The sequence below is a fragment of the Staphylococcus sp. HMSC063F05 genome, from assembly GCF_001837075.1.
Classification (GTDB): Bacteria; Bacillota; Bacilli; order Staphylococcales; family Staphylococcaceae; genus Staphylococcus; species Staphylococcus epidermidis.
In genome coordinates, this window is record NZ_KV831307.1 from 1 (window position 1) to 48,870 (window position 48,870).

Consider the following 48,870-nt stretch of genomic DNA (forward strand, 5'->3'; position numbering starts at 1 on the left):
TTTGTTTATTGGTATTTATTAAATTATACGAAAGACCTTATTTTTTTAAGTATTTCATTGTGAAATTACATATAAACACAAAGTATTTTGGCGAGACTCTTGAGGGAGCAGGACAAGCTGAAGCTGTCCCCTAAGAAAGCGAGCCAACAATACGAAGTATTGTAAATAAAGAAGCCAGTAAATGAATTTATGAAAACTCATTTACTGACTATTTTGCTAGGAATTATGTCCCAGCCTCGAATAGATACATTTAGATATACCATTCAATTATTTGTCTTTTCGAGGTAATGGATAGAATCCTTGATTAAACTGTTCCCAAAGATTTGGTGTTAGATAATGTTGGTCTTCACGATTAGGATCAAAAGCATTTATAATTTCGTCTTCTCGACCTTCTTTAATTTTAGCAACAAAATCATAATCAAGTAGAATTTCACGACCTAACGCAACAAATTCAACTCCAATGTTTTCAACAGCATTTAGTGCATCTTCAGCTGTAAAGACAGAACCTATACCAATAAGCGGCATACGTCCATTTATCCATTGATGAATAAGTTCCAAGCGATTTTCACCTTTATATTTACCTTCTCGCGTAACTGAGTTAACATCCATTAATGACACATGAATATAATCAAGTGGTTTATTTGCGATTTGGTGAATTAATTCTTCAGTTATCTCCATTGAAATACCTGGTGATTCCGCTTCTTCAGGTGACAATCTGTAACCAATAATAAAATCATCATATGCATGAGCTTTTTTAGCTTTAACAACTTCATCTATAACAGCAACAGGGAATTTATAGTTATCAGCCCAAACATCATTTCTTCTATTATAGTAAGGAGAAACAAATTGGTGAATAAGATAATGGTTTGCGCCATGAATTTCAACGCCATCAAAACCTGCTTCAATTGCTCTTCTAGTTGCTTCACCAAAGTCTCTAATAGTTTGTTCAATTTCTTCAGCAGTCATCTCACGAGCATCATGTTCTTTTTGCTGACCAAAACTTTTAAGAGAAATGGCACTTGGTGCAACAACATCTCCATCAGGTGTTAACTCTGGTAAAGCTTGAGCACCTCCATGATGAATTTGGACTATTGCTTTCGCACCATTTTTCTTCATAACTTGAGCAAGTTCTTTTAACCCTTCGATATCTGAGTCATGTGCAACAGAAGGTTGACCAGGAAATGCTTTGCCTACATCATTAACATTACTTGCTGCATTAATTGCAATCCCAACATCTTTAGAACGTTTCTCAATGTAAGGTAATTCTATATCTGAAATTGTTCCATCATCATTTGATGAAGTATGTGTAAGAGGAGCTAAAACAAAACGATTTCTTACTTCAACACCATTAGGTAGTGTTAAAGATTTAAATAAAGGTTCATATTTATTATTCATATTTTTAATACTCTCCTTGTTTAATGATGTTATGACTATAGCATGCTAGTTACATACTATTCTAATTATTTGCTTACAAATTATTTATTCTCCAATTATAAAAATGCTAAGCATAGTTAATTACATTCAACAAATAAATAATAACTATCTAAAATTTTTTATTTTCCCTTATTGAGATCATTGTTTATCCAAAATAATTATTAACTTTAATTAATAAAAAAAGACAATCCTAACAACACATTGTTGTTTAAAGATTGTCGTTATCATGTGATTGATTGCATATATCACAACATCACATGTTGGCACGAATTGACAGTCGTTTAGTCATTGTGAATTGCACGTTTTGACTGTTTGATCCAGACCGGTAAGCGTTCTTTAAGTGTTTGAAACCCATACTTTTCTGTTTCTCTAATTTCATCTAAGACAGACTGTTTTTCTTTTTTACGCTCATAATTTTTAAAGTAATCATTATCTTTTAAGGACAAATTTAATTTACCTTCATCATCAATTGATAATATTTTTGCTTTAACAACCTGTCCTTCAGATAGAAATTTCTTTAAATTATGGACATAATCATCCATAATTTCTGAGATATGGATAAGCCCTTCAGTATGGTCAGGGGTCTCAACAAATGCGCCATACGGTTGAATACCAGTCACACGTACCTTGATATGTTGACCTACTTTGTAGTGATGATTCAACTTGATAACCCCTTATTTCGATTTTCTTAACACTCATATCATAGCATAAATCAAATATCTCGACTAACTATAACCATAATAAAATTCATTAAATTTTAAAAACTGGTTCCTTATTGTATTGTTTTGCAAATGAATCTATAAACTATTGGATTAAAATTATCATTATATTAAAATACCTGAGACAAAATTTGCCTCAGGTTATAAATTGTTGATTTGATTTTATCTCTGAAAATAAATACTGACTTCATATACTTTATACAATACAACAAAACTTATAGTTGCAATTAAAGATTAAATTATTCTTCTACATCTATCGATTCAATGACTACATCATAAACAGGTTTGTCTTGAGCACCAACTTTAGTATTTGCAATATCTTCTAAAGTTGATTCACCCTCAATAAGTTGACCAAATACTGTATGTTTTTGATCTAACCAAGGCGTACCACCTTTTTCACCATATGCTTCTACAATAGGTTGAGGCCATCCACCATCTGCTAATTGACTTAACATATTTTCAGGCACTTCCTTCATTTGGACAATAAAGAATTGAGATCCATTTGTATTAGGACCTGCATTAGCCATTGATAATGCACCGTAAAGGTTAAAAGCTTCTAGAGAAAATTCATCTTCAAAAGCACTACCATAAATACTTTCTCCGCCCATACCAGTTGCAGTTGGGTCCCCGCCTTGTACCATAAAATCATTGATAACACGGTGGAACGTTACACCATCGTAGTATCCATTTTTTGAATGTGTCACAAAGTTTTCAACTGTCTTTGGAGCAATGTCGGGAAATAATTTAAATGTCATGTCACCTTTATTTGTATGCATAACTACTTTAATTTCGTTATCTTGAATCTCTTTATTTAACTGAGGATAGTTCGTCATTTCAATTCTCCATTCGTGTTATGATATAAACATATATTAACATATATGAAAGGAAGTAATATAGGATGTTATATCGATTTTCTCACAAGACTGGTGTTTATGGTGTAAGTGTCAAAGAGGAAACTGGAAATCAAATACTCGTACAAATTGAACAAGTAATTAAACATCCCAAACAAGGTGATTTACACCATCCCAATGAAACAGAAGGCGTCTTTTTTCATGAACGTAAAGCTTTAAGCCATTTTGAGAAACGTTACGCTACACCTTCTCAACTTCGTGAGTTTAATGTCGAGGCCATGCCTTATGAAGACTCACTTCAACATGCTATTACACATCTTGAGAATCAACTAAAAAAAGAGAAGACAGAGTATTCTCGATTGTCTTTAAATAATTTAAATCGTTTAAAAGAAGATTACGCTATTCAATATAAAAGACACTTCGACTAATCCATATTAAATTTTTAGTAATAGAGCGAAATAATTATTCATATAGTTAAAATTTTCGAACAAATTTTGACGTGTTTCTTCTTATTTAAAAGAGTCTTTAAATCAAGAGTTTCAAGCAGTTACATGGTTTTTCAGAAGAAGCGCAATGATGTATAATATGTGTCGTAAATAAATTTTAAAGGAGGAAAACATAGTGAGTTTGTTACATATTGCGGTACTATTACCGTTAATATTTGCACTCATTATTCCATTCCTATACCGGTTCGTTAAACGTATACATTTAGGATGGTTTGTATTACCTGTTCCTATTGTCTTATTTATATATTTCATATCATTGATTTCAATGACGATGTCAGGTAATAACGTAATGAAAAACTTAAATTGGATGCCACATATTGGAATGAATTTTAATTTATATGTGGATGGTCTCGGATTATTATTCAGTTTGCTTATCACTGGAATAGGAAGTCTAGTGGTTTTATATTCTATCGGATATTTAAGCAAATCAGAACAACTCGGGAATTTTTACTGTTATTTATTACTATTTATGGGTGCAATGTTAGGAGTTGTACTCTCTGATAATTTTATTATTTTATATTTATTTTGGGAGTTAACTTCTTTCTCTAGCTTTTTATTAATCTCTTTCTGGAGAGAGAAAAAAGCTTCAATTTATGGTGCTCAAAAATCTTTAATCATTACCGTATTAGGTGGCTTGAGCATGCTAGGTGGTATCATTTTACTTTCCCTAGCTACTGATACTTTTAGTATTCAGGCTATGATTTCAAAAGCAAGTGACATTCAAAATAGTCCTTTCTTTATCTTAGTAATGATACTTTTTATGATTGGTGCATTTACAAAATCTGCACAAGTGCCTTTTTATATTTGGTTACCAGATGCTATGGAGGCGCCTACGCCAGTGAGTGCATACCTTCATTCTGCAACGATGGTAAAAGCAGGACTATATCTAATCGCAAGAATCACACCTATTTTTGCAATATCCGAAGGTTGGGTATGGACAATTACACTTGTTGGTTTAATCACCCTATTTTGGGCATCACTCAATGCAACAAAACAACATGACTTAAAAGGTATTTTAGCTTTCTCAACTGTGTCTCAACTAGGGATGATTATGTCTATGCTTGGTATTGGTGCTGTAAGTTATCATTATCAAGGCGCTAATAGTCAACTTTATGTTGCTGGATTTGTTGCTGCCATATTTCATTTAATTAATCATGCCACGTTTAAAGGTGCACTATTTATGATTACAGGTGGTATTGATCATTCAACTGGTACACGTGATGTTAAAAAGTTGGGCGGTTTACTTACAATCATGCCTATCTCATTCACGCTTACAGTTATTACAACATTAAGTATGGCTGGTGTGCCGCCTTTTAACGGCTTTTTATCAAAAGAGAAATTCTTAGAGTCAATGATTAATGTTACACATTTAAATTTAATGAGTTTAAATACTTTAGGTATTCTTTTACCAATCATTGCCATTATTGGTAGTATTTTCACATTTGTATATTCAATTAAATTTATATTGCATATATTCTTTGGTTCTTATAAACCTGAAGCTCTGCCAAAACAAGCGCATGAATCTTCAATTTTAATGCTTATTTCACCTATCATTTTAACATCACTAGTTATAGTATTCGGTTTATTCCCAAGTATATTAACGCAATCTATTATAGAGCCGGCATCTGTAGCAGTTAGTCAAACATCAAATATAACTGCTGAGTTCCATTTATTCCATGGTATAACTCCAGCATTCCTATCAACAATAGGTATTTATATTATTGGTATTTTATTATTAATTTCATTTAGTTATTGGGTTCGTTTATTACAAGCACATCCATATCAGTTAACGTTGAATCATTGGTATGACACTTCAGGCCAACGTATTCCAGGATATTCCGAAAATATAACAAATAGTTATGTTACAGGTTTTTCTAGAAATAATTTGGTGATTATCTTAGGTATTCTCATTGCTTTAACTTTTGTTACAGTCATCAGTGTACCCTTCAGTATTGACTTTAAAAACGTGAGTCATTTACGCGTATTTGAAGGTGCAACAGTATTGTTTTTACTGATTGCTTCAACTTTCATTATATTTGCAAAATCACGTTTGTTTAGCATTATCATGTTAAGCGCTGTGGGTTACGCTATATCAGTATTATTTATTTTCTTTAAAGCGCCCGACTTAGCATTAACACAATTTGTAGTGGAATCTATTTCTACAGCATTATTCTTACTATGCTTTTATCACCTACCTAATTTAAATCGCTACAATGAAAAACCAACCTTTAAACTGACAAATGCTGTGATTTCAATTGGAGTGGGATTATCAGTGATTATTTTAGGATTAATTGGCTATGGTAATAGACACTTTGACTCTATTACTAAATTCTATCAAGAACATGTTTTTGATTTAGCACATGGTAAAAATATGGTAAATGTCATCCTCGTAGATTTCCGTGGTATGGATACTTTATTCGAGTCATCTGTACTAGGTATTGCAGGTTTAGGCGTATATACAATGATTAAATTACGATTAAAACAGAAAAATCAATCAAGTGAGGTGAATGACCATGAATAGACAACAAAATAACCTTATCTTTCAATACGCTGCCGTGATTATTTTCTTCATGGTCATTGTGTTTGGCTTTTCATTATTTTTAGCTGGACATTATACACCTGGTGGCGGTTTCGTTGGTGGTTTGCTTTTCGCTAGTGCATTATTAGTTATTACAATTGCATATGATGTAAAAACGATGCGAAAGATTTTTCCTTTAGATTTTAAAATCTTAATTGGTATTGGTTTATTATTTTGCGTGGGTACACCATTAACAAGTTGGTTCATGTCTAAAAACTTTTTTACACATGTCACTTTTGACATCCCTTTGCCTTTACTTGAACCTATGCACATGACGACAGCGATGTTTTTTGATTTCGGTGTTTTATGTGCAGTTGTAGGAACTATTATGACTATAATTATTTCGATTGGAGAGAACGAATAGTGGAAATTATCATGATCTTTGTTAGTGGTATTCTCACATCTATAAGTGTCTATCTCGTTTTGTCTAAAAGTTTGATACGTATCATTATGGGGACTACACTACTAACTCATGCTGCAAATTTATTTTTAATTACTATGGGAGGTTTAAAGCACGGAACTGTTCCAATATTTGAAAAAGGAACATCAAGCTATGTTGACCCTATCCCCCAAGCATTGATTTTAACAGCTATCGTTATCGCCTTTGCTACAACAGCTTTCTTTTTAGTTCTTGCATTTAGAACATATAAAGAACTAGGCACTGATAACGTTGAGCTAATGAAAGGAGCGCCAGAAGATGATAGAGAGTAACTTGCTTGTTTTAACTTTAGTCATACCTATCCTAACTGCAATTTTACTCATATTTATTGGAAAGCGCCCAATAATAAAAAGATATGTTGCACTTGTCGGTACATTGCTAACATTGGTCATTGCATTGATTAACTTAAAGAATGTGCTACGAGATGGACCAATCAAGGTTGAACTGGGCTCTTGGAAAGCCCCATACAGCATTGTATTTGTAGTCGATATTTTTAGCGCTCTACTCATCATCACAAGTATTATTATTACCATATTAGTCATTTTATACTCATATCGTTCTATCGGTTTAGATAGAGAACGTCATTATTATTATTTCTCTATCATGTTTATGTTGATTGGTATTATTGGCTCATTTACAACAGGAGATATTTTCAACTTGTTTGTGTTCTTTGAAGTCTTTTTAATGTCTTCATATTGTTTACTCGTTATTGGTACTACTAAAATACAATTACAAGAAACAATTAAGTATATTTTAGTCAATGTTGTTTCATCGTCTTTCTTTGTCATGGGTGTTGCAGTTTTATATTCAGTTGTAGGAACTTTAAATCTCGCTCATATTAGTGAAAGATTGTCACAACTTTCTGTACATGACAGTGGCTTAGTCAATATTGTTTTTATTTTATTTATCTTTGTCTTTGCCACTAAAGCAGGCGTTTTTCCTATGTACGTATGGCTACCTGGTGCTTATTATGCCCCTCCAGTAGCGATCATCACGTTCTTTGGTGCACTATTGACTAAAGTGGGTGTATACGCAATTGCGAGAACTCTAAGTTTATTCTTTAATAATACAGTAAGCTTTTCTCATTATGTCATCCTTTTCTTAGCATTACTTACAATTATTTTTGGATGTATAGGTGCGATAGCTTACTATGATACGAAGAAAATCATCCTTTACAATATTATGATTGCAGTAGGTGTCATATTAGTTGGTATTGCTATGATGAACGAATCAGGCATGACTGGTGCAATATATTACACACTACATGATATGTTAGTTAAAGCTTCATTGTTCTTACTCATTGGCGTCATGTACAAAATCACTAAAACGACTGACTTACGTCATTTTGGTGGCTTGATAAAAGGGTATCCTATTCTAGGTTGGACATTCTTTATTGCAGCGCTAAGCTTAGCGGGTATACCACCTTTTAGTGGTTTCTACGGTAAATTCTATATTGTTCGAGCGACCTTTGAAAAAGGATTTTATCTAAGTGGTATCATTGTACTTTTATCAAGTTTAATCGTGTTATATTCAGTCATACGTATTTTCTTAAAAGGATTTTTCGGTGAAGTTGAAGGATATACTTTATCTAAAAAGGTAAATGTTAAATATCTAACAACTATCGCTGTTGCATCTACAGTTATTACTGTAATCTTTGGATTATCTGCAGACACGTTATTCCCAATCATCAAAGATGGCGCTGAAACGTTTGTCGATCCAAGTCAATATATTCATAGTGTGTTAGGAGGTAAATAGTTTGGCTATACAGTTTGTAATTAATTTACTTGTTTCTGTCATATGGTTACTTGTAACAAATAGCTATACCTTAAATAACTTTGTATTAGGTTTTATACTAGGTTTGTTTCTAGTTTATCTCCTGCACCGTGTCTTGCCTGGTCAGTTTTATTTAGTGAGAATATATAGAATTATAATGCTTATCATTACATTTTTAACTGAGTTAATAAAAGCAAACTTTGGTGTACTAAAAATTATTCTCAAACCACGAATTGAGAATAAACCCGGATTCTTTGTGTACGAGACGGAATTAGAACGTGACTGGCAACTTGTTTTACTTTCCAACTTGATTACGTTAACACCTGGCACAGTCGTTTTAGGTATTAGTGATGACCGTAAAAAGATTTATATCCACTCAATTGATTTCAGTACAAAGGAAGAAGAGATTCAAAATATCAAATCTTCATTAGAGAAGGTCGTTAGAAAGGTAGGCGAGAAATAATGCCTTTTAAAATATTTATTATTACAGCCTTAATTATTGTTGTCTTATCAATGTTAGCAATGTTAATACGTGTTATTTTAGGACCCTCTCTAGCAGACCGTGTCGTCGCACTTGATGCAATTGGTTTACAGTTAATGGCCGTGATAGCGCTATTTAGTATTTTACTGAATATTAAATACATGCTCGTCGTTATTTTAATGGTCGGTATTCTTGCTTTTCTAGGAACTGCAGTCTTTTCTAAATTTATGGATGAAGGTAAGGTGATCAAGCATGATAGCAACGATCGTCACTAGTGTCTCTATCATATTTGTTGTTCTTGGAGCTTTGATTAGTGCCTTTGCTGCAACGGGTCTCATTCGATTAAGGGATGTTTACTCAAGAGCACATGCAGCTGGTAAAGCAGCCACGTTGGGTGCGATGTTTTTACTATTTGGAGCATTTTTATACTTTATTGGCACTGAAGGATATGTAAATATGCAATTAATTATCGGAATTATTTTCGTATTTATTACTGGCCCTCTTTCAAGTCATTTAATCATGAAAGCTGCCTACAACATTAAAACACCATATACCAAAGATACTAAAATTGATGAAATTAAAGAGGATATGAAGCATACAAAACTATAATTCATACTTTAAGAGTTTTATACCAAAATTAAATTCAATAATTTAATAATTTTTTAAAATCGATAATATGATTAATACCTGGGACATGAACTAATGTTCCAGGTATTTTATTTTATTGTAACCTACTACTGAGTTGAAACCTTAATATGCCTTAAATTTCTTAATTTTCCTTCCCGTTACATCAAATTTAACATTAAAATTGTTTTGCTCCTCTTTAAATAAAAATGACACTTTGTAACTCTTTGCAAATTGTGGTATTATTTAAATCGTAATAATTACGTTTTAAAAGCAGAGGGGCGATTCAATGCACTGGACAATTATTGGTGGTGGCTTACAAGGAACCACCATTGCACTTAAATAAAAAAATGAAGGACTAAAAAATGAGGCGCTTACTATCATAGATCCTTACTCCTCATTATGTGAGCGATTTAATATTTATACACAACGTATTAGTATGCCATACTTAAGATCGCCTTTCGTTCATCATATTCATCCTAAACCTTTTCATCTCAAACAATATGCTAGATATCATCAGTATACTTCAGCTTATTACGGCCCGTATAAACGTCCTCAAAGAGATATGTTTATGCATCATGTTCATGATTTGATACATCAATTTAAACTTAATGATTGTCATATACAAGGTAAAGTCGAAGCTATTAATAAATCAAGAGGTAAATGGTGTATAAAACTATCAACTGGCGATAAAATGATTACCGATTGTGTTGTGATAGCAAATGGCTATACGCAAACGCCATTCATACCTGAAATTTTCAGAAATAAAGCGAATGTAAAACACATATTCGCTGATAATTATCATGCCTCTTTAGATAAAGATACTCAACATGTTGTTGGTTCAGGTATATCTGCTGCCCACCTCACTTTAAAATTATTAAATGAACACAATCACCAACTTGTTCATTTATGGATGAATAAAGATATTGAGATACATAATTTTGATGCTGACCCTGGTTGGTTAGGACCTAAGAAATTGAACTATCTTGCATCTATATCCTCATCAGATGCAAGAATGAAGTTAATTGAAGACGAACGTCATAGTGGTTCAATGCCTATGGAATTATTTTTAAGGTTAAAGAAATATGTGCAAAGTGGTCGACTCGTCATACATACGAGTCAAATTGATGATGTAACTGAATCCTATATTATCTCCGCTGGAAAATATTTTGAATATAAGCATATTTTGTTAGCTACTGGATTTTATAATCAATTGTTAACACAACCACTCATAAAAAATCTTATTCAAAACGAACAAGCACCACTTAATCAATCAGGTTATCCTTCTTTGTCAAACGAACTAGAATGGTTAAATCAATTATTCGTAGCTGGTGGACTCGCAGATTTAGAACTAGGTCCTTTTGCAAGAAATATAATGGGCGGTAAAGAAAGCGCTGAACGCATAAGTAAAGCATATAAACGTTTAAATAAGAAAATCTCTTAAACAAACACCCCGATAAGATTGTGAATTCTACACAATCTTATCGGGGTGTTCTGTTACATTATTGAATAGGTTTAATAGCAATCGTCCCACGCATGACACTGATTAATTGGTCATGGTCATCTTTGATATCAATATTCCAAACTTGTGTTGTTTTTCCTTGATGTATTAAAGAAGCAAATGCTCTCACATGTCCTTGTCGAGTTGAGCGAATATGATTTGCATTCATTTCTAAACCTAGTGGAATGAATTGCTGCGTATCAATCAAATGAGCAGCACCTATCGAACATGCTGTTTCACCTAAAGCTAAACTTGCACCACCATGTAAATAGCCAAAGGGTTGCTTTACTTTATCTGTCACAGGCATAGACACTACTACTTTACCATCTTCTTTTTGTTCAATCTTCATTTCAAATGTTTCTAAAAGATTGGTCATAGTTCACACCTCATTTCAGTAGTTATAGTACCATAGCTGCTATCGTACCAAAAATCATAAGGGGAACATTATAAAACAAGAAATTCGGGATGCATGTATCACGAATATGATCATGTTGTCCATCAATATTCAAACCGGCTGTCGGTCCAAGAGTAGAATCACTTGCTGGAGAACCTGAATCACCTAAAGCACTTGCTGTACCAATTAAAGCAATGAGAGCCATTGTGTCTAAACCAATTGATGCTCCAAAAGGAATAAATAATGAAGCGATAATAGGTATAGTCGCAAAAGAGGAACCAATACCTAATGTTACAATAAGTCCAATGAGGTACATGACGATAATACTAATCAATTTATGATCTCCAGTTAATCCTGTTAAACTCTTGACCAAGCTATCTATATCACCTGTTGCATTCATCACGCCAGCAAACCCGTTAGCTGTTAGTATCACTACACCAATATAAGCCATTAATTTGACTCCATCTACAAACTGTTCATCGAGTTCATACCAACGATATGCTCTTGAAACAAAGAAAATAAGTACCCCAGCTAACGCACCAAAAATCATAGAATCTGTAAATGTCTGTACTAAAAACGTAGCTAGTATGGCAATGACAGTAACAATTAGCACATAAGGTTTGAGTTCAGTAATTTTTTCTCGATCATTTACATTACGTTGTTCATAAACGCGTGGCTTTCTATAAACAATAAATCCAAGTATGAGACCCACAACATATCCCATTGAAGGTATTAACATTGATTTCCATATCATATTCATCTCAATTGGATGGTTTGCTTTTTGAAAACCACTTTGAATGATTTGATGGAAAATTTGACCGAAACCATAAGGTAATAGCACGTATGGAAAACACAAACCAAATCCTATTACTAATGCAATAAGTCTGCGATCAATTCTTAAATCGTTAAACAAACTCACAAGTGGAGGTATTACAATTGGAATAAAGGCAATATGTACAGGAATTAAGTTTTGACTCATGATACTCATTGCTAACAATGCAATGATAATAATTATTTTAACCTTAACTCGGGAAAGTCTACTATTCTCAGCATGAATACTTGCAATAATTTTACCGACTAGATAATCAGTTATACCACTATAGGAAATCAAGGCAGCAAAACCACCAAGTAACGCATAACTTAATGCGACTTCTGCGCCATCTACTATATTTTTTCCAAAAACATTAATTACTTTTTCTAAATTCATACCTGATATTAATCCACCGACAAGTGCACTAATAAATAAGCTAATGACCACATTTAATCGACATAAACATAGTATAATCATTAATATGACTGCGATTACAACAGCATTTATCATTCTGCCCCACCCTTTATCACTCTATCGAACTAAAGTATTTATAAAATACATACTAGCAAGACATATATTTAATGTCAATGTTAAAAAAGACTCAACTATTATATACATTTAGTTATATTTAGTTGCTTATTTTCAATAACTGAAATATAACACTTAAAAATGTAATAAGTTGAGTCTGTATAACTTTATTTATATTTTTGTTGTAACCACTCTACAACTGTAGGTATCATGTAACCTGTCGGACCCTTTGGCCCTTTATATGTAGCACTTTTAGTTGTTGCAGGGCCCGCGATATCAAAGTGAATGTGTGGGATGTCACCACTAAAATGCGAAATAAATGCTGCTGCAAACAATGCTTTTCCTTGACCGTTCGTATGATTGACTAAATCTGCTACATCTGATTGTTTAATTAAATGTCTTTCAGTCTCTGTAATAGGTAATTCGAATACTTTTTCGTCTACATGACGTGCAACTGTTAATAAGTTTTTAAGTTCATTTTCAGCATGAGATTGGAAAGCAGCCGCCTTGTCATCACCTAAAGCTACAATCGCTGCACCCGTTAATGTAGCAAAATCAAGAATTAGTTGTGGTTTAAATTGTGTTGCATAGAATACTGCGTCACCTAAAACCATTCTACCTTCAGCATCACTATTCAACATTTCTACTGTTTCCCCATTAAGCGCAGTAAATACATCATCTGGTTTCATGGAAGATTCACCAATCATATTTTCAGCTGAAGCGATTATTCCTACAATATTTACAGGTAGGTTTTGCTTAGAGATCACATCAATCATACCAATAACATTGGCCGCACCGCACATATCATATTTCATAGTTTGCATACCTATCTTAGACTTAATACTATATCCACCGGAATCATATGTAATACCCTTACCCACTAATGAAATAGGTGGTTCATCAGCTTCTGCACCATAGTATGATACCGTAATTAATCTCGGACCATGATTAGAACCTTTACCTACTGCATGTATTAATCCAAATCCTTCATCTATAATTTGTCGGTGATCTTTGATATCTACACTAACGGAACTCCCTTCGAAATGTTTTTTTATTTCTTCGGCAAAATATTGGGGTGTTAAAATATTCGGAGGCATTTGACTTAGTTCACGAGCATAATTTATAGATTCACCCAATTGTTGGCCTTCGTTAATCTTCGTTTCTATATTATGCTCTGTCGTTTGTATATAGACTCTACCTTGATATGGAGGCTTTTTATCCGATTTATAATGGTCAAATTCAAAGATAGATTGTGCACTTTGTAAACCTAAAGTTTGACAAATTTCAACAATGTTACCATGTTTAGATTTGAAAGTATCTAACAATAATTCACAATCCGTGACATGAACGTCTTTTAAATATTGAAACAACTGACCCCAAACTTTTAATAAACGTTGATATGATAAGATTTTTAAGTTTCCTAGTCCTACAGTTAATAATCTTTTAGGCTTTTCATCAATGTAGATAAGCGTTGATGATATTTTGCCGATTGAGCTATTGATGACATGATATTGTTTTAATGTTTCTAATCGTTCTTTAATTAACGTCTTATGATATTTTATCTCACCTAATTGGTTGAGGTGATCTGGCACACCCACCACAATCGTTTCAATTGATGTTGGCGTATCTTGATTAATAAAAAATTGCATATAGATCCTCCGTTCCTCATTCTGTATAACAATAATTATAAGTTATGAACACCCCAATATTAAACAAAACCACTTTTTACTCTAACTCTAAATAAAAACCACTTTTGTTTAATTAAGTGTGAAATTCTTCTTCATCATATTTTTCTGATAAAAAATAACCTGGGACAATCATTTTGTCCCAGGTATTATTAAAATATAAACAATCGATGACAAAATTAATTTGAGTTGTTTACATATTTTAACTCTAGTCATCTTTGCTAAGGGAGACAACAAATTATGTCTCGTACCTTTTTATTGTTTTTTTATATCTATTACTTGATTAAAATTTTCCTTTTTTAAAGGCTAATCCTATGCCACCAAGTTTGTAAATCGCACGAGTATCAATAACTTTCTTCAAGAATGCTGCTTTTTTACCAGCGATATCTCTACCATATACAATTCCAACACCATCATTAGCACCTAATGAACATACAGTTCCACGGTTAACATATTGGAAATCTTGTGTTGATTCACCATTTAATAAACGTTTAATGTTGCTAGCAGTATGCTCACCTTGTTGCATAGCAATTTGAGCTGTTGTTGGTAATGGACGCTCTTCACCAGCTGGAATAAACGCTGAACAATCTCCTATAACAAAGATGTCATTATGACCTTCAATTGTTAAATCTTGTTTATTGATAATACGTCCACGTTTAACACCTTCAAATGATTCTTCCATTAAATGACTTCCACGCACTCCAGCAGTCCATACAGAAGTTCCGGCTTCTAATTGTTGTTTTTCTCCATTGACTTCAACAACGAAACCTTTTTCATTACAAGCGACAATAGGTGTTGCAATTTTGAATTCTACTCCACGGTCTTCTAAATATTTTACTGCATAACTAACTAAGTCGTCTGAGAACATCGGTAACATTTTAGGTGCTGCTTCAACACATGTTAACTTCACTTTACTTTGATCAACACCATATTTACTGCATAATTCAGGAATTCTATCAGTTAATTCACCTAGAAATTCAATTCCTGTAAATCCAGCTCCCCCAACTAAAATAGATAAATCTTTATCATCTTTTTCTTTAGAAGCAGCATAATTTGCGAACTTATCTTCAATGTGACGAGACAACTTACGAGAAGTTAAAACGTTCTCAATTTGGAAAGCATGTTCTTTCATACCATCAATACCAAATGTTTCGCTAACAAAACCTAGTGCAACAACTAAGATATCAAAGTCATAAACACCCTTATCAGTTTCTACACGTTTAGCATTACGATCAATTTTTGTTACCTCAGCAACAACAAAATTCACTTTATTTTTGTTGACAGTTTTCTCAACAGGATACAATAAATCTTCATAATTAATCGTACCGGCAGAAGCTTCATGCAACCAAGTTGATTCATAATGATATTCATTCTTATTAATTAAAGTAATTTCCGCTGCATCAGCAGAAAGTTCTTTTTGTAATTTAGTTACAGTTTGTAAACCAGCATAACCTGCACCTAATACGAGCACTTTCTTACGATCTTGAGCCATCTCTAATTCACCTAAGCTTTCATAATATTTTAACCAACCAACAATGTAGATAAAGGCTATAAACATATGACAAGCCAAATTGTCTCTTTCTTTATAGTCTTAGTCAACATTTAAAATTTTCAAGTCTTTTTTGGGTTTTGCTCTTCAGTTGTTCACATAAAAGACACTTTTAATCTAATTTTAATTCTATAGCTTTTACCCTATATTTTCAAGCTACAATAGGGATAGTTTGTGAAAAGTTTAATTTAATTTCGGATGGCAATATGAAATTAACATTGCTCTGGATTTCCAGCGACTTTAGCTGTTTTAAATGAACTTCCACAACCACATGAGGCAATAGCATTAGGATTGTTTATTTGAAATCCTCCACCCATAAGTGACTGTTTAAAATCAATTGTTGTTCCATTTAATACAGGAGCATCATTTCGGTCTACTAGAACTTTCAAACCATAGTATTCGAGAATTTCATCATTTTCACCAGGTTCTGCTTCGGCTGACATACCATAAGTTAATCCTGTGCATCCTCCACCATTTACTTTAATTTTTAAATAACCATCAGACATGTCGTTATTTTTTAACATGTCTCTAACTTCAAATGCTGCCGCTTCAGTTAAAATGACTGTTGGCATATAAAAAACCTCCCATAATTTTTTAATCTCTATAACAAATTCGTTATATCATTATCTTCGATATGTTGATATATGTTTTTTAATAAATCGTCTGGTGTGTTACCTTCAACAATATCACCATCTACAAGGGCATACAAGCTACTTGCGCATAGACCACAATTTTGTAGACAACCGTATTCAAGGACATCTATGTTAGGATCATTTTCTAATTTTTCAAATACAACATCACTACCTTTGGCCATATTTGAAATACAGAACTCCACTAACGGAAACATAAGTCACCTTCTTATCTTTATTAGTTTAAACATTATAACAAAGTATTCAATGTCCTGACTATCAGTCGGTATGACGATTTTAATTTTGTTTATCTTTTTAAATTTCATAATAATTAAATTGCATTCTACATTTGTTTGTAGTCATTTTGAAAAATAGATATAATAGTCATGCATACAAGTATTATAACTATCAGGGACTAGGAATCATCTTCATTTAGAGTATTCTAGTGATTTTTGAAAAGGGTTTCAATAAAACAATTATAACAAAGGGGTATTAATCAATGAAAAACTTAGTATTACTAGGCGGGGGCTATGGTAATATGCGAATTATGTCGCGCATTTTACCTCATTCAATTCCTGAGGGATATCACTTAACTTTAATCGACCGCATGCCATTCCACGGTTTAAAACCTGAATTTTATGCACTTGCAGCAGGAACTAAATCTGACAAAGAGGTGCGAATCCAATTTCCAGATAGCAGTCAAATTAATACGGTTTATGGGGAAATCAGTGATATAGATTTAGACGAACAAATGATAACAGTTGGAAATTCAAAAATAGATTACGACGAACTTATCATTGGTCTAGGGTGTGAGGATAAATATCATAATGTCCCTGGTGCTGAAGCATATACACATAGCATTCAAACATTATCTAAATCGCGTGAAACATACCATAGAATTAGCGAGTTACCTAAAGGGGCACGTGTAGGTATCGTTGGGGCAGGTTTAAGTGGCATTGAATTAGCGAGCGAACTACGTGAAAGTCGATCAGACTTGGAAATTTTATTATATGATAGAGGGCCTCGAATTTTAAGGAATTTTCCTGAGAAACTGAGTAAATACATATCTAATTGGTTTTCTAAACACAATGTTACTGTAGTGCCTAATTCAGTCATCGACAGAGTAGAACCCGGAAAAATTTATAATAATGGTAAACCAGAAAATATTGATTTAGTCGTTTGGACAGCAGGCATACAACCTGTTGAAATTGTGCGTAATCTTCCTATTGATATGAGTACCTCTGGACGTGTGATTATTAATCAGTACCATCAAGTCCCAACCTATAGAAATGTCTATGTCGTAGGTGACTGTGCTAATTTACCACATGCCCCCAGTGCTCAACTAGCAGAACTACAAGGCGAACAGATTGCTGAGGTTTTGAAGAAGCAATGGAATAACGAACCACTTCCAGATAAAATGCCTGAAATTAAAGTACAGGGCTTTTTAGGCTCTTTAGGTGACAAACAAGGTTTTGCTTATATCATGGATCGAACAGTTACCGGACGATTAGCCTCTATTCTAAAATCAGGTGTTCTGTGGCGCTATAAATATCATAATGGTTAATAAATAAAGAACCTAGGGCATTTACATTTCCCTAGGTTCTTAATTAATATGACAGCATTGAAATGTCCTTCTTCTCAATAAAAGATATAGCCTAAAAATGAAGATTTTCACTAAAAAATAACACAGACACTGTCAATTGAGGCACATCGTTAGTATGAATATTGCCCCCCTCTTTTAATCTTACATAGTAAAATATGATTTAATAAAACGGGTTATTTGTTTATATTGTATGTAACCATCTGCTACATATTCATCATTCATCGTAACTAATGGGTAAAACAATTCATCTTCATTAATTCTTTCTATAAATTGCATATCATGATCAGTTAAATTTTCAGTATCATTTCGTATGTCAATATATGTAAATTCAAAATGATGTTGAGGAAACTTTCTTAAAAGTAATGCTTGAAGCCATTGATAAGTATCTATAGATGTAGGTGCATTTACACAACTCGCACAAACGACTTCTGCTCCATATACGACAACACTAATTTTAGTCATTAAAATCCCCTATCTTGTTTTATAGATTTTTACTACTTTATCTATTATAATGTAATAATAATGATTATGAAATAATTGCTCTGAAAGGAGACATGTCACATGCCTACTGAGAATCCAACAATGTTTGATCAAGTAGCAGAAGTTATAGAACGTTTGCGTCCATTCTTATTACGAGATGGTGGCGATTGTACGCTTGTAGATGTTGAAGATGGTATTGTTAAGCTACAATTACATGGCGCTTGCGGAACATGTCCTAGTTCTACAATTACCTTAAAAGCTGGCATCGAGCGTGCACTTCATGAAGAAGTTCCAGGTGTAATAGAAGTAGAACAAGTATTCTAATACATCCCTATATAATTATTTATTAACCTAGGATAGATAGTGACGTCCTAGGTTTTTTAATTTGATAGAAATTAATAAATGAAGTCATAGCGCACTAATATTAACTCTATGATGCTAAATAAAACAATAAAATGCTTAGGATACAAAACATTGTTCCTAAGCATTTTATATACTGGCTATCAAAGAAGTAAACGAAAAATACATTACGTCGAGGTATTTCCTTTATAAATCTCGTTACACGGGATGAAATAACGAATTCTGTACCTAGCTCACTTAATTTTATTTCGGTTAATAATATTATTTGTTGCCTTGATGTTGATCATCTTGACGATCGTTGTGATGTTTGTGCGGTGGTTTATTTTTAGAATAATCGACTTCATGATTTTTAGGCGCATGACCATCCATATGTCTTGCAATTTGCTGGTCGACGTAAACCCAACCTTTCCATCCAATATGAACAGCATCACTAATTACGTACTTTTCATAGTCCTTGTTTGTCAAATCATAAATTTTCCCACCATTATCAACTACAGTTGAGTGAATCTTTTTATATACAGCTTCACGTCTATCTTTTTTGATACCTATATGATCATACCATCTTCCATTTGAAGGTATACTAACATATTGTACATCAGCTCCAGCAGCATGTAGCGTTTGCACTAATAATTTTAAATCTTGGAACTCGGGTGAGTTAATGTTGAACTCATAATCCCTTTTGATTTTACGCTTGTTTTGTTTTATCAATTTCCAATATGGATCTCTTATATCATATTTATTAGATTGAGTATTTGCTTTGCCTATATCGGCAGCTTTATGTTTCATCTCATCCCATGAAGCATCTTCTCTTGTTGCAGGTTTTACTTCTGCTAGAGGTGGCTTAGTGAATGAGAATAATGATTTAATAGCTTCAATCTTAGTTAATTGATTTTCTTTAAATGAAGAAATGTAGTTTCCAGAGACATCATTGGGATGTTTTGCTTGTTCTCTAAGGTATGACTTATTGTGTGCATGCGGAAACTGTAACAATCTTTGTGCATACCGTTTCTTCAAATTAGCTGGCATATCTTTTTGATTAAACATCTGATTGATTTGACTTTGTGACATACGAGCATCAAAGTTTTGATTTGTTAATCCATGATTCGTAAACCACTGTGGAGAAATAATAAATGTAAATTTCTTTCCTTTTAAATTGTCGTATTGCGCTGCAAGTTCAACTGCATTAATTAAATCTGTCGAACCTCCCGCACCAATAAGGAACGTTTCTTTACTAGCATTTTGTTTATTTAGCGCTATACCTGGATTAAAAGGATCATCCTTTTCCAGTTCACTTGAACCATAAATCGGGTAATACTTATTTGACTCGAATAATTTATTTTGAATGAGCGTGCCTTTTAAAACTTGATCAGTTAAAGAAATTCTATTATCAGCTAACGTCTTATTTGTCACAAGACCAGTAAACCAACTTGCTGGTAAAAATAAAAATATAATAAATATGACGCCACTGATTATAATGGGTAAGAATGGTTTCAGTTTCATCGTAACTCTTCTAAAGCTTCTACAATTTTATTAGGAGTTGCCCACTCATCTCTATCAAAGTCCATAATTGACACTTCAATATCCAATTTATTTTGAATTTCTAAAAGTAAACCTACAGTTTGAAATGAATCAATAATACCTTCTTCAAAGATTTCTACATCTGGGTTTTCCTTCACAATGTTGTTTTCAGCTACTTCTGCTAATAAATCTAATACTTGTTCTCTAAATTCCATAATTAATTACTCCTTTATTAAATAAATTTGCCTGAGAAAATTAAGAATCCGAAAGTTACAAAATGGAAGGTAATGATAATACTTATAGCTGTAGTGAAACCATTTTGCCAACGTGGTGGATGCTTTTTACGCCAACGCTCATAATAACCATAACCTATGAATAACGCTGCGTGGTATAATCCATATACAATGTAATATACTTCAAGACCATGCCATACTCCCATTATGAAAAAGTTTAAAAAGAACGCTACATTTGACATTGCAAATTGACTTTTTAATAACTTCTTACGTGACATGTAGAATAAAGATCTCATATAGATACAATCTCTAAACCAGAAAGATAAAGTCATATGCCATCTATTCCAGAAATCTTTAATATTTTTGGCTTTAAACGGTTGTTTAAAGTTAGGCGGTGTCTTAATACCATATAAATAACTCACTGCAATCGCGAATAAACTGTATCCAGCAAAATCAAAGAATAAATATAAGCTATAAGCGTACATATATAGCCACATATGAGTAAATCCATGCAGGTTAAGTTGTAAAGGATTAACAGCGTAAGTCTGAATCAAATACGCAATAATATATTTATATAAGAACCCTAACATAATCATATGAATTGCTTTGACAACAAGTTCTCTGTACTCTGCACCGCTAGGTACTTTCTTATCATCTTTCACAAAACGTTTATATCTATCAATAGGTCCAGATGAAATGGTTGGGAAGAATGAAATGAATTGTATCAATTTCCCTACTTTGATTTCTTTAATAGAACCATCACGAATCTCCATAATTAATTGAACACTTTTGAAAGTGACGTATGAGATACCTAAAAATCCTACAAATTCAATTAATTTACTTTCATGGAAGTGAATTTGATGTCCACCTAACCATGAACTCTGTAATATTTTAACAATTGCTAGAGGGAGAATAGACAACACCATAATTGTTACAAATTTTGTAAAAGTATTCTTCTTTTGTCGTGATTGATAGTAGTACATAATGAGGGCAACCTGCCATATGACATAAATAATAAAACAAAAAAGTTGTGCACTTAGATATTTTTGCCCTAACAGATTATGTTTATCTGATGCGAATATAATGACAATCATGATTGCTGTACTTATACCATTGTAAATATAACTTCGCTTACCTAAGAATCCAAGTATTATCACAGGTATAAGAACGATAAATGCAATTAAGAAAAATGTAAATGTGCCATAAGGTATCATCCGTTTACAACCTCGGCAATTTTCTTACGATCTAATTTACCATTTGATGTGAGTGGTAGTTGTTCCATCCATTCGAACTTTCTAGGAATCATATATTCTGGTAAGCGTGATTTAAGTTCGTGTTTAATATGAGTTGTCATTGCTAAATTATCTTCTACAGGTTCAGTAGGTACTACTGCTCCTATTAAATGTATGACCTTTCCATTTTTATAAACCGGCACAACAACAGCCTCTCTTACATGTTTTGACTGGCGTAATTGTGTTTCAATTTCCTCTAATTCCATACGATAACCATTTAATTTAATTTGAAAATCAATACGTCCTTGAATAAACCACAATCCATCTTCAATTTTAGCTTTATCCCCAGTATGATATGTTCTGACACCGTCTTCAAAATTAAATACTGCAGTTGTCTTTTCTTCATTCTTTAAATAACCTAAACTGACGCTTTGCCCCTCAATGACAAGTTCTCCTTCTTCAGTAGCAAATAATTTTGTACCAGGTCTAGCCACACCAACTGGTAAAGGGTTATATTGATTTAAAATTTCTTCTGTGATTTGTATACTTGTGACTGCAACAGTAGCTTCAGTCGGTCCATATGTGTTATAAATCATTGAATTCGGAAATCTTTCAACTAAGGCTTTAGCTGTTTTATGTGGTAAGATTTCCCCACAGAAAAAGAATTGCTTTAAACTACTATATTGTTGTTCATTTAAATTAGGTAATAATAAACACATTTCTATAAAAGAAGGTGTAGAAACCCAAACATTCATTGGTGTTTGAACTAACATTTCGTTCAATAGTTTAGGTTTTTTAATCATATCTTTATCAACAAGATTTAAAGTACCACCTGATGTTAAACAAGGATAGATTGCCATTACTGATAAATCAAAAGAAAATGGCGCTTGATTTAACCATTCTTTACCAGTACCAGTTTTGTTTAAAGATACCATCCATTCTGCGAATTCATTTAAACTTGCATATTCAATTTGCACACCTTTAGGTTCTCCTGTAGATCCTGAGGTAAAAATTGTATATACTACATCGTTTTGCTTCATTTGACTATCAAAGACAATTGGATATTGGGAATCCTGAATATCGCTAACCTTAAGCACTTGTGCATTTGTCTGTTCTAAAGTCTCATCTGAAGTATTAAAAATGATTTCCGGTTGTACTTTATCAATAATCATATTCACACGTTCTTTGGGAACAGAAGTATCAATAGGAACATATCCACAACCGGATTTAATCGCTCCAATCATACCAACAATCATGTAAGGTGACATGTGACCATATAAAATCATTGGCTTTTTACTATCTTGTAATAGATGTGCTAGCTTACTTGATTCTTCATCAAGTTGTTTATATGTTAGCTCATCATTTGTATGTCTAACCGCAACTGCTTCAGGTTGTTCCTGAACGAAGTGGTTTAGAATATTAATTAAGTCTGCCATAACTACTCTCCCTCATTAGAATTCATTATAAATGAAGTTGTTTTGTGTATCACCACTACCATAAATTAAATATAGCGCTATAAAAATAGCTAAATATAACAAAGTGATTAAGTAAGGCTTCATTTTATCAAAATATTTGTTAGAAGGCTCTTTTCCTTTCATTTTTAAATAGCACCTCTCAAACTCTAACTATTATTAATCGTAAATCTTCTCAATGTTCTTATATTAAATCATGTACTATGAACCTTAATAATTGCTAATAGACATCAAACAATACAATATACATTTTATATTTTAATTTTACAATTCATTATATCTATGTTTCAAATATAATTCAATTCAAATTTTATGTCTTGCTTAGAATTGTATTTAAAATTTTACATATTCAAATCATATGTCAACAACTCAATTAGAAATGGTTCTCACTTTTAAGAACAACATTATTTTAATTCTAAAGCCATGATTAGACAATTACAGTGGATATAACAAAATTGTTAGTTTTATCAAATTAAAAAAATTCACGTTATCACATTCGATTGATGGAATATGACTAACGTGAATAAATTTTAAAAGTGTAAAGAGGTTACAGGGGTTATTGGTGCATCATTATTTAATACTGCTTTAATATTATCTATACAAAGTTGTACCATTCGATTTCTAGTGACTTGGGATGCACTTCCTATGTGAGGTAACACCACAGCGTTAGGTAATTTCAGTATTGGATGATTAGGTTGAATAGGTTCTTGACGCATAACATCTAAACCACAGGCTTGTATCTCATGATTTTTTAATGCTTCTAAAAGTGCTTCCTCATCTACAATTGCACCTCTTCCAATATTAATGAAGACAGCATCATTTTTCATTTTATTAAAAGCTCGAGCATCAAATTGATTCTCAGTTTCCTTGGTTAAAGGTGCTGTGCAAATAATAAAATCACTTTGTTCAAGTAAAGATTTAAACGTTACATATGTAGCATTTAAATCTCTTTCAGCATTTAAGTCACGTTTGCGATTGTGATATATTATCCGTGCATCAAACCCTTGTAAGCGACGTGCAAACGCTTTTCCTATATCACCCATTCCAAAAATACCAACAGTTGCACCGTATACATCTTTTCCTGATAATAAGTAGGGTCCCCAACTTTTCCACTTACCCTCTTGAATATATGATGTCGCTTCAATGATTCTACGTGCTACAGTAAGCATCAATGTAAACCCTAGTTCGGCAGTTGTCTCTGTCAGTACGTGAGGTGTATTGGTAACAACTACACCATGTTTCTTTGCTAATGAAATATCAATATTGTCAAAACCTACTGCCATATTAGCAATCACTTTAAGTTGTTGTGCCCTGAGAAATACTTCTTCATCAATATGCTCACTCAATGTGATCACACATGCTGTTGCATCTTCAACGTTAGCAAGAAATGATTCTCTAGACATAGGCGTTAAATCGTGTTCCCACATGACAAGTTGTCCTAGTTTTTTAAGTTGCTCTACGTAGTGTTGTGGAATTTGACGTGTTACGAGTATTTTATTCATATGCACACCTCTATTAATTTCAAAAACAGATAGATGATATTTTATTTTTCTAATTCTGCAATAGCTACATTTAAATCTTTAAATGAATACGTAGGCGGTATTTCTTTAGATTGAATATCTTCATACGTACTCACACCAGTTTGAACATGTATCGTATCAATACCTACGTTAATACCTGACATAATGTCTGTGTCATATAAATCACCAACCATTGCAACTTCTGATTTTTCTAATCCAAGTATATCTAAAGACTTAGACATTATAATTGGTTCAGGTTTACCAATAAACTCTGGCTGAATGCCAGTAGAGACACTGACCACACTCGTAATAGCACCATTACCAGGTAAAAAACCTCTCTCTTTAGGTATGGATACATCTGGATTTGTAGATATAAATTTAGCTCCATTACGTACAGCTAATGTTGCGATTGATAATTTTTCATATGTTACCTTTTCATCTAAACCAATAACTACATAATCAACATTTTCATCATTCTTTATTGAAAGTCCTGCATCAGTTAGTGCAGTTTTGAGTCCATGACCACCAATCATATATACAGTTGCATTTGGATGCTGTTCAGAGATATAATCCGCTGTTGCCAATGCTGAAGTTACAACTTCATCTGGTTTAGCATCAATATGCATATCACGTAACTTCTCAGTAACTTGAACAGGTGTCTTTGTAGAATTATTAGTTACATATAGATGCGGGATATGATTATTATTTAAATAATCTATAAATTGTGCGGCACCGTCAATTTCATCTGTGCCTTTATACATTGTCCCATCTAAATCGATTAAGTATGCCTGATAATGTTTCACTAGTTATTCGCTCCTTTTCCAAATGCGGTAATTGGTACATTTTCATTTTCTAAAAATTGTCCTACTTCTTGAATAAATTGCTTATAGTATGGTAGTGCATCATCAAATAACGGCTCAATTTTATTCATATTTAAATCGATATAGTGATGTGCAAACTGTTTTCTAACATCAATAGTTCGATTGATATGTGATTGTGTTTCTTTTGAAATAACATTTTCCAATTCTAAAATATCTATTACATCTTTATAATTACCAGGATCTCTTAAAATAAACCCATCTATAATCATATTGCCAATATCTACAGAAGATTCAATTAACATTTGACCAATTCGTTCAAAAGCATATAGGTTCCTTTTATTATCATTGTAATCTTCAGTGAGCTTTTGTAAGTAAGTGATTTTCTGAGTTAGTTTATCTTTATCTACAAAATACATTCGCTTGTCACCTCTTCATACATCTAATAAGTTAATCATACCATAGTTTTGCAGTCATCATCATTTGTCGTTATACTTAAGTGTAATAGTTTTCGCAATATAAAGGAGCGTCAGAGTTATGATAGATATGTACTTATATGATGATGAAGAACAAAGCCAAGTACAGTTCGTCGGCTTTGTTGGTGAGCATAGTCGTTACGACTTAATGCTTGTACAAACGGATAGACATTATGGTAAAACTTTAGTTTTAAATATGCAGACAAATCAATTTGGCATTATAGGTTCAGATGATATAGAAGAAAAAGGTTACATTTCTCATATTTTAGGAGTATCAAAGGAAGAAGCGGATGAAATTATTGAATATTTAAATGAAGTTATTCAATAGAAGAGATATGTTATAAAAGTCCACTTAAATTGAGATGACGCTCTCAACTTAGTGGACTTCTATTGATCTATAGCTTGGGTATATTTTTCTGTGTCTTGAATAGTAGGTTGAATCTTAACATCATGTAATTTATCAATGATATCTTCTTTATCATCTATTTCTTCAATAAATTCATTTGGTGACAATCGTCTGACTACAAAATAAGGACAACCAAAATTACAATATTCTAGTATATAATCTTGTATACTTGAAAATCGTTTACTTATTTCTGCCTTTTTATTACTATCTTTATAAAATCCTTTTAAGCGTAATTGATCGTAACCATAGTCACCTACGACATAATCATATTTGTCTAATATATCCGAATACCTAGCTGAAAATATTTCCTCATCAAAACATTCTCTATATTCTTCTATCAATTCAAAATATTGTTGGTCGACTTTAATCATATTTTCACCTTACAAAAAAATGAAATAGAGGCACTAAGTATCAAAAATACCATAAATCACTTACCGATATCTTCAATACACACATTTATCAAAATATAATGAAATTTTATGTATCACATAAATTATAGATACTCGATAAGCGAGGCACTTATGCCTCTATTTTTAATAGTTTTTAAAAATTATTACTTAATTAAGTTGTTCTTCACCTTGGCGTTGTTTCTCTTTAGCTGCTTCATTCACTTGCTCATCAGCATGATATGAGCTTCTTACTAAAGGTCCTGCTTGACAATGTTTAAATCCTTTTTCCATTGCAATCTTTCTCATTTTACCAAATTCTAATGGCGTATAATATTTCTCAACTTTCAAATGTTTTCGAGACGGTTGTAAATATTGACCTATAGTTAAAATATCAACATCATTAGCGCGTAAATCATCCATTGTTTCATAAATTTCTTCCATCGTTTCACCTAACCCAACCATCAAACTTGATTTTGTTGGAATATCAGGTTGTAATTCTTTAGAACGACGTAAAAATTGTAAAGTTCTATCGTAAGTTGCTCGAGCTCGAACTCTTGGTGTTAAGCGACGAACCGTTTCAATGTTGTGATTAAGAATGTCTGGTCTAGAAGCCATTAATGTTTCAAGGGCTTCATAATCGCCACCCATGTCAGATGGTAAAATTTCTATTGTTGTAAATGGATTTCTTTCTCTTACTTTACGTACTGTTTCTGCATACACGTTTGAGCCTTGATCTCTTAAATCATCACGTGCAACAGCAGTAATTACAACATGTTTTAAATTCATTAATTCTACTGATTCTGCAACTCGTTCTGGTTCATTTAAATCTAATTCATTAGGTAAACCTGTTTTTACTGCGCAGAATCGACATGCTCTTGTACATACTGCCCCTAAAATCATAAATGTAGCTGTACGACGCGCACCCCAACATTCGTGAATATTTGGACATTTAGCTTCTTCACACACTGTGTGTAAATTCTTCTCACGCATCATTTTCTTAAGACCAGTATAATTATCGTTTGTGTTAAGCTTAATCTTTAACCAATCCGGTTTACGTAAAATTTCTTCATTTCTAGTCGCCATAACAACGCATACCCTCCTGTTTAATATATCTTCGTTTATTATAACATATCGGTATTAACATTAAATTAAAAGTCAATATACGTTTCTTTTATAATTTTAGTAATTTCTCTTTAAAAATATCACGTAAAAATTCAGGCATAATATAATCTGTAGATAACCCCTTTAGCAATGGGAAATATCTTCCAAATGTATACATATCAACAGTACCTAACGTATATTGTTTATCATTTTGAATCTCTTCATCGCCTATAAAATAACGGTCTTCTGACTCAATAAAGCCTAGATTATATAAAATATATCCTCCAAATATATCCCCTCTAAAACCAAGACCTTGTGCATGTTCGTGCATATATTCTTGCTTTTGGCTTTTTTGAATCACTTGCTTTAATTGTTTACCGGTTAATCGAACTCTTACAATATTGATTGGATGGGGTAACATGCGATGTATATCATATTCCGTCACTTTATCAGCTTCAATGCCATTAACTATAAGTCCAGCATTTACGATTGCACAATCAGCCCTTGAAAACTCATATACACTTTCAGCCAGTAAATACGATGTTCTTGTAACAACATCTGTTCTTTTGACTAAGTTCACATGATGATTAACTACTGGTTTACTTAGAAGTGCTCTTCCTTCTTCTTCAAAATGTGTCTCGACTAAGGGAAGTGTTTCAATAGGATGAATTTTGGCGATTTTATCAACGATTTTTCCATTTTCAATCGTAATATTAACTTCACCTAAATAATAGCCATATTTTCCGGCAGCTGCCATCAAAACACCATTGTTTATTTCTCCATGTTCAAAATGATGATGCGTATGACTACCAAAGATAACATCTATTTCCGGAATCTCTTGGCATAACTTTTCATCAAAAAAGATACCGACATGGCTCATAACCATTAAAAAATCATATTCACCTTGATGTGCATTGATTTCATCTTTGATTGCCGCTAATGGGTCAGTAACAATCCAATCCAGTGCTCGATAAAAAGGTGTGAACGGTGCCGTTGCTGCAACAAATAAAATACGTGTTCCTTTTATTTCTTTGATATACGAAGAGGTAATATGATGTGGAAGATGTCCCTCTTCATCTATGACATTCGTGCAAATCACTTTAAAATCCGCGTCGTTATATAGATTTTGTAAAGCATCATGAGAAATTGTCATTCCTTCATTATTTCCAATGGTTGCAATATCACAATGTGCTTCATTTAAAAGTTCTATATTTTTTTGTCCTACCGTAGCTTCTGTCACAGGTGCTGATAAATCAACATGGTCACCTATATCTATATAGAGTGAGGGATGTTCAAGTTGCGGTCTATGTTTTGCCATATAAGCTTGAATACGAGCATATTCATTTAAATGACTATGAATATCATTCGTGTGATATATTGTTAATTCCATAACATGATCCCCCTCTTTAAAATTTATATACTTAATTGTACTTTAGCATTAAAGAACAAAGTCTCAAAGTATAACTACTTCGCATTTAAATAAAAGATTTAATGATTAAATATATACCCATAATAAGCATTACTGTTCTCAATAACATTACAACTGTGTCGGATTTCATAGATCGATTGACCCTCACACCTATTTGTGCACCTATAACACTTGAAATAATGAGAATGATAGAATAGCCCCAAGCCACATGTCCTTGAAAGATGTGCCCTATTGAACTCATCACACTTGAAAAGAAAATCATCATCATACTTGTGCCTACTGCAACATGTGGTGGAAATCTAAAGACGATGAGCATAAGAGGGGTCATCAATGCACCTCCACCTATGCCAAACAGCCCTGTTAATAGCCCAATAAATAACGTTGTTATAAAAGCAAACAGGGGTGGTACACTATAACGGTATGTTTTCCCTTCAGCATCAACATATGTACGCGCATATTTAGGTTTGTCAAAAATTTTAAAAGGTTTGATTTTGTGACGAATCATCAGTAATATCGACACAAATATCATAAACACGCCAAAGTATAAGTTAAACGAATCAAGTGTAAGGTATCTACTTAAAAAAGAACCAACCAAAGATCCAGGTAGTAGTCCAAATAGAAATATCGAACCATTTTTTATATCTACTTGTTTGGTTTTTAAATATCCTAATGAGGAAGATAATCCAGTAACAATCAGAATAACTGAAGAAGTACCTATTGCAATTTGCGTCGTAATACCATGTAGAAGATGATGGTTAACGCCTAAATAAACAAGTGTGGGGACGATGATGATTCCACCACCAATACCAACGATAGATCCTAAAATCGCTGATAATCCCCCTATTAATATTAATAGAATAATTGTTAATAACATGACATTCGCCTCTTAAAATAGTTTTAATTGTTGCGGTGCTAAACCTTCATAATCAATGTCTAAAATATTTTGATACTTTTTAGCATTATTAGCTGCATGACCGCCAGAGTTATTATTAAAAATTACATATACTTTCTTAGCCTTTTGATTAAGTATTTCGACTTTACGAGCCAAGTCAGCTAACTCATCATCGCTATAATCATATAAATATCTTACATCTCGCCATTCTTGATCAGTCATATCTTTTTTAGTCCAACCATAATGATTACGTCCATGATAACGTACAAAAGCAATTTCACTAGTAATCCTATTTACTAAAGGAACGCTCCCCTCTTTAACTTGAGGTTCATCTACCACTGCATGAATGATTTGATGTTGTGTTAAGAAGGATAAAGTTTGTTCTTTATACTGATTGTCAAACCATGATTGATGTCTAAATTCAATGCTCATCGGAATATCAGTTAATTGTTTTCTCACATATAAGATGTAATTTATATTTTGGACGTTACAATCAAACCAAGGTGGAAATTGTACGAGCACCATCGCCAATTTATTATGCTCTTTTAACGGATTGATCATTTCTTTAAACTGTTTAAATAATATATCTCTCGACTCTGCATAATCTCTATAGTCAGCATGCAATGTTAATGCTTGATGAATTTTAACAACGAATTGAAATCTATTCGGCGTTTCATTTATCCATTTAATTATATTTCGCTCTGGCTGTATCGCATAATACGAAGCATCCAACTCTACTATTGGGAAGTGACTAGCATACGTTTTTAACTTATCTGTTTTACGCTCTAAATCCTCATATAATGTATCATGGTCACCCCAGCCAGTAAGACCTATTTCTATCATATTTATCACCAACAACATGATACCACATTACAAATCATTGATTCACTTGAGTTAAGTTAAATTTACATATTCTTTAATATACATATATCTTATAGTTAAACAAAAGTACATCTTGTGGTAAGAGAAAGATGCAACCCTTTCAAATTCCTTGTATAACCTTAGCAATAAAGACTAAGTTTGATAATATTTATATTTATCGAGTTTTTCAATCTATTACTGCCTACTAAAATAGAAAAACACCTGGAACAATGTATTATGTCCCAGGTTTTCTAGCTTTAAACTTTATATCACAACTAAATTACACAACATCTTAATTGACCCGCAACTTGTTTGACATTCATAGCCACTATCATTTTTACAATAAAATTAACGATGCATCATGCTTTGTGGAAATTTTTGATGTTTTAATTTATTTTCTTCTTCACGATCCATTTCATCCTCAATATCCATACCAAGTAGCTCTTCTATTAAATCTTCGTGCGATACGATAGCATCCGTACCTCCAAATTCATCTAAAACAATCGCTAAATGTTTTCGTGAAACGGTCATTTTACGCAATACCCATTCTGCTCTATTATGTTCATTTACAAATAAAGGGCTTGATGCATAATTAGTAATTGACTCCTCTTTATGTTTACTCCAAGCTAATAAATATTTTGAGTGGAATACGCCGATGATATCATCTATATTTTCATCATATACTGGATATCTCGTATATGGATTATTCATCACTGTATCATAAGCTTCGTCATATGTTACATCCTTTGAAAAAGCTACAACATTAATACGAGGCGTGGTATCAACATCCTTAACCTTCAATTGTTCAAAGTCCATAACGTTTTGAAGTCGAGTATTTTCTATCTCATTAAATGCACCTTCTCTACCCGCAATATTTAATAATGTACGAATTTCTTCTTTAGAAAATCTTTTTTCAACAGGTTGGCCTCGAGATAGTAAATGATTAATACCATCTGTCATCTTGTTTAATAAGATTGTAATGGGCTTGAGTACAATAACACATATATGAATGATAGGATACACAAGTTTTGAAATTTTATCAGGAAATGTTGCAGCAATTGATTTAGGAATCACTTCAGAAATAAGTATAATCACAATTGTTACAATTGCTGATGCTATTCCCACATTCACTCCAATATCAATCGCTAAGATTGTCACGAGTGTAGGTAAAATAATATTCGCTACATTGTTACCGATTAATATAGTAGTGATAAATTCACTTGGTTTATCTAATAACTTTGTTAAACCTTGCGCCTTACGATCACCCTTTTTAGCTTCAGTTTGAAACTTAGTGCGATTCGCGGCTGTTAATGCTGTCTCACTACCTGAAAAGAAAAATGAAACAAATATTAATAGTATAATTGCAATAATCATGATGCATTTCTCCTTAAGATTTAGTCCGTATTAATACATTATTTCCCGAGAAATGAATTATCAAACTTATCATTTATATTGAATTAACACAACACACGAATAAGAATGAACTAATGCAAAATATTTTTATAGTTTGTCGTGGCTTACTCTCATGAAGCTTATCAATAACTTAACAATCCCTTTTATTAAAAATCAAACGATAAGCCATAATAATTCATTACATTTATTAAAACAAAGAGTTAAGTCTTCTAAAAATTCCACTTTAAATACTTTGTAAAAATATAAAAAGTAAAAATCAGATAAATATATTGTAAACTAAAATTCATATCGTAATTATCTTTAAAATGATAAATAACACAATGATAAAAAGCGATTTAATAGTGATAAAAGAAAATTTTTCCTTTTGATCCATAAAATAAAATTAATGATAAAGTAAGTAATAGAGACTAGCACAACAATTATGAGAATAGTTTCGATTTCTTACAATTCATTATTTTTAATTTCAGGCACTGTAGTAAATATATGTGCCAGAAATATCATTATCAAGACAACTATTGATATGTATAACTTGACCCTCGATAATTGGATATTTATTGACATACTCTCGTATTGCTCTGGCGTCAATTTTTTCATGTGAGTTATCTATAACTTTTTCTAACCTTTTCATTGCATTGGCAATTTTATTACTCATCTTAATATCTTTTTTAGTCATCAGGGATTTAGCAGATTTACCACCACCGTATAAAGCATCGCGATATCCATTTAATTCCATTTTCAATTGAACGAATTGGTTATTTTTCAAATAAGTAGTGTATAACTGCTTAATAAAACTAAAGTTTCTTGCTATTAGTAGCAATCACTCGGCATATCTTTCACTTTTGAAGCCATTGTAGCTACAGGTGCAATCATATTCAATAAGTTCGCATCATCAAAATCATGTTTAACTTGAAAATCTTTGAAGTCACCCAAAGTAATTTTGATATGCTTAATCAAATCTTTACCTTTAACTTCATTATTTGCAATAGCTTGTGTTTCTGTAATATCTTCAACACTTTTACAGTGGAATCCATTTTATTTAACGAATTGTAATACTAAATGAGATACTAAAAAATTTCATAAAATAGACTCATGATCGATACTCTTATAAAAGATGTTATTCAACAATAAAAGCAGATATTAGAGCCGATATGAGCTGTATCAATCATAAATTAACTACTATTTAATTTTTTCATTGTTACCAACTGAATTTGACATAAAAATAAAACAACCAACGAATCACAAACGATTCGTTGGTTGTTAATCATATTATAATTGAATTAATATTAACCAATTGAGCCTTCCATTTCAAACTTAATTAAACGGTTCATTTCTACTGCGTATTCCATTGGTAATTCTTTTGTGAACGGCTCAATGAATCCCATAACAATCATTTCTGTCGCTTCTTCCTCAGAAATACCACGACTCATAAGATAGAATAATTGCTCTTCTGATACTTTAGAAACTTTAGCTTCATGTTCTAATGAAATATTGTCATTGAACACTTCATTATAAGGGATAGTATCTGAAGTCGATTCATTATCTAAAATTAATGTATCACATTCGATATTTGAACGTGCTCCCTTAGCTTTACGTCCAAAATGAACGATACCACGATAAATGACTTTACCACCATTTTTGGAGATAGATTTAGAAACAATAGTTGAAGATGTATTAGGTGCTTTATGAATCATTTTAGCACCAGCATCTTGAACTTGACCTTTACTAGCAAATGCAATGGATAATGTGCTACCTTTGGCACCTTCACCTAAAAGTACACAGTTTGGATATTTCATCGTTAACTTAGAGCCTAAGTTTCCATCTACCCATTCCATATTACCATTCTCATGGACAAAGGTACGTTTAGTTACTAAATTATATACGTTATTAGCCCAGTTTTGGATAGTAGTATATCTTACATGTGCATCTTTGTGTACTATAATTTCAACAACTGCCGAGTGTAGCGAACTTGTAGAGTATACAGGTGCAGTACAACCTTCTACATAGTTTACTGATGCACCTTCATCAGCAATTATTAATGTACGTTCGAATTGTCCCATATTCTCAGAGTTAATACGGAAATATGCTTGTAGTGGTGTATCTAATTTAACATTCTTAGGAACATAAATGAATGAACCACCAGACCATACTGCTGAATTTAATGCAGCAAATTTATTATCTGCAGCAGGTACCACTGACGCAAAATATTCTCTAAATAACTCTTCATTTTCACGTAATGCACTATCAGTATCTTTGAAAATAATACCCTTTTCTTCCAGTTCTTTCTCCATATTATGATAAACAACTTCTGATTCATATTGTGCAGAAACTCCAGCTAAGTATTTCTGCTCAGCTTCTGGAATACCTAATTTATCGAAAGTACGTTTGATTTCTTCAGGCACTTCATCCCATGAACGTTCAGTATGTTCAGAAGGTTTAACATAATACGTAATATCATCAAAATCTAATTCAGATAAATCTCCACCCCATTGTGGCATTGGCATTTTATAGAATAGTTTTAATGCTTTCAAACGGAAATCTAACATCCATTGTGGCTCTTCTTTCATTTTAGAGATTTCTGTTACTATATTTTCCGTTAAACCACGCTCTGATCTAAAAATGGAAACATCTTCGTCATGGAATCCGTATTTATAATCCCCAACATCAGGTGCTTGTTTTGCCATTTTAATCACTCCTTGATTTTATAATTAATAAACGGCATGCGTATAAAAAATTCATTTATATTTATGTTTACTCTACTTTGTTATGTCCTATCACTATGATTTAAACTTTTACGATGTAATTAAATCACTGAATTAAACATACGAGGATGTTGATTCAGTATAACAATATATTTACATCATCAAAAGGTAATATATTGTATTGGTTTTAATCTTCTTCCGTTGTACCTTCTGACTTACCTTCTTTTTCGACTGTCCCTTTTTCTAATGCTTTCCATGCAAGCGTTGCACATTTAATTCTAGCTGGGAATTGTGAGACACCTTGAAGCGCCTCAATATCTCCCATTTCTTCTGTAATCTCGTAGTCTTCACCGAGCATCATTTTAGTAAACTCTTGGCTCATTTGCATTGCTTCACCAAGTGAATGACCTTTAACTGCTTCAGTCATCATAGATGCACTAGACATTGAAATTGAACATCCTTCTCCTTCAAACTTAGCATCATTAATGATTCCGTCTTCAATATCAAATGTCAAACGTATGCGATCACCACATGTAGGGTTATTCATATCAACAGTCATTGAGCCATTGTCTAAGACACCTTTGTTTCTAGGGTTTTTGTAATGATCCATAATTACAGATCTATATAATTGATCCAAATTATTAAAATTCATAAGAGAAAAACTCCTTCGTTTGTTTCAATGCTTGAACTAATTGATCTACATCTTCTTTCGTATTATAAACGTAAAAACTTGCACGTGCTGTTGAAGAGACACCTAACCATTTCATCAAAGGTTGCGCACAGTGATGGCCTGCACGAACTGCAACACCTTCTGTATCAACAGCTGTAGCTACATCATGTGGATGTATATCTGCTAAATTAAAAGTAATGACCCCTGCACGTCTATCTTTTGGTGGACCGTAAATTTCAAGACCATCTATAGTTAACATTTGTTCATATGCATATTCTGTCAATTCTTTTTCATGCTGATGAATCGCATTAAAACCTAAATTTTCAATATAATGTATAGCTTCTGCTAAACCTATTGCTTGAGCAATAAGTGGTGTGCCAGCCTCAAATTTAGTTGGTAGGTCAGCCCAAGTGGCGTCATATTTACTTACGAAGTCTATCATATCTCCACCAAATTCAACGGGTTCCATATTTTGTAATAATTCTCTTTTTCCATATAAAACTCCAATGCCAGTAGGACCTAACATTTTATGTCCACTAAAACTATAAAAATCAGCATCGATATCTTGCATATCTAAAGCCATGTGTGGAGCTGATTGCGCACCATCCACACTTATAACTGCACCATGTTCATGTGCAATTTTAGCGATAGTTTTAACATCATTAATTGTTCCTAAAACATTGGAAACGTGTGCGATAGCAACAATTTTAGTTTTATCATTGATGGTTGCTTTTATATCATCTAATTGCAATTCACCATCTTTTGTCATTGGAATAAATTTTAGTGTTGCATTTTTACGTTTAGCTAATTGTTGCCATGGAACAATATTAGCATGATGTTCCATTTCTGTTACAACAATTTCGTCACCCTCACTAATATTAGCGTCACCATAACTATGTGCTACTATATTTATTGATGCAGTTGTTCCTCGAGTGAAAATAATTTCTTCAAAGTACTTCGCATTGATAAAACGTCTTACTGTTTCTCTTGCATTTTCATAGCCATCTGTAGCTAAAGACCCTAATGTGTGTACACCACGATGGACATTAGAATTATAGCGTTTGTAGTAATCATCTAGTACATTTAAAACTTGTACAGGTGTTTGGCTAGTCGCAGTTGAATCAAGGTATGCTAAACGTTTATTATTTACCTTTTGCTCAAGTATCGGAAAGTCTTTAATGACTGCCTTGACATCAAAAGAATGTTCGGCCATTATAGTCACGACCTTTCTATATATGAGTTTCCCCTCTAGGAGGTATCAATTGAATTAATCTTTGACTTTATTTTGAAACTTTACGCTCAATTACTTCTCTAAGTTGACGTTTTACATCGTCAATTGGTAATTCACGTACTACTGGATCTAAGAAACCATGTATAACTAGACGCTCTGCTTCAGCTCTTGAAATACCACGGCTCATTAAATAATATAATTGCTCAGGATCGACACGACCAACTGAGGCTGCATGTCCTGCTTCAACATCATCTTCGTCTATTAAAAGAATAGGGTTAGCATCACCACGAGCATTTTCAGATAACATCAATACACGTGACTCTTGGTTCGCAATAGATTTCGTACCACCATGTTTAATGTAGCCAATTCCATTAAATACAGAAGATGCATTTTCTTTCATAACACCATGTTTCAATATATACCCATCTGTTTCTTTACCGTATTGAACAATTTTGGAAGTTAAATTTATTTTTTGATCACCTGTGCCAACAACAACTGATTTCAATGCACTTGTTGAACGATCACCGTTTAGATTTGTAGTATTATCTATAATTTGGCTACCTTCATTCATCAAACCTAGTGCCCAATTGATAGAAGCATCTGCATCTGCAGAACCACGACGAATTATATGACCTGTAAATCCTTTATCTAAATAATCAACTGAACCATATGTGACGTTAGAGTTTGCGCCAGCGATAACCTCTGACACAATATTAAGTTGGTTATCTTCACCACTAGTAGTAGAAAGATAGTTCTCTACATAGGTAACTTCTGCACTTTCTTCTGTAACAATGATGACGTGATTGTAAAAGCTCGCTTGTTCATCATCATGTAAAACAACGTACTGTATAGGATGTTCTACAACAGTATTTTTAGGTACATAAACAAAAATACCACCGTTTACTAATGCAGTATGCAATGCTGTTAAACGATGTTCATCAACATCTACTGCTTTAGTCATAAAGTACTTTTGAACTAAATCACTATGGTTGACTAGTGCTTCAGATAGACCTTCAATAATCACACCATCATGTTTAGCTTGATCCGATACTTGTGTATATGCCAATTCATTATTATGTTGAATGATTAAGTTTTCTGAGTTTTCAACATCAATGATTTCTTTAACAGATTTTGGTAAATCAGTTAACTGAGTGTATGCATCTCCTGTTGTATGGTGTTGTTTAAACGTATCAAAATCCCATTTTCTTAATTTCGTTTTATCAGGTTTTGGCATTTCTAAAGTTTCTGTTAATTTCAACGCTTTTTTACGTAACTCTGTCATCCAAGAAGGTTCATTGTGCGCTTTAGAATAATCAACAAGTTGTTCTTCAGAAATGTTCAAAGTTTTAGTTGTCATCACTTTTTCCTCCTACTTGATGAAATAAATTTTACTTCGAATGTTCAGTTTCATCATTTTATGTGAACATCTCAATGCTAATTTTGGAATATGACTATTCAGCAGCACCAAATTCTTCTTTAACCCATTCATAGCCTTCTTCTTCAAGGCGTTTAGCCAATTCTGGACCTCCAGATTTCACAACTTTACCACCGTACATCACATGTACTTTATCTGGTGTAATATAATTTAAAAGTCGTTGATAGTGCGTAATCATTAATGCTCCAAACTCTTCACCACGCATTTGATTAATACCTTTAGAAACCACTTTCAAAGCATCAATATCCAAACCAGAGTCAATTTCATCTAAAATAGCGAATTTCGGTTCTAACATCATTAATTGTAAAATCTCATTTCGTTTTTTCTCTCCACCAGAGAAACCTTCATTTAAATAACGTTGAGCCATATCTTTATCGATATCTAAAAAGTCCATTTGTTTATCCAATTTCTTGATGAACTGCATTAAATTAATTTCTTGTCCCTCTTCACGTTTCGCATTAATTGCTGAGCGCATAAAATCTGCGTTTGTTACCCCTGTAATTTCTGATGGATATTGCATAGCTAAAAATAAGCCTGCTTTAGCTCTCTCATCAACGTCTAACTCTAAAATATTAACGCCATCTAATAATACTTCACCTTGTGTAACTTCATAACTTGGATGTCCCATAATTGCTGACGATAATGTTGATTTACCAGTACCATTAGGTCCCATAATTGCGTGTATTTCACCAGTGTTAATTGTTAAGTTAACACCTTTTAAAATTTCTTTATCCTCGATAGACACATGTAGGTCCTTAATCTCTAATGTTGATGACATTTATATTCCCTCCGTAAAATATAAAGTTTTCTTAACTAGTTTATAATAATTTTAATCTATAGTCAAAAAGACTCATTGAATTTCAATCCACTTCATTATAACGTACTTGGTCCCTAATATAAACTTTTTAAAACACTTATTTAGATTTATTATTTAACAATAATTATTTTTATGTAATTGTTCTGAAATTCTTTAAATGATAATGGAAAGCTCACTTTCTCAATAGCCAATCTTTAGACAAAAAAGAAAATATCCCAAGAAGTTCAAATAATGTGATATTATGCACTTTAACCTTTAAAATTTTCATGAAAGGAGATTATTATGAAAAAATTCAAATGGATAAATATATTTAAAGGTTTTGGTATGGGTACAAGTGATCTCGTCCCAGGTGTAAGTGGAGGGACTATCGCTTTATTACTTGGAATTTATGATGACTTTATTAGCTCAATTAGTGGTTTGTTTTCAAGACGATTTTGGCCTAGCTTAAAATTTTTACTACCTATTTTAGTAGGGATGCTAATAGCTATAGGACTATTAAGTCAATTATTTAATTATTTGCTTAGTCAACATCATATTCCTACTATGTTATTTTTTACAGGTTTGATTCTCGGTATCATCCCTTATTTATTAACCATCTCAAATTTCAAAAAAAATTTCAGTATAATACATTATTTTATTCTATTATTAGGTATTGCTATTATAGTCGTTTTCGCATTGCTTAATCATGGAGACAAGCATTCAGGTGAAACACTTACTTTATCTTTCAGTCTTATCATTAAATATTTTATCGCAGGTGTTTTCGCTTCAAGTGCTATGTTATTACCAGGCATTTCTGGATCATTTATGTTACTTGTCTTCGGAGTATATGGGACGCTAATGTATGCTATTTCTGAACTACTTCATTTTAATTTAAATGCATTACCTATCATATTAATAGTAGGTTTCGGTATTGTAACTGGTTTTATGATTTCAAGTCGATTAATTCAATATTGTCTACATCAACACCCTACAATGACATTTGCTTTGATAATAGGCTTTGTAATCGGATCGTTGTATGCAGTTTTCCCTGGATTCCCGAAAGACTTAATCCAATGGATCATATCATTTTTCCTATTGATCACTGGCTTCTTAGTAAGTTATGTTCTTGGTAAAATTACAGCAAAAAATGAAGCATCATTTTGATATATATACAAACAAGCCCTCATATACCATAGAGTACATGAGGGCTAAATTAGAAGGACTATTAATTAGTCACCTTTATTACCTTTAAATTTATCAATAACGTCATTTGCTTTTTCTTTAACGTTTTCTACAGCTTCTTTCGCTTTACCAGAAGCTTTGTCACCTTTACCATCTTTTTCTAATTCTTTATTATCAGTAGCATTACCTACTGTTTCTTTAATATTACCTTTAGCTTGTTCAAATTTATCTTCAGCCATTTAAAATTCCTCCTTATGTTTAACTTATTAATATTGTTACCCTCTTATTTATGAGCTAAACATCTTTTATGAATTTTTTTCTCATAAAGATGATTTTACGAAAGAAACTATAAATTTACAGTAGATTATAGTATATTGAATATAAAATAATTATAAGTTGGGTTGGTATATTTTATGAAATTTATTACTATTAAAGCGATTACTGAGAAAGGGTTAGATAAAAAAGTAAATCAATTTTTAAAATCACATCCACAAATTGAAATTATCAAATTTGATTACCAAATGGGATATAGCGGTGTAAGTGTTGGTATTTTATACCGTGATAATATTTAAATAATTATAGATATGTTGTGCGTATAAAGACAATATATCTTACCTTTTACAAAACTACCTGTTCAAAAAATATGGCTAGTGAATTATAGTCATTGTTAGATAACTATAATCACAGAAAAATGTTTATGGATGTTAAAACGTATAACAAAAGTGAGTTAAAAATTAAAGGTTCAATAGCAAAAAACACGTAGATGATTTTATACTGAATCATCTACGTGTTTTTGTATATTCATGTGACAAGCGATTAAATATTATTAATTGTTTGCTATTTACTTAGCAGGTACGACAGCTCCATCATACTTATCTTTAATATAATCTTGAATTTCTTTAGATTGTAGCACTTCCATTAATACTTTGATATTTTTATCATCTTTATGACCTTTTTTAACTGCAATTAAATTTGCATATGGGTTATCTTTAGGAGATTCTAAAGCAATCGAATCTTTTTTAGGACTTAATTTTTGGTCAATCGCATAGTTAGAATTAATGATTACTGCGTCAGCGTCTTGATTTTGATAGATTTTTGGTAAATATTCTGCTGATTGTTTGTTGTTAAATTTAATATCTTTTTTGTTTTCAGTTATGTCATCAAATTTAGCATTTTCAATTTTAACGCCTTTTTTAAGTTTAATAAGACCTTCATCTACAAAGAATTTTAAGAATCGTCCTTGTTCAGCTGGGTTATTTGATACATATACTGTTGCACCTTTAGGAAGATCTTTTAAGCTTTTATATTTTTTTGAGTATACAGCCATAGGTTCTAATTCAACATTCCCAGCCGATTCAATTTTATACCCTTTTTCTTTACTTTCAGTATTTAAGTATGGTGTATGTTGGAAGAAGTTCGCATCGATTTCACCTTTGTCTAATAATTTATTAGGCGTTGTGTAATCGTTAATTGATTTGATTTTTAAATCATAACCTTTTTTCTTCAATAATGGTTTTGCTTTTTCTAAAATTTCAGCGTGTGGTGCTGGAGATGCACCTACTGTGATAGTTTTTTCCTTATCTTTACCTCCACCACATGCAGCTAAGGCAATCGTTAAAGCCAATACTAAAATAATTCCGAATAATTTTTTCATAGAATATAATCCCCTTTTCTTTAGCGTTTATCGATTTTATTTGTAAGCCAATCCCCTAGGAACTGGATTATAAATACAATAATTAAAATAAATACTGTTGAAACTAAAATGACATCATTTTGATTTCGAGTAAATCCTGTTAAATATGCTAAATTACCTAAACCGCCTGCGCCAATAACACCTGCAATAGCTGTAGAACCTACCAAAGCAATTGCAGTAACGGTAATACCTGAAACTAAAGCAGGCATTGCTTCAGGAAGTAGCACTTTTCTCACAACTATCGAAGTGTTCGCTCCCATTGACCAAGCAGCCTCTATAACACCTTTATCAATTTCTTTAAAAGCAATCTCGACCAATCTAGCGTAGAATGGTGCTGCACCAATAATAAGTGCTGGTAATGCACCAGTTGGCCCACTGATTGTTCCGAGAAGTATACTTGTAAATGGAATTAACAGTAAAATTAATATGATAAATGGAATTGCTCTAAATAAATTAACAATGAATGACACAATCGTGTAGAAAATCTTAGCAGCCAATGAGTTACTTTTCGCAGATAAAAAGAGTAATACCCCTAATATAAGTCCAAAGACAAATGCAAAAAGCGTCGAAACAACAGTCATATATAGAGTTTCTAAAATTGCCTGCCAAACCTCTGGCCACTGAACATTTGGCATTGTCACCATTTCGTGAAATATTTCACCATAAGATTTACCCATGTTTTAGCACCTCCACATTAACGTGTTGTTCGTGAAGATTATGTTTAAATTGCTTGAAATGTTCTTCACTTATATGTGGTATGTGAATAACTAAAAATCCAAGCGAACCGTTTTTAGTATTCTTAATATCTGCTTCAAGAATATTCACATCTATGTTATGCGTCTTCGTCATATAAGATATGATAGGCTCAGTTGTATTTTCACCAGTAAAGTTTAACCTCACGATATATGCATCATGATCTAATGGCTCCAAATACTCTAAAGAATCTTCAAAATCATCGTTTAAATCATCTTTCACAAAACGTTTTGTTACTTCGTGTTGTGGATTCTCAAATACTTTACTTACCGCTCCCTGTTCGATAACTTTACCGTTTTCCATTACAGCAACTTCATCACAAATTCTTCGTATAACATGCATTTCATGTGTTATAAGTACAATAGTTAAATTTTGTTGTTCCCTTACCTTCAATAATAAATCTAGAATTTCATCTGTAGTTTGTGGATCTAATGCACTTGTTGCCTCATCGCATAACAATACATCTGGATCATTAGCTAATGCTCTCGCAATACCCACTCTTTGTTTTTGTCCGCCTGATAATTCAGACGGATACGCACTTTCTCGACCTTTTAGGCCGACAAGTTCAATGAGTTCCAATGCTTTTTGTTTAGCTAGACCACTTGGAACGCCAGCAATTTCTAATGGAAATGTTACATTTTTCAATACATTTCTTGACCATAGAAGGTTAAAATGTTGAAAAATCATACTCACTTTTTGTCGTTTTTTTCGTAACTGTGATTTAGATAATTGACTTATATTGTCACCATCTATAATGATTTCACCTGACGTTGGAGATTCTAAGTTGTTAAACATTCTTATAAGCGTACTTTTGCCAGCTCCTGAGAAACCAATCACACCAAAAATAGAGCCGGATTCAATGTTTAAATCAACGTGATCAACAGCAAGAACATCTTTATCCTTGGTATGATAGCGTTTAACAATTTGGTTTAGCTTAATCACGTTAATAGCCTCCTTATGTTGCTTAGTAATCAAATTAAAAATGCTTTCTCAATTTTTAGAAAATTTGAGAAAGCATTTGTTGAAATGTTCTTTCTCTCATCTTCTAAAGTTATACTTTATGTGAATTGGCACCATTTCTATTTTAGACGGTTGCCGGGCTTCTTAGGGCACATCCCTCCACCTCTCTCGATAAGAGTTAAAGCATATTTAATTTGTATTAATCCTACCATCGTACTAATGTTTCGTCAATAATTATTTTAAATTTTCTAACAAATAAGTAACTGACTGAAATGCGTAGATTCTTTTTATCTCTTCCTCTCTACGCATAAGCAACAAAACAGGAACAGACATAATTTGTTTCTCTTTACTCCATTCAGGATAAAAATTAAGATCTATTTTTTTTATTGGCAATTGTAAGATTTCATTAGCAATATCCAACATCCTTTCAGAAATCTTACATGTTCCACACATTGGTGTATAACCAAATATGAGATGTTTTTCTTTATTAAAATTAACAGTTATGTCTTCAATATCCTTCAATTTATTCATTTACTAAAACTAGCCTTTCAGTTTTTAAATTATTCATAAGTTTCTTTTCTTTTTTTACATTAAAACCATATCTACTTAATACATGTGCTAAATAATTTTTAGGACACTTAGCAACCTCACAAAACGTTTTATCAACATAAATATGTTCACTTTCGCTTAAATAACGTTTAAACCATTTTCTAATTTTTTCACCCTCATCATCAGAATCGGCAAGAACATAAACTTGTTTGTCATAAAGTGTTTCTATCATGTTGTCTATCTTATCTATACTCATAGTCCCATGTGTACAAATGATATTTGCAGGTTCAGCGATTACTTGTTGTACTCTTTTCTTATCCGATTTACCTTCAACAATAATAACCTTATTTACAATAGCCATGTCAATCCACCTTCTAAGCGTCAAAGTAACTATCACTATCATCATTCACAAAATCCCCAAAACCTAAACATTTAGTGACACTGCAATTTTTAATTGCTAGTGTCACTTATGCTTGAGCTTTGCTCAAGCGTTCCTCTTTTTCACTGCAATTTTTAATTGCTTGTGTCACTTATGTATGGGCTTTGGCTTACGTTCCAGATTAAAGTTGTTCCTTATAAAAAAACTCCTTGATTAAATCTAATCGAGGAGTTTGCAATCATTATTCACCAATCATTTCTGAGTATTGATCTGCTGATAATAATTCTTCTAATTGACTATCGTCACTAATTTCAATTTTAACCATCCATGCTTTTTCGTATGGCGATTCATTTACAAATTCTGGGCTATCTTCCAATTCTTCATTAACTTCAACAATTTTCCCAGAAATTGGCGCATACAACTCTGATACTGTTTTTACTGATTCCACACTACCGAATGTGTCACCTTCATTTAATTCATCGTCAGTTTCAGGTAGCTCAACAAATACGATATCACCTAATTCGTTTTGTGCGTATTCTGTAATACCAACTGTTGCTACATTATTTTCAATTTTAACCCACTCATGCTCTTTAGAATATTTAAATTCGCTCGGTACTGCCACGAGAATCCCCTCCTGATTAATTTAATTACAATTTAATGATGCCACACACATATTATTCATTCAACTATTATTACAAAGAATAAATGAATTAAAATTCGTTTTTAAATATACAAAACACCATTTTAATTTATATTTTTTTATTAATGTTCACTTTCTCTAAATTAATATCACACCTATAACCATTGGTGTTGATACTCATTTTCTTTAAATCCTAAAGTCAAATGGTTACCAGAAATAGCTAATGGACGTTTAACCAACATTCCATCTGAAGCAAGTAGTTCTAGTTTTTCATCATCAGACATATTTTTAAGTTTCTCTTTTAAATTTAATTCGCGATATTTGATACCATGTGTATTAAACAACTTATTAATATTCACACCCGTTTTATCTACGATATTTTTGAATTCTTTTTTAGTCGGTGTATGTTGAACAATATCAATGGATTCATAATTCACATCGTGCTCATCTAAAAACTTTGCAGCCTTTTTGCACGTTGTGCATTTCGGATACTGATAAAATTTAATCAATTACCTTTTACCTCCTTCTCTCTATTAACTTAAATATATCATGATATTTAATTGAACGCTTTAATTTTCAAGCTAATATTTTTGTTAATGTGCAGTCATTCGTTATAATAAGTTTACCAAATTACAAAAGGAGTAGATAGTGATGAAAAATATTCATCAAACCGAAGAATTTAATTCTACTATTGGTAGTACTGATCCAGTAATTATCAAGTTTGAAGCCGACTGGTGTCCAGATTGTAAAGCGATGGATATGTGGATAGATCCAATTGTTGAAAAATATAATAATTATCAATGGTATGTGGTCGATCGTGACGAATTAGAAGATGTGACAACTGAAAATGATGTTATGGGTATCCCAAGTATTTTAATATTCCAAAATGGTAAAAAATTAGCACACTTGCATTCAGCAAATGCTAAATCACCTGAACAAGTTGAATCATTCTTGACTGAACATTTAGATCAATAATATTTAACTAAAAAACCTGAGACATCATCAAACGTCTCAGGTTTTTCTTGTATTATTCGTCAGTAACTAAAGTAAATACTTATGTTTTCAACTCTGTTACTCACTGTATCGGTGAAACGATAAACACAAATTCCATCTCACCTAATTTTAAATTTTAATACACGCTCAATATCACGGATGATTTATTCAAATTCGGTAATAAGATTTTTATTTTTACGTTTAGCCTTCGTTGGTACTTCTTCTAAATCAGTAAGATACAAAAATCCTGCTAATATTTCATTATCCTTTACACCCAAAGCTTTTCGTATTTTAGGATCAAAGATATATTGTGGCGACTTCCAACAAGTACCAATACCCGCTTCGTATAAAAGTAACATTAAATTTTGAGCAAAAGCTCCAAATGCAAAATAATTTTCACGACTTTGACGTTGTCTTGGATCATCTTTTAAAATCAACAACAACATGCCACCTAAATTTGTTACTGCATGAAAGTGATCCTCTCGCTTATCCGGACTATCTGGAAAAGCAAATCTTGTGATATCCCTACTAAAATCACCGAGTTTATCTTTTGAAATATGAACCAATCTCCATGGTTCTCTCATACCATGATTTGGAGCGTCAGTAGCTTTATATATTGCATCGTAAACCGTTTGATCATCAACCACCATATCGTGTTTAAATTTTTTGACGCTTCTACGATTAGATATAGCTTCTTGTAATTCCAATGTATTTCGCTCCCTTTATTTTATACATGATAACCATTATCAATTATAAGATACATTGTTATTGAATTCAAACTTACAAGTTAATCCTCATAAAAAGAAACCATGGATTTTAACTTAGAGACATGTATCTGTCCGGGTGCTTGTGGTTCTTCTATGCAACCATAAGACAGCGTTCCACCAAATACGCCTTGAGCAATTCGGCTGACTTTACCCAAACTAGACATCGATATACCGACAATTCGGCATGTTGTGTGCTTCGCTGTGAGTGACATGGCTTCTAATAAATGTAACACGTCCTCTTGACATTTGGGCATAACCGCAAGCTTTAAATACTCAGGATTGAGTTTTTGCATTTTAAAGTAAATAAATTTAAGTTCATCTAAAGCAGGTGTTTCTTGAAAATTATGATGCGAAAGAACAACTTCGAGCCCTTTTTGTTGTGCACGTTGAACAAGATGCGTATATTTTTCAATTTTGACGGCACTGCTCCACTCAATATCAATCATATCAAATTGTGGACACTCAATTAATTCACCTAGTATATTTAAATACTCTTGCTCATTTACAGCTCCTTTTCCTCCTTGAACTGAAGTTCTATATGTTACTAATATTTTCAAATGGAATATTTTTAATTGCTTAATCACTTCATTTAATAATGCCTTATTAAATGATGGCCATTGGTCAATGCGCAATTCAATGATATCTATTGATTCTTCGTTTACTTTTATATCTTTGAGTAAAGTTTTAGAAAGCTTGTCTTCTGGTGCAATTGTCGCTGCAATATCTACATGGGTCATTCTATCCCTCATTTCGTACACTATAGTAATTTTATTTTATATGATTTTCTTTCATTCATACAAATATCTCTAAACTTATTATTAAAATTTAAAACGAATGATTAAGTACATCTACTGGTGGGTATCAATAAAATACATACAATTTGAGGAGGTAATAATGATGGCAGTTCAATATGAAACTAAAGCGACTAACGTAGGTGGACGTAAAGGTCATGTCCATACTGACGATAATGCAATAAATGTAGATGTATTACCACCACAACAAGCTGACGGTAAAGCGACTAATCCAGAACAATTATTTGCTGCAGGTTACGCTTCATGCTTTAATGGTGCATTTGATTTAATTTTAAAACAAAATAAAGTGCGCGATGCTGAACCTGAAGTAACGTTAACGGTACGCTTGGAAGACGATCCAGATGCCGAAAGCCCAAAACTTAGCGTTGATATTCATGCAAAAGTTAAAAATGTTTTATCACAAGAAGATGCTGAAAAATATTTACAAGATGCGCACGACTTTTGTCCGTATTCAAAAGCTACACGTGGCAATATCGATGTAAACTTAAATGTTGAAGTAGTAGAATAACATTTTATCGATTAATTATATTCTCCACCCACAATTTGTGTTATCAAATTGTGGGTGGTTTTTTGAGGCTGGGACAAAAAGGTTCAAGATAAGTAAAA

At 32.5% G+C, this 48,870-nt stretch carries 56 protein-coding genes, 1 pseudogene and 1 riboswitch; of the genes and pseudogenes, 16 read left to right on the forward strand and 41 right to left on the reverse strand.

Going from position 1 to position 48,870, the window contains the following annotated elements; genetic code table 11:
- Positions 1-267 precede the first annotated feature (267 nt).
- The 3 genes from HMPREF2576_RS00400 to HMPREF2576_RS00410 form a co-directional block, all read right to left on the reverse strand.
- Positions 268-1,395 carry an NADH-dependent flavin oxidoreductase gene (locus HMPREF2576_RS00400; RefSeq protein ID WP_002484546.1) on the reverse strand — a complete coding sequence of 376 codons (1,128 nt, stop codon included), beginning with the start codon at positions 1,393-1,395 and terminating at the stop codon, positions 268-270.
- 320 nt (positions 1,396-1,715) lie between these two features.
- Positions 1,716-2,096, reverse strand: a complete 381-nt coding sequence (gene ygs, locus HMPREF2576_RS00405; protein ID WP_001831918.1) for a S1 domain-containing post-transcriptional regulator Ygs — start codon at positions 2,094-2,096, stop codon at positions 1,716-1,718.
- 296 nt (positions 2,097-2,392) lie between these two features.
- Complete coding sequence (locus tag HMPREF2576_RS00410; RefSeq protein WP_001831922.1) at positions 2,393-2,986, reverse strand: peptidylprolyl isomerase; 594 nt, start codon at positions 2,984-2,986, stop codon at positions 2,393-2,395.
- Positions 2,987-3,051: 65 nt separating this feature from the next.
- Here HMPREF2576_RS00410 and HMPREF2576_RS00415 point away from each other — a divergent pair, with 65 nt between their 5' ends.
- The 9 genes and pseudogenes from HMPREF2576_RS00415 (at position 3,052) to HMPREF2576_RS00455 (ending at position 10,849) form a co-directional block, all read left to right on the forward strand.
- On the forward strand, positions 3,052-3,432 hold the full coding sequence (locus tag HMPREF2576_RS00415) for a kinase-associated lipoprotein B (RefSeq protein ID WP_001831990.1): 381 nt from the start codon (positions 3,052-3,054) through the stop codon (positions 3,430-3,432).
- A 193-nt stretch (positions 3,433-3,625) separates the two neighbouring features.
- Positions 3,626-6,031, forward strand: a complete 2,406-nt coding sequence (locus HMPREF2576_RS00420; RefSeq protein WP_001832516.1) for a Na+/H+ antiporter subunit A — start codon at positions 3,626-3,628, stop codon at positions 6,029-6,031.
- Positions 6,024-6,452 (forward strand): Na+/H+ antiporter Mnh1 subunit B, encoded by a 429-nt coding sequence (gene mnhB1 / locus HMPREF2576_RS00425; RefSeq protein WP_001831999.1) that lies wholly within the window; start codon positions 6,024-6,026, stop codon positions 6,450-6,452. Before HMPREF2576_RS00420 ends, mnhB1 begins: the two co-directional genes overlap by 8 nt.
- A complete protein-coding gene (gene mnhC1 / locus HMPREF2576_RS00430; RefSeq protein ID WP_001831949.1) occupies positions 6,452-6,799 on the forward strand; it encodes a Na+/H+ antiporter Mnh1 subunit C in 348 nt (115 codons plus the stop codon). The genes mnhB1 and mnhC1 overlap by 1 nt, the downstream gene beginning before the upstream one ends.
- Entirely contained in the window at positions 6,786-8,282 is a 1,497-nt protein-coding gene (gene mnhD1, locus HMPREF2576_RS00435; RefSeq protein WP_001831894.1) for a Na+/H+ antiporter Mnh1 subunit D, read from the forward strand. Before mnhC1 ends, mnhD1 begins: the two co-directional genes overlap by 14 nt.
- 1 nt (position 8,283) lies before the next feature.
- Positions 8,284-8,763 (forward strand): Na+/H+ antiporter subunit E, encoded by a 480-nt coding sequence (locus tag HMPREF2576_RS00440; RefSeq protein WP_001831972.1) that lies wholly within the window; start codon positions 8,284-8,286, stop codon positions 8,761-8,763.
- The gene (gene mnhF1 / locus HMPREF2576_RS00445; RefSeq protein ID WP_001831940.1) at positions 8,763-9,056 is read left to right on the forward strand and encodes a Na+/H+ antiporter Mnh1 subunit F; all 294 of its coding nucleotides are present in this window, start codon (positions 8,763-8,765) and stop codon (positions 9,054-9,056) included. Before HMPREF2576_RS00440 ends, mnhF1 begins: the two co-directional genes overlap by 1 nt.
- Entirely contained in the window at positions 9,034-9,390 is a 357-nt protein-coding gene (gene mnhG1 / locus HMPREF2576_RS00450) for a Na+/H+ antiporter Mnh1 subunit G (protein WP_001831900.1), read from the forward strand. Before mnhF1 ends, mnhG1 begins: the two co-directional genes overlap by 23 nt.
- Before the next feature lie 304 nt (positions 9,391-9,694).
- A pseudogene (locus HMPREF2576_RS00455) lies at positions 9,695-10,849 on the forward strand (NAD(P)-binding domain-containing protein).
- A gap of 58 nt (positions 10,850-10,907) precedes the next feature.
- Here HMPREF2576_RS00455 and HMPREF2576_RS00460 read toward each other — a convergent pair.
- The 6 genes from HMPREF2576_RS00460 to HMPREF2576_RS00485 form a co-directional block, all read right to left on the reverse strand.
- Complete coding sequence (locus tag HMPREF2576_RS00460) at positions 10,908-11,282, reverse strand: hotdog fold thioesterase (RefSeq protein WP_001831899.1); 375 nt, start codon at positions 11,280-11,282, stop codon at positions 10,908-10,910.
- Positions 11,283-11,304: 22 nt separating this feature from the next.
- Positions 11,305-12,621: a Na+/H+ antiporter family protein gene (locus HMPREF2576_RS00465; protein ID WP_001831915.1), complete on the reverse strand. Its 1,317-nt coding sequence runs from the start codon at positions 12,619-12,621 to the stop codon at positions 11,305-11,307.
- A 185-nt stretch (positions 12,622-12,806) separates the two neighbouring features.
- Complete coding sequence (locus tag HMPREF2576_RS00470) at positions 12,807-14,288, reverse strand: M17 family metallopeptidase (protein WP_002439046.1); 1,482 nt, start codon at positions 14,286-14,288, stop codon at positions 12,807-12,809.
- A 319-nt stretch (positions 14,289-14,607) separates the two neighbouring features.
- On the reverse strand, positions 14,608-15,816 hold the full coding sequence (locus tag HMPREF2576_RS00475) for an NAD(P)/FAD-dependent oxidoreductase (protein ID WP_001831966.1): 1,209 nt from the start codon (positions 15,814-15,816) through the stop codon (positions 14,608-14,610).
- A gap of 269 nt (positions 15,817-16,085) precedes the next feature.
- Entirely contained in the window at positions 16,086-16,445 is a 360-nt protein-coding gene (locus HMPREF2576_RS00480; protein ID WP_001832002.1) for a HesB/IscA family protein, read from the reverse strand.
- Positions 16,446-16,474: 29 nt separating this feature from the next.
- Positions 16,475-16,720, reverse strand: a complete 246-nt coding sequence (locus tag HMPREF2576_RS00485) for a YuzB family protein (protein ID WP_001831896.1) — start codon at positions 16,718-16,720, stop codon at positions 16,475-16,477.
- Positions 16,721-17,001: 281 nt separating this feature from the next.
- Between HMPREF2576_RS00485 and HMPREF2576_RS00490 the strand changes: the two genes are divergently transcribed.
- A complete protein-coding gene (locus HMPREF2576_RS00490) occupies positions 17,002-18,066 on the forward strand; it encodes an NAD(P)/FAD-dependent oxidoreductase (protein ID WP_001832001.1) in 1,065 nt (354 codons plus the stop codon).
- 180 nt (positions 18,067-18,246) lie between these two features.
- Here the strand turns inward: HMPREF2576_RS00490 and HMPREF2576_RS00495 are convergent, their stop codons facing one another.
- A complete protein-coding gene (locus HMPREF2576_RS00495) occupies positions 18,247-18,567 on the reverse strand; it encodes a YuzD family protein (protein WP_001831951.1) in 321 nt (106 codons plus the stop codon).
- A 99-nt stretch (positions 18,568-18,666) separates the two neighbouring features.
- Here HMPREF2576_RS00495 and HMPREF2576_RS00500 point away from each other — a divergent pair, with 99 nt between their 5' ends.
- Positions 18,667-18,909 (forward strand): NifU family protein, encoded by a 243-nt coding sequence (locus HMPREF2576_RS00500; protein WP_001831958.1) that lies wholly within the window; start codon positions 18,667-18,669, stop codon positions 18,907-18,909.
- Between the two features lie 297 nt (positions 18,910-19,206).
- Here the strand turns inward: HMPREF2576_RS00500 and dltD are convergent, their stop codons facing one another.
- The 8 genes from dltD to HMPREF2576_RS00540 form a co-directional block, all read right to left on the reverse strand.
- Positions 19,207-20,445: a D-alanyl-lipoteichoic acid biosynthesis protein DltD gene (gene dltD / locus HMPREF2576_RS00505; RefSeq protein ID WP_001831904.1), complete on the reverse strand. Its 1,239-nt coding sequence runs from the start codon at positions 20,443-20,445 to the stop codon at positions 19,207-19,209.
- Positions 20,442-20,678, reverse strand: coding sequence for a D-alanine--poly(phosphoribitol) ligase subunit 2 (dltC, locus tag HMPREF2576_RS00510; protein ID WP_001831996.1), 237 nt, complete (start codon positions 20,676-20,678; stop codon positions 20,442-20,444). Before dltC ends, dltD begins: the two co-directional genes overlap by 4 nt.
- A 17-nt stretch (positions 20,679-20,695) precedes the next feature.
- The gene (gene dltB, locus HMPREF2576_RS00515) at positions 20,696-21,910 is read right to left on the reverse strand and encodes a D-alanyl-lipoteichoic acid biosynthesis protein DltB (protein WP_002439035.1); all 1,215 of its coding nucleotides are present in this window, start codon (positions 21,908-21,910) and stop codon (positions 20,696-20,698) included.
- Positions 21,907-23,364: a D-alanine--poly(phosphoribitol) ligase subunit DltA gene (gene dltA / locus HMPREF2576_RS00520; protein WP_001831977.1), complete on the reverse strand. Its 1,458-nt coding sequence runs from the start codon at positions 23,362-23,364 to the stop codon at positions 21,907-21,909. The genes dltB and dltA overlap by 4 nt, the downstream gene beginning before the upstream one ends.
- A 15-nt stretch (positions 23,365-23,379) precedes the next feature.
- On the reverse strand, positions 23,380-23,526 hold the full coding sequence (locus HMPREF2576_RS00525; RefSeq protein WP_001831913.1) for a teichoic acid D-Ala incorporation-associated protein DltX: 147 nt from the start codon (positions 23,524-23,526) through the stop codon (positions 23,380-23,382).
- A gap of 404 nt (positions 23,527-23,930) precedes the next feature.
- On the reverse strand, positions 23,931-24,902 hold the full coding sequence (locus HMPREF2576_RS00530; protein WP_001831897.1) for a 2-hydroxyacid dehydrogenase: 972 nt from the start codon (positions 24,900-24,902) through the stop codon (positions 23,931-23,933).
- 41 nt (positions 24,903-24,943) lie between these two features.
- The gene (locus HMPREF2576_RS00535) at positions 24,944-25,723 is read right to left on the reverse strand and encodes a TIGR01457 family HAD-type hydrolase (protein WP_070856349.1); all 780 of its coding nucleotides are present in this window, start codon (positions 25,721-25,723) and stop codon (positions 24,944-24,946) included.
- Entirely contained in the window at positions 25,723-26,157 is a 435-nt protein-coding gene (locus tag HMPREF2576_RS00540; RefSeq protein WP_001831932.1) for a DUF86 domain-containing protein, read from the reverse strand. The genes HMPREF2576_RS00535 and HMPREF2576_RS00540 overlap by 1 nt, the downstream gene beginning before the upstream one ends.
- A gap of 118 nt (positions 26,158-26,275) precedes the next feature.
- On the opposite strand from HMPREF2576_RS00540, the gene HMPREF2576_RS00545 reads away from it, so the two are divergent.
- Positions 26,276-26,542, forward strand: coding sequence for a DUF3055 domain-containing protein (locus tag HMPREF2576_RS00545; RefSeq protein ID WP_070856351.1), 267 nt, complete (start codon positions 26,276-26,278; stop codon positions 26,540-26,542).
- Between the two features lie 59 nt (positions 26,543-26,601).
- Here HMPREF2576_RS00545 and HMPREF2576_RS00550 read toward each other — a convergent pair whose 3' ends face one another.
- From HMPREF2576_RS00550 to sufC, 13 genes are all read right to left on the reverse strand, one after another.
- Positions 26,602-26,991 (reverse strand): YutD family protein, encoded by a 390-nt coding sequence (locus HMPREF2576_RS00550; RefSeq protein WP_070856353.1) that lies wholly within the window; start codon positions 26,989-26,991, stop codon positions 26,602-26,604.
- 186 nt (positions 26,992-27,177) lie between these two features.
- Positions 27,178-28,092 carry a lipoyl synthase gene (gene lipA, locus HMPREF2576_RS00555; protein WP_001831979.1) on the reverse strand — a complete coding sequence of 305 codons (915 nt, stop codon included), beginning with the start codon at positions 28,090-28,092 and terminating at the stop codon, positions 27,178-27,180.
- Positions 28,093-28,180: 88 nt separating this feature from the next.
- Complete coding sequence (locus tag HMPREF2576_RS00560; protein WP_001831906.1) at positions 28,181-29,500, reverse strand: bifunctional metallophosphatase/5'-nucleotidase; 1,320 nt, start codon at positions 29,498-29,500, stop codon at positions 28,181-28,183.
- A gap of 85 nt (positions 29,501-29,585) precedes the next feature.
- On the reverse strand, positions 29,586-30,413 hold the full coding sequence (locus tag HMPREF2576_RS00565) for a sulfite exporter TauE/SafE family protein (RefSeq protein ID WP_001831948.1): 828 nt from the start codon (positions 30,411-30,413) through the stop codon (positions 29,586-29,588).
- 12 nt (positions 30,414-30,425) lie between these two features.
- On the reverse strand, positions 30,426-31,274 hold the full coding sequence (locus tag HMPREF2576_RS00570; protein WP_001831962.1) for a DUF72 domain-containing protein: 849 nt from the start codon (positions 31,272-31,274) through the stop codon (positions 30,426-30,428).
- 366 nt (positions 31,275-31,640) lie between these two features.
- Positions 31,641-32,666 carry a hemolysin family protein gene (locus tag HMPREF2576_RS00575; protein ID WP_001831928.1) on the reverse strand — a complete coding sequence of 342 codons (1,026 nt, stop codon included), beginning with the start codon at positions 32,664-32,666 and terminating at the stop codon, positions 31,641-31,643.
- Positions 32,667-33,168: 502 nt separating this feature from the next.
- Positions 33,169-33,522 carry a hypothetical protein gene (locus HMPREF2576_RS00580; protein ID WP_002495357.1) on the reverse strand — a complete coding sequence of 118 codons (354 nt, stop codon included), beginning with the start codon at positions 33,520-33,522 and terminating at the stop codon, positions 33,169-33,171.
- Positions 33,513-33,659, reverse strand: coding sequence for a hypothetical protein (locus HMPREF2576_RS12275; RefSeq protein ID WP_001831994.1), 147 nt, complete (start codon positions 33,657-33,659; stop codon positions 33,513-33,515). Before HMPREF2576_RS12275 ends, HMPREF2576_RS00580 begins: the two co-directional genes overlap by 10 nt.
- 329 nt (positions 33,660-33,988) lie before the next feature.
- Positions 33,989-35,386, reverse strand: a complete 1,398-nt coding sequence (gene sufB, locus HMPREF2576_RS00585) for a Fe-S cluster assembly protein SufB (protein WP_002484542.1) — start codon at positions 35,384-35,386, stop codon at positions 33,989-33,991.
- Positions 35,387-35,591: 205 nt separating this feature from the next.
- Positions 35,592-36,056, reverse strand: coding sequence for a Fe-S cluster assembly sulfur transfer protein SufU (sufU, locus tag HMPREF2576_RS00590; protein WP_001831954.1), 465 nt, complete (start codon positions 36,054-36,056; stop codon positions 35,592-35,594).
- Positions 36,046-37,287 (reverse strand): cysteine desulfurase, encoded by a 1,242-nt coding sequence (locus tag HMPREF2576_RS00595; protein ID WP_002438997.1) that lies wholly within the window; start codon positions 37,285-37,287, stop codon positions 36,046-36,048. Before HMPREF2576_RS00595 ends, sufU begins: the two co-directional genes overlap by 11 nt.
- 67 nt (positions 37,288-37,354) lie before the next feature.
- A complete protein-coding gene (sufD, locus tag HMPREF2576_RS00600; protein ID WP_001831898.1) occupies positions 37,355-38,662 on the reverse strand; it encodes a Fe-S cluster assembly protein SufD in 1,308 nt (435 codons plus the stop codon).
- 94 nt (positions 38,663-38,756) lie between these two features.
- Positions 38,757-39,518, reverse strand: a complete 762-nt coding sequence (sufC, locus tag HMPREF2576_RS00605) for a Fe-S cluster assembly ATPase SufC (protein ID WP_001831944.1) — start codon at positions 39,516-39,518, stop codon at positions 38,757-38,759.
- Between the two features lie 321 nt (positions 39,519-39,839).
- Between sufC and HMPREF2576_RS00610 the strand changes: the two genes are divergently transcribed.
- Positions 39,840-40,700: a polyprenyl-phosphate transporter PopT gene (locus tag HMPREF2576_RS00610; protein WP_001831939.1), complete on the forward strand. Its 861-nt coding sequence runs from the start codon at positions 39,840-39,842 to the stop codon at positions 40,698-40,700.
- A gap of 65 nt (positions 40,701-40,765) precedes the next feature.
- Here the strand turns inward: HMPREF2576_RS00610 and HMPREF2576_RS00615 are convergent, their stop codons facing one another.
- Complete coding sequence (locus tag HMPREF2576_RS00615; protein WP_001831967.1) at positions 40,766-40,957, reverse strand: CsbD family protein; 192 nt, start codon at positions 40,955-40,957, stop codon at positions 40,766-40,768.
- 174 nt (positions 40,958-41,131) lie between these two features.
- Here HMPREF2576_RS00615 and HMPREF2576_RS00620 point away from each other — a divergent pair, with 174 nt between their 5' ends.
- Positions 41,132-41,290, forward strand: coding sequence for a hypothetical protein (locus HMPREF2576_RS00620; protein WP_001831893.1), 159 nt, complete (start codon positions 41,132-41,134; stop codon positions 41,288-41,290).
- A gap of 269 nt (positions 41,291-41,559) precedes the next feature.
- Here the strand turns inward: HMPREF2576_RS00620 and HMPREF2576_RS00625 are convergent, their stop codons facing one another.
- From HMPREF2576_RS00625 to HMPREF2576_RS00655, 7 genes are all read right to left on the reverse strand, one after another.
- The gene (locus HMPREF2576_RS00625) at positions 41,560-42,372 is read right to left on the reverse strand and encodes a MetQ/NlpA family ABC transporter substrate-binding protein (protein WP_001831988.1); all 813 of its coding nucleotides are present in this window, start codon (positions 42,370-42,372) and stop codon (positions 41,560-41,562) included.
- Between the two features lie 20 nt (positions 42,373-42,392).
- Positions 42,393-43,088, reverse strand: coding sequence for a methionine ABC transporter permease (locus HMPREF2576_RS00630; protein ID WP_001831910.1), 696 nt, complete (start codon positions 43,086-43,088; stop codon positions 42,393-42,395).
- Positions 43,081-44,106 (reverse strand): methionine ABC transporter ATP-binding protein, encoded by a 1,026-nt coding sequence (locus HMPREF2576_RS00635; protein WP_001831992.1) that lies wholly within the window; start codon positions 44,104-44,106, stop codon positions 43,081-43,083. The genes HMPREF2576_RS00630 and HMPREF2576_RS00635 overlap by 8 nt, the downstream gene beginning before the upstream one ends.
- A gap of 93 nt (positions 44,107-44,199) precedes the next feature.
- Positions 44,200-44,302: riboswitch (SAM riboswitch) on the reverse strand.
- A 56-nt stretch (positions 44,303-44,358) separates the two neighbouring features.
- Positions 44,359-44,655 (reverse strand): thioredoxin family protein, encoded by a 297-nt coding sequence (locus tag HMPREF2576_RS00640; protein ID WP_001831936.1) that lies wholly within the window; start codon positions 44,653-44,655, stop codon positions 44,359-44,361.
- A complete protein-coding gene (locus HMPREF2576_RS00645; protein WP_001831968.1) occupies positions 44,648-45,034 on the reverse strand; it encodes a toprim domain-containing protein in 387 nt (128 codons plus the stop codon). The genes HMPREF2576_RS00640 and HMPREF2576_RS00645 overlap by 8 nt, the downstream gene beginning before the upstream one ends.
- 259 nt (positions 45,035-45,293) lie before the next feature.
- Positions 45,294-45,674 (reverse strand): glycine cleavage system protein GcvH, encoded by a 381-nt coding sequence (gcvH, locus tag HMPREF2576_RS00650; RefSeq protein WP_001831963.1) that lies wholly within the window; start codon positions 45,672-45,674, stop codon positions 45,294-45,296.
- 173 nt (positions 45,675-45,847) lie between these two features.
- Positions 45,848-46,201: an arsenate reductase family protein gene (locus HMPREF2576_RS00655; protein WP_001831965.1), complete on the reverse strand. Its 354-nt coding sequence runs from the start codon at positions 46,199-46,201 to the stop codon at positions 45,848-45,850.
- A gap of 142 nt (positions 46,202-46,343) precedes the next feature.
- On the opposite strand from HMPREF2576_RS00655, the gene HMPREF2576_RS00660 reads away from it, so the two are divergent.
- A complete protein-coding gene (locus HMPREF2576_RS00660) occupies positions 46,344-46,667 on the forward strand; it encodes a thioredoxin family protein (protein ID WP_001831907.1) in 324 nt (107 codons plus the stop codon).
- A 182-nt stretch (positions 46,668-46,849) separates the two neighbouring features.
- Here the strand turns inward: HMPREF2576_RS00660 and HMPREF2576_RS00665 are convergent, their stop codons facing one another.
- Both HMPREF2576_RS00665 and aroD read right to left on the reverse strand, forming a co-directional pair.
- A complete protein-coding gene (locus HMPREF2576_RS00665; protein ID WP_001831981.1) occupies positions 46,850-47,392 on the reverse strand; it encodes a nitroreductase family protein in 543 nt (180 codons plus the stop codon).
- Between the two features lie 80 nt (positions 47,393-47,472).
- On the reverse strand, positions 47,473-48,189 hold the full coding sequence (gene aroD, locus HMPREF2576_RS00670) for a type I 3-dehydroquinate dehydratase (RefSeq protein ID WP_001831974.1): 717 nt from the start codon (positions 48,187-48,189) through the stop codon (positions 47,473-47,475).
- Positions 48,190-48,349: 160 nt separating this feature from the next.
- On the opposite strand from aroD, the gene HMPREF2576_RS00675 reads away from it, so the two are divergent.
- Complete coding sequence (locus tag HMPREF2576_RS00675) at positions 48,350-48,772, forward strand: organic hydroperoxide resistance protein (RefSeq protein ID WP_002457221.1); 423 nt, start codon at positions 48,350-48,352, stop codon at positions 48,770-48,772.
- Positions 48,773-48,870: the final 98 nt, after the last annotated feature.

Bases quoted from the DNA above. Each gene is read 5' to 3' on its own strand.
- HMPREF2576_RS00400 (WP_002484546.1), bottom strand. From the start codon at position 1,395: ATGAATAATAAATATGAACCTTTATTTAAATCTTTAACACTACCTAAT.
- HMPREF2576_RS00410 (WP_001831922.1), bottom strand. From the start codon at position 2,986: ATGACGAACTATCCTCAGTTAAATAAAGAGATTCAAGATAACGAAATT.
- HMPREF2576_RS00415 (WP_001831990.1), top strand. From the start codon at position 3,052: ATGTTATATCGATTTTCTCACAAGACTGGTGTTTATGGTGTAAGTGTC.
- mnhB1 (WP_001831999.1), top strand. From the start codon at position 6,024: ATGAATAGACAACAAAATAACCTTATCTTTCAATACGCTGCCGTGATT.
- mnhD1 (WP_001831894.1), top strand. From the start codon at position 6,786: ATGATAGAGAGTAACTTGCTTGTTTTAACTTTAGTCATACCTATCCTA.
- mnhF1 (WP_001831940.1), top strand. From the start codon at position 8,763: ATGCCTTTTAAAATATTTATTATTACAGCCTTAATTATTGTTGTCTTA.
- mnhG1 (WP_001831900.1), top strand. From the start codon at position 9,034: ATGATAGCAACGATCGTCACTAGTGTCTCTATCATATTTGTTGTTCTT.
- HMPREF2576_RS00460 (WP_001831899.1), bottom strand. From the start codon at position 11,282: ATGACCAATCTTTTAGAAACATTTGAAATGAAGATTGAACAAAAAGAA.
- HMPREF2576_RS00465 (WP_001831915.1), bottom strand. From the start codon at position 12,621: ATGATAAATGCTGTTGTAATCGCAGTCATATTAATGATTATACTATGT.
- HMPREF2576_RS00470 (WP_002439046.1), bottom strand. From the start codon at position 14,288: ATGCAATTTTTTATTAATCAAGATACGCCAACATCAATTGAAACGATT.
- HMPREF2576_RS00475 (WP_001831966.1), bottom strand. From the start codon at position 15,816: ATGGCTCAAGATCGTAAGAAAGTGCTCGTATTAGGTGCAGGTTATGCT.
- HMPREF2576_RS00480 (WP_001832002.1), bottom strand. From the start codon at position 16,445: ATGCCAACAGTCATTTTAACTGAAGCGGCAGCATTTGAAGTTAGAGAC.
- HMPREF2576_RS00485 (WP_001831896.1), bottom strand. From the start codon at position 16,720: ATGTTTCCGTTAGTGGAGTTCTGTATTTCAAATATGGCCAAAGGTAGT.
- HMPREF2576_RS00490 (WP_001832001.1), top strand. From the start codon at position 17,002: ATGAAAAACTTAGTATTACTAGGCGGGGGCTATGGTAATATGCGAATT.
- HMPREF2576_RS00495 (WP_001831951.1), bottom strand. From the start codon at position 18,567: ATGACTAAAATTAGTGTTGTCGTATATGGAGCAGAAGTCGTTTGTGCG.
- HMPREF2576_RS00500 (WP_001831958.1), top strand. From the start codon at position 18,667: ATGCCTACTGAGAATCCAACAATGTTTGATCAAGTAGCAGAAGTTATA.
- dltD (WP_001831904.1), bottom strand. From the start codon at position 20,445: ATGAAACTGAAACCATTCTTACCCATTATAATCAGTGGCGTCATATTT.
- dltC (WP_001831996.1), bottom strand. From the start codon at position 20,678: ATGGAATTTAGAGAACAAGTATTAGATTTATTAGCAGAAGTAGCTGAA.
- dltB (WP_002439035.1), bottom strand. From the start codon at position 21,910: ATGATACCTTATGGCACATTTACATTTTTCTTAATTGCATTTATCGTT.
- dltA (WP_001831977.1), bottom strand. From the start codon at position 23,364: ATGGCAGACTTAATTAATATTCTAAACCACTTCGTTCAGGAACAACCT.
- HMPREF2576_RS00525 (WP_001831913.1), bottom strand. From the start codon at position 23,526: ATGAAAGGAAAAGAGCCTTCTAACAAATATTTTGATAAAATGAAGCCT.
- HMPREF2576_RS00530 (WP_001831897.1), bottom strand. From the start codon at position 24,902: ATGAATAAAATACTCGTAACACGTCAAATTCCACAACACTACGTAGAG.
- HMPREF2576_RS00540 (WP_001831932.1), bottom strand. From the start codon at position 26,157: ATGTATTTTGTAGATAAAGATAAACTAACTCAGAAAATCACTTACTTA.
- HMPREF2576_RS00545 (WP_070856351.1), top strand. From the start codon at position 26,276: ATGATAGATATGTACTTATATGATGATGAAGAACAAAGCCAAGTACAG.
- HMPREF2576_RS00550 (WP_070856353.1), bottom strand. From the start codon at position 26,991: ATGATTAAAGTCGACCAACAATATTTTGAATTGATAGAAGAATATAGA.
- lipA (WP_001831979.1), bottom strand. From the start codon at position 28,092: ATGGCGACTAGAAATGAAGAAATTTTACGTAAACCGGATTGGTTAAAG.
- HMPREF2576_RS00560 (WP_001831906.1), bottom strand. From the start codon at position 29,500: ATGGAATTAACAATATATCACACGAATGATATTCATAGTCATTTAAAT.
- HMPREF2576_RS00565 (WP_001831948.1), bottom strand. From the start codon at position 30,413: ATGTTATTAACAATTATTCTATTAATATTAATAGGGGGATTATCAGCG.
- HMPREF2576_RS00570 (WP_001831962.1), bottom strand. From the start codon at position 31,274: ATGATAGAAATAGGTCTTACTGGCTGGGGTGACCATGATACATTATAT.
- HMPREF2576_RS00575 (WP_001831928.1), bottom strand. From the start codon at position 32,666: ATGATTATTGCAATTATACTATTAATATTTGTTTCATTTTTCTTTTCA.
- sufB (WP_002484542.1), bottom strand. From the start codon at position 35,386: ATGGCAAAACAAGCACCTGATGTTGGGGATTATAAATACGGATTCCAT.
- sufU (WP_001831954.1), bottom strand. From the start codon at position 36,056: ATGAATTTTAATAATTTGGATCAATTATATAGATCTGTAATTATGGAT.
- HMPREF2576_RS00595 (WP_002438997.1), bottom strand. From the start codon at position 37,287: ATGGCCGAACATTCTTTTGATGTCAAGGCAGTCATTAAAGACTTTCCG.
- sufD (WP_001831898.1), bottom strand. From the start codon at position 38,662: ATGACAACTAAAACTTTGAACATTTCTGAAGAACAACTTGTTGATTAT.
- sufC (WP_001831944.1), bottom strand. From the start codon at position 39,518: ATGTCATCAACATTAGAGATTAAGGACCTACATGTGTCTATCGAGGAT.
- HMPREF2576_RS00610 (WP_001831939.1), top strand. From the start codon at position 39,840: ATGAAAAAATTCAAATGGATAAATATATTTAAAGGTTTTGGTATGGGT.
- HMPREF2576_RS00615 (WP_001831967.1), bottom strand. From the start codon at position 40,957: ATGGCTGAAGATAAATTTGAACAAGCTAAAGGTAATATTAAAGAAACA.
- HMPREF2576_RS00620 (WP_001831893.1), top strand. From the start codon at position 41,132: ATGAAATTTATTACTATTAAAGCGATTACTGAGAAAGGGTTAGATAAA.
- HMPREF2576_RS00625 (WP_001831988.1), bottom strand. From the start codon at position 42,372: ATGAAAAAATTATTCGGAATTATTTTAGTATTGGCTTTAACGATTGCC.
- HMPREF2576_RS00630 (WP_001831910.1), bottom strand. From the start codon at position 43,088: ATGGGTAAATCTTATGGTGAAATATTTCACGAAATGGTGACAATGCCA.
- HMPREF2576_RS00640 (WP_001831936.1), bottom strand. From the start codon at position 44,655: ATGAATAAATTGAAGGATATTGAAGACATAACTGTTAATTTTAATAAA.
- HMPREF2576_RS00645 (WP_001831968.1), bottom strand. From the start codon at position 45,034: ATGGCTATTGTAAATAAGGTTATTATTGTTGAAGGTAAATCGGATAAG.
- HMPREF2576_RS00660 (WP_001831907.1), top strand. From the start codon at position 46,344: ATGAAAAATATTCATCAAACCGAAGAATTTAATTCTACTATTGGTAGT.
- aroD (WP_001831974.1), bottom strand. From the start codon at position 48,189: ATGACCCATGTAGATATTGCAGCGACAATTGCACCAGAAGACAAGCTT.
- HMPREF2576_RS00675 (WP_002457221.1), top strand. From the start codon at position 48,350: ATGGCAGTTCAATATGAAACTAAAGCGACTAACGTAGGTGGACGTAAA.